The sequence below is a fragment of the Spirochaetales bacterium genome (assembly GCA_016930085.1).
GTDB lineage: Bacteria > Spirochaetota > Spirochaetia > SZUA-6 > JAFGRV01 > JAFGHO01.
The window spans coordinates 1-57,671 of the sequence record JAFGHO010000064.1 but is presented as its reverse complement, the minus strand read 5'-3'; the positions used below and the strand labels follow the sequence as shown (position 1 = coordinate 57,671).

Annotated in this window: 47 protein-coding genes, 1 tRNA gene and 1 pseudogene (1 of these 49 running past the window's edge); 20 read left to right on the top strand and 29 right to left on the bottom strand. The window is 48.1% G+C overall.

Annotated features, from left to right (window positions below; translation table 11 throughout):
• From JW881_11210 to JW881_11200, 3 genes are all read right to left on the bottom strand, one after another.
• On the bottom strand, positions 1–301 hold the 5' portion of the coding sequence (locus JW881_11210) for an ABC-2 family transporter protein (GenBank protein MBN1698072.1). 494 nt of this gene lie to the left of the window's left edge; the window shows 301 of its 795 coding nt (coding positions 1–301); its start codon is at positions 299–301; the stop codon falls past the left edge of the window.
• A gap of 3 nt (positions 302–304) precedes the next feature.
• The gene (locus JW881_11205; GenBank protein ID MBN1698071.1) at positions 305–1,108 is read right to left on the bottom strand and encodes an ABC-2 family transporter protein; all 804 of its coding nucleotides are present in this window, start codon (positions 1,106–1,108) and stop codon (positions 305–307) included.
• A gap of 149 nt (positions 1,109–1,257) precedes the next feature.
• Positions 1,258–3,639 carry a DUF4982 domain-containing protein gene (locus tag JW881_11200; protein ID MBN1698070.1) on the bottom strand — a complete coding sequence of 794 codons (2,382 nt, stop codon included), beginning with the start codon at positions 3,637–3,639 and terminating at the stop codon, positions 1,258–1,260.
• 279 nt (positions 3,640–3,918) lie between these two features.
• Between JW881_11200 and JW881_11195 the strand changes: the two genes are divergently transcribed.
• A complete protein-coding gene (locus tag JW881_11195; GenBank protein MBN1698069.1) occupies positions 3,919–4,848 on the top strand; it encodes a hypothetical protein in 930 nt (309 codons plus the stop codon).
• A 13-nt stretch (positions 4,849–4,861) separates the two neighbouring features.
• Here JW881_11195 and msrA read toward each other — a convergent pair whose 3' ends face one another.
• Entirely contained in the window at positions 4,862–5,395 is a 534-nt protein-coding gene (gene msrA, locus JW881_11190) for a peptide-methionine (S)-S-oxide reductase MsrA (GenBank protein MBN1698068.1), read from the bottom strand.
• 483 nt (positions 5,396–5,878) lie between these two features.
• Here msrA and JW881_11185 point away from each other — a divergent pair, with 483 nt between their 5' ends.
• Complete coding sequence (locus tag JW881_11185) at positions 5,879–6,865, top strand: ketoacyl-ACP synthase III (protein MBN1698067.1); 987 nt, start codon at positions 5,879–5,881, stop codon at positions 6,863–6,865.
• A 15-nt stretch (positions 6,866–6,880) separates the two neighbouring features.
• Here the strand turns inward: JW881_11185 and JW881_11180 are convergent, their stop codons facing one another.
• The 3 genes and pseudogenes from JW881_11180 to JW881_11170 form a co-directional block, all read right to left on the bottom strand.
• Positions 6,881–7,369 carry an adenosine-specific kinase gene (locus JW881_11180; protein ID MBN1698066.1) on the bottom strand — a complete coding sequence of 163 codons (489 nt, stop codon included), beginning with the start codon at positions 7,367–7,369 and terminating at the stop codon, positions 6,881–6,883.
• Positions 7,366–9,072 (bottom strand): annotated as a pseudogene (locus JW881_11175) (phenylalanine--tRNA ligase subunit beta). The gene JW881_11180 and the pseudogene JW881_11175 overlap by 4 nt, the downstream one beginning before the upstream one ends.
• Entirely contained in the window at positions 9,072–10,625 is a 1,554-nt protein-coding gene (locus tag JW881_11170; GenBank protein ID MBN1698065.1) for a phenylalanine--tRNA ligase subunit alpha, read from the bottom strand. Before JW881_11170 ends, JW881_11175 begins: the two are co-directional and overlap by 1 nt.
• 297 nt (positions 10,626–10,922) lie before the next feature.
• On the opposite strand from JW881_11170, the gene JW881_11165 reads away from it, so the two are divergent.
• On the top strand, positions 10,923–11,102 hold the full coding sequence (locus JW881_11165; protein ID MBN1698064.1) for a hypothetical protein: 180 nt from the start codon (positions 10,923–10,925) through the stop codon (positions 11,100–11,102).
• A gap of 63 nt (positions 11,103–11,165) precedes the next feature.
• Here JW881_11165 and JW881_11160 read toward each other — a convergent pair whose 3' ends face one another.
• The 6 genes from JW881_11160 to JW881_11135 form a co-directional block, all read right to left on the bottom strand.
• A complete protein-coding gene (locus tag JW881_11160) occupies positions 11,166–12,206 on the bottom strand; it encodes a 2-hydroxyacid dehydrogenase (GenBank protein ID MBN1698063.1) in 1,041 nt (346 codons plus the stop codon).
• A 17-nt stretch (positions 12,207–12,223) separates the two neighbouring features.
• Positions 12,224–12,724: an HD domain-containing protein gene (locus JW881_11155; protein ID MBN1698062.1), complete on the bottom strand. Its 501-nt coding sequence runs from the start codon at positions 12,722–12,724 to the stop codon at positions 12,224–12,226.
• Between the two features lie 43 nt (positions 12,725–12,767).
• Complete coding sequence (locus JW881_11150; protein ID MBN1698061.1) at positions 12,768–13,175, bottom strand: Rrf2 family transcriptional regulator; 408 nt, start codon at positions 13,173–13,175, stop codon at positions 12,768–12,770.
• A gap of 367 nt (positions 13,176–13,542) precedes the next feature.
• Positions 13,543–13,884 carry a hypothetical protein gene (locus tag JW881_11145; protein ID MBN1698060.1) on the bottom strand — a complete coding sequence of 114 codons (342 nt, stop codon included), beginning with the start codon at positions 13,882–13,884 and terminating at the stop codon, positions 13,543–13,545.
• A gap of 180 nt (positions 13,885–14,064) precedes the next feature.
• Positions 14,065–14,733, bottom strand: a complete 669-nt coding sequence (locus JW881_11140; GenBank protein ID MBN1698059.1) for a response regulator transcription factor — start codon at positions 14,731–14,733, stop codon at positions 14,065–14,067.
• 7 nt (positions 14,734–14,740) lie between these two features.
• Complete coding sequence (locus tag JW881_11135; protein MBN1698058.1) at positions 14,741–17,620, bottom strand: substrate-binding domain-containing protein; 2,880 nt, start codon at positions 17,618–17,620, stop codon at positions 14,741–14,743.
• 536 nt (positions 17,621–18,156) lie between these two features.
• Here JW881_11135 and JW881_11130 point away from each other — a divergent pair.
• Positions 18,157–18,897, top strand: a complete 741-nt coding sequence (locus JW881_11130; protein MBN1698057.1) for a hypothetical protein — start codon at positions 18,157–18,159, stop codon at positions 18,895–18,897.
• 18 nt (positions 18,898–18,915) lie between these two features.
• Positions 18,916–20,448: a beta-N-acetylhexosaminidase gene (locus tag JW881_11125; protein MBN1698056.1), complete on the top strand. Its 1,533-nt coding sequence runs from the start codon at positions 18,916–18,918 to the stop codon at positions 20,446–20,448.
• Positions 20,449–20,595: 147 nt separating this feature from the next.
• Here JW881_11125 and JW881_11120 read toward each other — a convergent pair whose 3' ends face one another.
• A complete protein-coding gene (locus JW881_11120; protein ID MBN1698055.1) occupies positions 20,596–21,657 on the bottom strand; it encodes a PilZ domain-containing protein in 1,062 nt (353 codons plus the stop codon).
• A 204-nt stretch (positions 21,658–21,861) separates the two neighbouring features.
• Between JW881_11120 and JW881_11115 the strand changes: the two genes are divergently transcribed.
• From JW881_11115 to JW881_11100, 4 genes are all read left to right on the top strand, one after another.
• Positions 21,862–22,656 carry a J domain-containing protein gene (locus JW881_11115; GenBank protein MBN1698054.1) on the top strand — a complete coding sequence of 265 codons (795 nt, stop codon included), beginning with the start codon at positions 21,862–21,864 and terminating at the stop codon, positions 22,654–22,656.
• Positions 22,638–23,303 carry a CPBP family intramembrane metalloprotease gene (locus tag JW881_11110; GenBank protein ID MBN1698053.1) on the top strand — a complete coding sequence of 222 codons (666 nt, stop codon included), beginning with the start codon at positions 22,638–22,640 and terminating at the stop codon, positions 23,301–23,303. The genes JW881_11115 and JW881_11110 overlap by 19 nt, the downstream gene beginning before the upstream one ends.
• Positions 23,304–23,490: 187 nt before the next feature.
• Positions 23,491–24,147, top strand: a complete 657-nt coding sequence (locus tag JW881_11105; GenBank protein ID MBN1698052.1) for a TlpA family protein disulfide reductase — start codon at positions 23,491–23,493, stop codon at positions 24,145–24,147.
• 71 nt (positions 24,148–24,218) lie between these two features.
• Positions 24,219–25,193 carry a hypothetical protein gene (locus tag JW881_11100; GenBank protein MBN1698051.1) on the top strand — a complete coding sequence of 325 codons (975 nt, stop codon included), beginning with the start codon at positions 24,219–24,221 and terminating at the stop codon, positions 25,191–25,193.
• A gap of 75 nt (positions 25,194–25,268) precedes the next feature.
• Here the strand turns inward: JW881_11100 and JW881_11095 are convergent.
• Positions 25,269–25,342, bottom strand: a tRNA-Met gene (locus tag JW881_11095).
• A gap of 285 nt (positions 25,343–25,627) precedes the next feature.
• Between JW881_11095 and JW881_11090 the strand changes: the two genes are divergently transcribed.
• Together JW881_11090 and JW881_11085 are read left to right on the top strand one after the other, a co-directional pair.
• Positions 25,628–25,822: a hypothetical protein gene (locus tag JW881_11090; protein ID MBN1698050.1), complete on the top strand. Its 195-nt coding sequence runs from the start codon at positions 25,628–25,630 to the stop codon at positions 25,820–25,822.
• 2 nt (positions 25,823–25,824) lie between these two features.
• On the top strand, positions 25,825–26,379 hold the full coding sequence (locus JW881_11085; protein ID MBN1698049.1) for a bifunctional nuclease family protein: 555 nt from the start codon (positions 25,825–25,827) through the stop codon (positions 26,377–26,379).
• An 89-nt stretch (positions 26,380–26,468) separates the two neighbouring features.
• On the opposite strand, the gene JW881_11080 is transcribed toward JW881_11085, so the two are convergent.
• From JW881_11080 to JW881_11045, 8 genes are all read right to left on the bottom strand, one after another.
• Positions 26,469–28,583, bottom strand: a complete 2,115-nt coding sequence (locus JW881_11080) for a glutamine synthetase III (GenBank protein ID MBN1698048.1) — start codon at positions 28,581–28,583, stop codon at positions 26,469–26,471.
• 145 nt (positions 28,584–28,728) lie between these two features.
• Positions 28,729–31,359, bottom strand: coding sequence for a hypothetical protein (locus tag JW881_11075; protein ID MBN1698047.1), 2,631 nt, complete (start codon positions 31,357–31,359; stop codon positions 28,729–28,731).
• 76 nt (positions 31,360–31,435) lie between these two features.
• Positions 31,436–32,161, bottom strand: a complete 726-nt coding sequence (locus tag JW881_11070; protein ID MBN1698046.1) for a hypothetical protein — start codon at positions 32,159–32,161, stop codon at positions 31,436–31,438.
• Between the two features lie 188 nt (positions 32,162–32,349).
• A complete protein-coding gene (locus tag JW881_11065) occupies positions 32,350–33,063 on the bottom strand; it encodes a DNA repair protein (GenBank protein ID MBN1698045.1) in 714 nt (237 codons plus the stop codon).
• 215 nt (positions 33,064–33,278) lie between these two features.
• Entirely contained in the window at positions 33,279–35,945 is a 2,667-nt protein-coding gene (locus JW881_11060) for a pyruvate, phosphate dikinase (protein MBN1698044.1), read from the bottom strand.
• 310 nt (positions 35,946–36,255) lie between these two features.
• The gene (locus tag JW881_11055; GenBank protein MBN1698043.1) at positions 36,256–37,110 is read right to left on the bottom strand and encodes an RNA polymerase sigma factor RpoD/SigA; all 855 of its coding nucleotides are present in this window, start codon (positions 37,108–37,110) and stop codon (positions 36,256–36,258) included.
• 234 nt (positions 37,111–37,344) lie between these two features.
• Positions 37,345–39,780, bottom strand: a complete 2,436-nt coding sequence (locus JW881_11050; GenBank protein MBN1698042.1) for a DEAD/DEAH box helicase — start codon at positions 39,778–39,780, stop codon at positions 37,345–37,347.
• On the bottom strand, positions 39,777–40,556 hold the full coding sequence (locus tag JW881_11045) for a purine-nucleoside phosphorylase (protein ID MBN1698041.1): 780 nt from the start codon (positions 40,554–40,556) through the stop codon (positions 39,777–39,779). Before JW881_11045 ends, JW881_11050 begins: the two co-directional genes overlap by 4 nt.
• 522 nt (positions 40,557–41,078) lie before the next feature.
• Here JW881_11045 and JW881_11040 point away from each other — a divergent pair.
• The 5 genes from JW881_11040 to JW881_11020 all read left to right on the top strand — a co-directional run bounded on the left by JW881_11040 (position 41,079) and on the right by JW881_11020 (position 45,142).
• On the top strand, positions 41,079–41,966 hold the full coding sequence (locus JW881_11040; GenBank protein ID MBN1698040.1) for an RNA polymerase sigma factor RpoD/SigA: 888 nt from the start codon (positions 41,079–41,081) through the stop codon (positions 41,964–41,966).
• A gap of 254 nt (positions 41,967–42,220) precedes the next feature.
• Positions 42,221–42,634 carry a hypothetical protein gene (locus tag JW881_11035; GenBank protein ID MBN1698039.1) on the top strand — a complete coding sequence of 138 codons (414 nt, stop codon included), beginning with the start codon at positions 42,221–42,223 and terminating at the stop codon, positions 42,632–42,634.
• Positions 42,635–42,722: 88 nt separating this feature from the next.
• Positions 42,723–43,121, top strand: a complete 399-nt coding sequence (locus JW881_11030; GenBank protein ID MBN1698038.1) for a hypothetical protein — start codon at positions 42,723–42,725, stop codon at positions 43,119–43,121.
• Complete coding sequence (locus tag JW881_11025; GenBank protein ID MBN1698037.1) at positions 43,121–44,950, top strand: carbamoyltransferase; 1,830 nt, start codon at positions 43,121–43,123, stop codon at positions 44,948–44,950. The genes JW881_11030 and JW881_11025 overlap by 1 nt, the downstream gene beginning before the upstream one ends.
• A gap of 27 nt (positions 44,951–44,977) precedes the next feature.
• Positions 44,978–45,142 carry a hypothetical protein gene (locus JW881_11020; GenBank protein MBN1698036.1) on the top strand — a complete coding sequence of 55 codons (165 nt, stop codon included), beginning with the start codon at positions 44,978–44,980 and terminating at the stop codon, positions 45,140–45,142.
• Positions 45,143–45,149: 7 nt separating this feature from the next.
• Here JW881_11020 and JW881_11015 read toward each other — a convergent pair whose 3' ends face one another.
• The 4 genes from JW881_11015 to JW881_11000 are packed head-to-tail and all read right to left on the bottom strand — an operon-like array spanning position 45,150 to position 49,490.
• Positions 45,150–46,127 carry an ABC transporter ATP-binding protein gene (locus JW881_11015; protein ID MBN1698035.1) on the bottom strand — a complete coding sequence of 326 codons (978 nt, stop codon included), beginning with the start codon at positions 46,125–46,127 and terminating at the stop codon, positions 45,150–45,152.
• Positions 46,124–47,122, bottom strand: coding sequence for an ABC transporter ATP-binding protein (locus JW881_11010; GenBank protein ID MBN1698034.1), 999 nt, complete (start codon positions 47,120–47,122; stop codon positions 46,124–46,126). Before JW881_11010 ends, JW881_11015 begins: the two co-directional genes overlap by 4 nt.
• Before the next feature lie 8 nt (positions 47,123–47,130).
• Positions 47,131–48,177 (bottom strand): ABC transporter permease subunit, encoded by a 1,047-nt coding sequence (locus JW881_11005; protein ID MBN1698033.1) that lies wholly within the window; start codon positions 48,175–48,177, stop codon positions 47,131–47,133.
• The gene (locus tag JW881_11000; GenBank protein ID MBN1698032.1) at positions 48,177–49,490 is read right to left on the bottom strand and encodes an ABC transporter permease; all 1,314 of its coding nucleotides are present in this window, start codon (positions 49,488–49,490) and stop codon (positions 48,177–48,179) included. Before JW881_11000 ends, JW881_11005 begins: the two co-directional genes overlap by 1 nt.
• A gap of 133 nt (positions 49,491–49,623) precedes the next feature.
• Here JW881_11000 and JW881_10995 point away from each other — a divergent pair, with 133 nt between their 5' ends.
• The 3 genes from JW881_10995 to JW881_10985 all read left to right on the top strand — a co-directional run bounded on the left by JW881_10995 (position 49,624) and on the right by JW881_10985 (position 54,002).
• Entirely contained in the window at positions 49,624–50,289 is a 666-nt protein-coding gene (locus JW881_10995) for a DJ-1/PfpI family protein (protein MBN1698031.1), read from the top strand.
• Positions 50,290–50,380: 91 nt separating this feature from the next.
• Positions 50,381–51,418 (top strand): YARHG domain-containing protein, encoded by a 1,038-nt coding sequence (locus JW881_10990; protein ID MBN1698030.1) that lies wholly within the window; start codon positions 50,381–50,383, stop codon positions 51,416–51,418.
• 139 nt (positions 51,419–51,557) lie between these two features.
• Positions 51,558–54,002, top strand: a complete 2,445-nt coding sequence (locus tag JW881_10985) for a glycoside hydrolase family 2 protein (GenBank protein MBN1698029.1) — start codon at positions 51,558–51,560, stop codon at positions 54,000–54,002.
• Positions 54,003–54,083: 81 nt separating this feature from the next.
• Here the strand turns inward: JW881_10985 and JW881_10980 are convergent, their stop codons facing one another.
• Positions 54,084–55,202, bottom strand: a complete 1,119-nt coding sequence (locus tag JW881_10980) for a hypothetical protein (protein ID MBN1698028.1) — start codon at positions 55,200–55,202, stop codon at positions 54,084–54,086.
• Positions 55,203–55,393: 191 nt separating this feature from the next.
• On the opposite strand from JW881_10980, the gene JW881_10975 reads away from it, so the two are divergent.
• Positions 55,394–57,046 carry a DUF2339 domain-containing protein gene (locus JW881_10975; GenBank protein MBN1698027.1) on the top strand — a complete coding sequence of 551 codons (1,653 nt, stop codon included), beginning with the start codon at positions 55,394–55,396 and terminating at the stop codon, positions 57,044–57,046.
• A 41-nt stretch (positions 57,047–57,087) separates the two neighbouring features.
• Here JW881_10975 and JW881_10970 read toward each other — a convergent pair whose 3' ends face one another.
• Positions 57,088–57,630 (bottom strand): hypothetical protein, encoded by a 543-nt coding sequence (locus JW881_10970; GenBank protein MBN1698026.1) that lies wholly within the window; start codon positions 57,628–57,630, stop codon positions 57,088–57,090.
• Positions 57,631–57,671 lie beyond the last annotated feature (41 nt).

Sequence of the window (57,671 nt, the reverse complement as noted above, 5' to 3'; positions counted from 1 at the left end):
TGTCGAACTCCCCCTTCCGTACAAGATCCATCACAAAAAAGTGCAGCGATCCGAACATCGAGTTTCTGAGGCCGAGATGAAAAAGTAAAAGCCCCTGGAAAAGAATAATCTGGTTGAGGTCCCATCCGGGGAACCCCCTGGTCTGGGAAAAAATCAGGTATTGCAGTAACGGACCGATAAATGACAGGAAAAGTGAAATAAAGGAATCGAGAAAAAAGTTGAGCCGATAAGCCATCGCACGGGCGAATCTTATTTTACTGTTTTCATAAAACAGCTGAAAAAGCTTGAATATTTTTCTCATAGACTACCCGCCCGCCGCACAATATTTTTTGACAAGGAGTTTCCATGATAGTTTGCAAATAACATAGAGGACCGCTATCCATACCAGCTGTATTATCACAATAGTGATACATTGATCCCACCGGTCGGCCGGAGCCTTGTTCAGCAGAAACTGGATCGGCCAGTAGTAAATGTAGGTAAAAGGGAAGAATGCAAGCACACGATTCACGGCGGCGGGAAAAAATTCAAGGGGCAAAAACGCTCCGCCTGCAAAAGCCAGGAACAGGTTACTCAGGGTGATAAGTGAGGAGTTGTCCTTCATGGGCATGGCCAAAAGCCCAAGGAGAAAAGCGCAGAGATAATTGAGGAAAAAGGCGGGAATGACGACAATCAGGAAACGAAGAAACGAGAGTGGTGTGAGGAAAACGGGAAAGAGGATAAGGCTGCATATGATCATACTGGGGATAAAATCCATGAACAGTGCGATAAGCCTGGAAGATATATTGCTTCCCAGCTCAAGTCTGAAAACCGAGATCGGTTTGAGTAAATCACCCGACAGGTCACCGGAAAGAATCTTGTTGGACATGAACATTGTGGTAGCGTTCCAGACAAAGGCGTTGACGATCATATAAGAGAGGAAATACCAGACCATCTGTTCGAAGCTGTACCCCTTTATAACGTTTGTCTGATTGTAAGTATAGATACTCTTGAACAAAGACATATTAATAAAGAGGGCGATCGGCTGCGTGACGACGGTAATGGCGAACGTCCACCGGTATTGAATGAGCATCTTGAAATAGACTCTGATGATCTCGGCGAATACTTTCATGATTGTGTGTGACGAATTATACTATTCATCCCCGATTCTGTCAGCCTGCCCCGGCATTAATTGTTTCCCGTTAATGATTGATGTTATAAAAAGCTGCGTTCCGTTCGAATCGGGATATGAACCGCCTTTATACTGCGACTGGTGAGGTTTCATTTACTGCCGATGGTTATCCGGGCCGATTGCAGGCCGTCTGCGGAGGCGGTCACCCTTATGGTACCGGTTTGTCCGGGAAATGAAGCGACGATGCACATGCACATGCCGTGGAAGGCTTTCCGTTTCACGGCAATGAAAGGTTCCAGACTGATAGGATTTCCATTACCGACCGCCTTCACATATCCCGGACCAACTGTTTCGAAGAAGATGGGGTTCTCCGCGTTCGGGCAGAGGGTACCGTCCCTGTCCGTGATTTTTACCGTTATAAAACAGAGGTCGTATCCGTCGGCCTTTATTTTTTTCCGATCCGGCGACAACATGATTTTCGACGGTTCGCCCGCCGTTTTCATTTCACGCCGGGCGGTCGGGCGGCCGCGCGAATCGAAAGCGACGACGGAAAGCACACCGGGCCGGTACCGTATATCATCCCACATCAGGCGGTACCGGTCAAAAAGACCGGCCGGATTTTTCTTTCTCACCCCGCATGATTTTCCGTTCAAAAAAAGCTCGGCCGAATCATAATTCGTATAACAATATACCGGTGTTATCTCACCCTCTCTGCCTTCCCAGTTCCAATGTGGAAGGAGATGCAGAACATTTCCCTTTGTCCAATGGCTTTGATAGAGGAAATATCTGTCTTTCGGCAGGCCGCACAGGTCGACGATGCCGAAGTAGGAGCTGCGGCTCGGCCAGTCCCGTTCATATGGGGTGGGCTCCCCGAGGTAATCGAATCCCGTCCAGACAAACTCCCCCAAAACAAAGGGGCGATCGTCCTGCGCCCTGAACTCGTAATCGGGCGGATACCCCCACTGAGGAGCGGCAAGATCATATGAAGAAACCTGGAGGGAAGCATGCCTTTTCGGGCGTTCCTCTTCGACCGGAAAATGATATTCCCCGCGGCTGCTCAGGCATGACGCCGTTTCGCTTCCGTACTGAATCATGGCGGGATATTTTTTATGATACGCTTCATATTTAAACCAGGCGTAATTCCAACCTGGAATATCGACGGCATCGGCAAGCCCGTTCTTTATCGCGTCATCCGGTGCATTGAAGGCGGCAGTGACCGGCCTTGAAGCATCCTCGTCACGACAGATCGCGGAGAGAAACCCGGCTGTCTCGTTCCCGCCCGGTTTGCCCTGTTCGGGCACCTCATTGCCGATACTCCACATGATGACCGACGGATGATTTCTGTCTCTCCTGATCATATCGCGAAGGTCCCTTTCCGCCCATTCGCCAAACAGCTTGTTATATCCATTCTCGCACTTTGCTTCTTGCCATTCGTCAAACGCCTCGTCGACAACGAGAAACCCCTTCCTGTCGCAGGCATCGAGCAATTCCGGAGCCGGCGGATTATGGCTGCTCCGGATCGCGTTACACCCCATTGCCTTCAGTATATCGAGCCGCCGGTCGATCGCACTTCGATTGACCGCAGCCCCCAGGGGCCCAAGGTCGTGATGCAGACATACTCCTTTCAGCTTAACCACCCTGCCGTTCAGGGCAAAGCCGTCACCGTCAAATGAAAGCGTCCGGATCCCGAACCATGTTTCGTACCGGTCGACGATACGGCCGGACACAAGGATCGATGAAACGGCTTTATAGAGCATCGGAGAATCGATATCCCATAGAAACGGTTTCCTGATAACGATTTCCCGATCAACGACTGCCTGCTTTTCGATCAGTACATCGGAACATGAGGAGTAACCTTTCTTCTTTCCGGGCGGCACGATTTCCGTCCCGAGAACTGCCGCGGCCGGTTCTCCGGAAGCATTATTAATCGTCGTACTCACCATAATCCGTGCCTCGTCATTATCCGCCTTTACCGTTGTAATGTACGAGCCCCATCGTGGAACATATATGGACCGGACCGCGATGAACCGTACATGCCGGTATATTCCGGCCCCGGGATACCACCGTGACGACTTATGAATAACCGTCACCTTGACCGCAAGAAGATTCTCCTCCGTCAAGGAAACGGCATCCGTCAGTTCGAATCCAAAGGAACTGTAACCGTATGGCCGGCATCCAATTTTCCGGCCGTTCAGATAAACGGTTCCATTACTCATGACCCCGTCGAATTCGATAAAGAAGCGCATCCCGCGCATATCTTCTCCGACGGTAAACCGTCTTCTGTACCATCCTGTTCCATAACAGGGAAGTGAACCCGTCGAACCGGAATATTCGACTGTTTCCTGCCTGTCGTTTTCCGTTATCGTCATGATAATACTGTCATTGTCCTTTGAAAACGGTCCACCGATGGCCCAGTCATGGGGAACTGTCACATCTTCCCAATCGGTGTCATCAAAGTACCGGACCTCGGCACCGGGCGGATCCGCCTTTATGAACTTCCATCCTTTGTCAAAAAGGTCAGTATGTCTCATCGTTTCTTTTCCCTTCCGTAGCGTCGCTATCACGGTTGTATTCGCTATGCAAGGACAGGCGGTGCCGCATGAACATTGCGTTGTATCACGATAAAGCGAACGTACACCTGCTTTACTTTTGTTTGAATATAATGTAATAATAATCGAGGGGGAAGGGGGTTTTGGGAAAAGAAATTCCTGTTTTTCACCTGGCGGGGAATATGCTGTATTAATGCAGGCTTCACTTCCACCCAAGAGAATGTGCACCGGCGGCCGAAACGAATATTCCGGGAGTATGGAATGGTAATCGCGAGTTTAACACCCGATATCCGTCACATCAAAATCATCGCTAAACATCCGCAAATCGATCAATTTCGTTTCAATACATTTCTTCCGGTTAAAGAAAACAAGGAGAAATTCATTCGCGCTCTAAAGAAAATATGCGGCAAAAAACGTTTATGGATAGATCTCAAAACACGTCAGCTGCGGGCCGTCGACGTCGATATGAAAATAAACCCCAAAGTCAGACTGAGTCATTCAATATCCGTCGAACTGCCCGTAAAAATATATTACGGGGATTCGGAGGCGTTGGCTGTCAATATCGAACGGGACAACACCCTCGTTCTTGAAAGAATACCGAACGTTGCTATCGAACCAGGGGATTTGATCAATATCGCCGCCCCTTCACTTTCGATCAAGGGTTACCTTACCGACAACGACAGGGAATACATCGACGCGGCCCGAAAACACGACATTCATTCATATATGCTTTCGTTCGTCCAGAATGAAGACGATATACGGGAACTGATCTCGGAGGACCCGAACGCCATAATCATCGCGAAAATCGAATCAAAACAGGGTCTCGATTTTGTAAAAAAATCATTTCCGGTTACCTTTCAAAGAATACATCTCATGGCGGCACGCAACGATCTGTTCATCCAGATGGAAGGTAATAAAACGGAAATCCTTACGGCTCTTCGCATAATTATCAAAAAGGATCCTGAAGCGATTGCGGCATCGGGTATTTTTTCATCCCTCGAAATGAAGCATCATATATCCATGAACGATCTTTCGGACCTGCTTCTCCTCAAAATACTCGGGTACAGGAATTATCTTCTGGGTGAGAAACTCTGCGGCCGGAAGGAATCCTTTCAGCGGGCCATGCAGTTGTGGGAAGACTTTACCGCGCAGATAAAAAAACACGATGTTACCGTAAGTGAAAGCTTTTAGGCTCTCCTCCCGTTCAATTTCGACTATCTTCCAATCCGAGTTTCCTGAGTTTCGGATCGATCACAACCCTGCAGTACCCGTTATACGGATTCTTCTCATAATAATCCTGATGATAATCTTCCGCCGGATAGAATGCCGCTAATTTCTTAATCTCTGTAACGACGGGACTGTCGAAACGCCCGGAATCCTGTAGTGCCTTTTTTGATGCATATGCGGCTTCCTTTTGACGTTCGTCATGATAAAGTATAATCGATCTGTACTGTGTCCCGGTATCGGCGCCCTGACGATTGAGTGTCGTCGGATCATGAGATTTGAAGAACAGTTCGAGAAGTTTTTCATAGGTAATCGCCTCCGGATCATACTCAATCCGGACAACCTCCGCGTGACCCGTACTTCCCGTGCATACCTCCCGGTACGTTGGATTTATGGTTTGGCCGCCGGCATACCCCGACGTAACCGAAACGACACCTTCGATACGCTCGAACACCGCCTCAAGACACCAGAAACAACCGCCCCCGAATGTCGCAAAAGAAGTCTTTCCCTTCATCGTCACTCCTTCCTTTCTTGTTTCAGGGCCCTTTTCGTCTTTACCGAAAAGAACACTAAAACCGGGGTTATAAGCACATCCTGCATCCAGCCCAAAAACCATGATTAATACCGGAATAAACGCCTTAATCGTCTTCGCCACCGTCATTTCCATTATTTCAAATTTACACAATTATTACTACATTGGTCAAGTTAATGTTGTTTCAATTAAATTAATATAATAAAATAGATATTTTAATGACGATGATATGTCTCCTGTTTATACCGCCGTGCCGGTCATACTATTTATATCTCTCCCGAAACACGGAAAGAAACATATTTTATGCAATGGAATTATTCAATATTTTCTATATATACTTGCATTTTATGCGTAACCCTGTTACTTTATACTCCTTGACACTATCAGTGAGATGAAATACGTTAACAATAATGAAAACCATTTTCGATAATATGTGGACAATTATAGAGGAAGGGGATGAGAAGAATGAAGGCTTATATTAAAGCAGTACGCTTTAATGTTCCTGAAAAAAGATTATCAAATAAAGACATGACCAAACTGGTTGATACATCAGATGAATGGATTTTCACGCATACGGGAATTAAATTCCGGCATATTGCGGATGAAGATACATCGGCTTCGGATCTTGTTTTCAAACCGTGCCGGGAGGTACTGGAGCAGGCAAAAATCTCCCCGGAGGAAATCGACCTTATCATTGTGGCGACAACCACCCCGGATTTTCCGGGATATCCGTCAACGGCATGCATTCTGCAGGACAGACTGGGCGCAGTCAACGCCGGCGCTTTCGATATCACTGCGGCCTGTACCGGATTCATCTACGCACTCGAGATTGCAAGCAATTTTATAAAATCAGGTGCGGCAAGGAATATACTGGTCGCCTGTTCGGAAATTATGTCAAAAACCATGGACTGGTCGGACAGAAACACCTGTGTATTGCTTGGTGACGGTTCGGCAGCGGCTTTAGTCGCCGTCAATGATATTGCTACCGATAGTGAAATTATGTTTTCGACACTCAGGGCAGAAGGAAACGGAGCACCATATCTGATACGGGAACTCGGCGGTTCCCGATTTCCGTTCCATCCGGATAAAAAAACAGACAAACACTCGTATTTACAGATGGACGGCCAGAAGGTCTATCATTTTGCGGTGAGAGTACTCTGCGATACGGTAAAGACAATCATCGAGAAAACAAACATCAGCCTTGATGATATTGCATATATTGTCCCCCATCAGGCAAACGTGCGAATATTACAGGCCGCCTCAAAACGCCTGAAAATCCCCCTGGAAAGATTTTATATCAATATCGAAGAATACGCAAACACTTCCGGGGCGACGATTCCGATCGCATTAGCGGAAATGGATATAAAAGGTCTTCTCAAACGCGGGGATTATATCATGACAATCGGCTTCGGCGGCGGGCTTACCTACGGCGGGAACCTTCTGCGCTGGTAGCCCGGAACAGCCCGGTCAGAACTTGTACCCGAACGTGCGGAGCATGCGCTTTCGTTCTTCCCTGTCTTTATCCGTCTCAACGCCTTTTGGCGATGCCCCGTCGACAACGCCCATAACGCCGCGGCCTTGATCGGTTTGGGCAACAAGAATCTGAAGCGGATTCGCCGTTGCACAGAAGATATGCGCCACTTCCTGACAGGCTTTTATCTGGGTAAGAATATTGATGGGAAAAGCATCCTTGATAACGAGATAAAAGGTATGACCGGCCCCTACCGCTTCAGCGCATCGTACGGCATCTGCGACAAGCGTTTTATCGTTCCCTTCATTCCGAATCAGACACGGGCCGGATGCCTCGCAAAACGCGATCCCGAATTTTATTCCCGGCACAGCGGAAATAACGATCTCGGAGATGTCTTCAACCGTCTTTATAAAATGTGTCTGTCCGACAATAATATTGGCCCCTTCACTCCATGAAAGATCGACTTTTTTTATATCCATATTCACACTCCTTCTCCGGATAAGATATCCAGATCAATCTCGGCCCCGGCACACGGCATTTGTATTCCCCAGTTTGAAAGAACAGCCGGGTGTATTTCTCCCATAATCCCTACGACAGCACCCCCGCAATAGATGGCGGCGGTCCTTCCCGGTATAAACCTCGGATCGTCTTTTTCACGCAGTTCATAATCAAGGGCAAGGTAATAAAAAAAAGCCGATACAATAGAGTTCACATCATTATATCCCGCTTCGCCGTCTGCGAGAAGGAAACCGCAATAGGCACGGGTTTTCGAACCGTAATTGTCTTCCTTGTCCTGATACGCGACCTTGCCGATTTCAAAGATACGGTGAGGATACACCGCATGTGCGGAAATTGCCTCCGACGACAGAAGATTGGGAAAAACCGATTTCCGAACCATCGCATAGTTTTCCGTCATCGGGTTTTGAATGTGGATAAACCCCTCGTCCGGAAGGTTCATCTTCTCAATAAAATCTTTACGCGAACCGAGATAGTTGAAAATCATCTCCTAAAAACCAAGACCCGCCATAATGTCCCTTACTTCACGGGTAAATAAATCGAGTGAGGACAAACGGCCAATTGTGTAATCCTTTGGCATTTCAGGTGAAAAACTCCCCATACCGCGGCCGATCATGATCTCTTCCACAACATCGACTTGATGGAGAAAATCGTTTCTGTAGGGCAGCGGTGAAAGGACGACCTCATTCCCCGATACGGAGACCTCATTTCCGGCTTTTCCGATAAACCGTGCGGCATCTTCGGGAGAAAGCCGTTCACCGAGAAGTTTCGATCCATATGCGACATCAAGCGCCATCTGTTTCTGAAAATAGAAAGGGGTGACCACTTTCCTTCCGTATGGCGTATCATACGGATATTCCACGGTCACGGGTAAAATTTCATACCCGAAATCCGCCAGGTCACAGGCGACGATCGATGTCGCCAGAAGAAGACTGTCCATATCGATACCGGTCAGTTCCACAAAGAAGTAACTGTCCCCCACTTCGAGTGCGCCGAGTGTCGCGCTGTTGATGATCGGCGGGAAACTAAGCACGTCGTCCTTTGCGTCCCGAAGGAAAGGATAGCGGGAGAAATCTTCGACGATCCAGCCGAACTCGATACCCTTCGGATGATCCCGTAAAATCTCCCGCAGAGAAAGAGGCCTGGTAAATCCCAGAGGCGTAAAGGCTGTGTTATCGGGATCCGCCGCCAGGTATTTGACGGGATATTCCAGAATATCCGCACGGTAGATACCCATCGCAATCGATTTTCTTTTTTGACCGAAATTTCCGCATACTTTCTCCTGGGTCTGAATGATATCGATAAGAAAGGGTTCATCGATCGGTTTTCCCCGTGCGGCGAATGCACAAATGTAGGGTCTTATATCTTTTAACTTCGGATCGACCTTGATCGTCCTCTCAGCCGTTTCTATCTGTTTGTCCTGTGAGGAAATAAAGCCATACAGAGGGAGTTTTCCGCCGAGAAGTATCTTTATTTGCCTGGCGAGACCGGCAGTGGACCAGAGATCGGGTCTGTTTGTATCGTTAAGCTCGATCTTGATAAGTTCATCATCATTATGCCATTCATCGAGTTCGGCCTTTGCACCGACAAGAATATCCGTCAATTCCTTCTGATTCATGGATTTCCCTACAAGGTTGAAAAATGTACTTTTATACACATCAATTTTCGGCATTATATGCTCCTCCTTCGTCGAAGGCGTACTTGTTCGATATCACTTGTAAAAAGATCGCGCAGATCACTCAGCCCCAACGACATAAGCGCCATTCTGTCTATACCCAGCCCCCAGGCGAGTACGGGGACATGAATGCCGAGCGGTTCGGTAACTTCCGGCCTGAAAATACCCGATCCCCCGAGTTCGAACCAGCCGAGTACATCGTGTTTAATATGTACTTCCACCGACGGTTCGGTAAAGGGGAAATAGGCGGGAACATATTTCACTTCCTTCGCACCGGCCACTTCCTCCGCAAAAATTTTGAGCAGTCCCAAAAGATTTTTCAGATTGACCTCTTCTCCAAGGACGATACCTTCTGTCTGGTAAAAGTCAGCCGCGTGTGTCGCATCCACTGTATCCGGCCGGAAACAACGGACCACGCCAAAATATTTTCCCGGTATCTTTGCCCGCGTCAACGCCCTGGCCGAAAGGACCGTTCCCTGACTTCGAAGTATCATTCGCCGCGTAAAGTTTTTATCAAAGCCATATTTCCAGCCTCTGCTGCCTGTTTTCCATCCGTCTTCATGCGTTTTGGCGACATTATCCAGATACGGCTGTTCAATCTTCTTTGCGTATTGCGGCTCTTTGATATAAAAGACATCATGGATATCCCGAGCGGAATGAAACTGGGGCATAAACAGGGCATCCGAATTCCAGAACTCCGTCTCAAGAAGAGGACCGTCATACTCTTCGAATCCAAGAGAAACAAGTTTATCCTTGAGAAGCTCGAGAAAATCGACATAGGGATTCTTTCTTCCCAAAAGGACCCTCACCGGCGGTATATCGATGTTATATGATCTGAAACCCTTTGTCCGCCACTCACCGCTTTTCAACATATCCTGAGTCAGAACACCGGTTTCTTCACCGGTAATCCCCTTATCCCGGAGTTCTTTCCTGATTCGGGCACCCTTATCCGTCAGCATAAAGGTCACCTCATCATGCTCGTTTATTCTGAAAATACCCTTTGACGAACCCCTTTTTTTACTATTTTCCGATACAATTTCCCGTTGTCGTTCATTCAGTGATCCGGCCCGCACCTTTTTCTCATGAGCCACATGGTCGATGAGGGTCCTGATTGCTTCGAGCGCCCCTTTCTTTGAAGGATCTTTTATGAGAGCCCGTTTGTTTTCATCCATGGAGAGGATTCCCTCTTTTGAAAGCGCACCAAAGGCAGATCCGATATCTTTCATATCGATTGAAAGTTTTTTCGCCATATCGGGAAGATGCAAAGCGGTTTCCTTCTCAAGGAGGTTCAATATCCGTTCTTCAGGAGTCCCGTTCTCGTGATATTCCTTTCCGCAATCGGTAAGTTCATACCAGACAATCTTTTCACGTTCTTTCTCCTCAATCAGCCCTTTCTGGGAAAGCCAGCTGAATGCCTGGCGGCATTGACCTTCGTTGAAGGAAAGATCGGCGACCAGTTTCTGAGAAGTAAGGGTTTCACCTTTTCCGTATCGGTTCAACACCATTATTTCGAGCGGATGAAGACTCTTTATTATTCCTTCGTATTCCATGCCTGTCTCCCTCTTTAAAATTGAACTCCTTATTGGTACAGGATATTGAAAAAAGTGTAAAGGGGGAAAGGAGGAACCCGGCCTTTGACGGATACGAATACCAGTTGTTTTTCAGGTATTCGTCCGTATTTCTTGCATAAATCGAACTTTGAATATGCTATCTATAAGCTAATTGGCTTGCAGGGCTTTCATATCGCAAGCTTCTCTACGCTTCTTGACATTTGCATTTATTTGAATTAAACTGAAAGAGAGGAATTGTACGGCATACAGGAATCGATACGTGAAGAGAGGAAACAGATGAAAGCACATATTATCAGTCTTTCAAAAGGAACCGTTCAGATAGGAGGCACGCTTTATCAGCCTTTTGCAAACAAATCAACGCCAATACCGGAATTTGATGTACAAACCGATTCGATGGAAGAAGCAAAACGCATCCTCATCGAATACCTCAAAGACTCGACAAAACTCGATACATAGCTTACCGGCCGACGTACCGCAGGGTTACGGTACAATGATAGAGATCGGAGACAACAGCAGCCCCTAAAAGCACTTCCCCTCTTTCTTTTTCAGGCACTCATCGTTTTCACAGCGGTAACAGATCTCGTTTTCCAGCAGGTTCCCCTGCCCGTATACCCTGATATTGGAAAGGGTCGTCCGTGCGATATTGGAGAGGGCTTCCCGTGTGAAAAATCCCTGGTGAGAGGTGACGAGGACATTGGGAAAGGTAAGCAGCCGCGCCAGGACATCATCCGATATTACCGTGTTCGAGAAATCTTCGAAAAAATACTCGCTTTCCTCTTCATACACATCGAGTCCCGCAGCGCCGATGTTACCGCTCTTCAACCCTTCGATCAGTGCCTTTGTATCGATGAGGGCGCCGCGGCCGGTGTTGATGATCATGACACCTTTTTTCATTGTATCGATCGAATCCTCGTTGATGAGGTGAAAGGTATCCTTGGAAAGCGGACAATGAAGGGAGATGATATCCGATTCCCGGTAAAGGGTATCCAGTTCGACATATTCGAAATTATCACGCTTTTTCATTTCAGGGGTGGGATAACGATCGTAACCGAACACCTTCATCCCGAACCCGTTCAATATCCTCACCAGTTCCCTTCCGATCCTTCCCGTCCCGATTACCCCCGCCGTTTTGCCGTACATGTCGAACCCCAGAAGACCGTTGATGTTGAAATTGCTTTCCCGAGTCCGGTAGTAGGCCTTGTGGGTTTTTCTGTTGAGCGAGAGGATCAAGGCAGCCGCGTGTTCCGCCACAGCGTGGGGGGAATAAGCGGGAACGCGAACCACATGGACGTTTCCGTAAGCTGCGGAAAGATCCACGTTATTGTAGCCCGCGCAGCGCATCGCGACGAGGCCGATACCCGCGGCGGCGAGATTATCGAGTACCGCCCGGTCGATCGTATCATTGACGAACGCGCAGACGACGTCACTCCCGCTCGCGAGCGAGACGGTGTCGCCCGTCAGGCGGGAATCGAAGTATCGTATTGTGTAACCGAACTCCCTGTTCGCTTCGTCGAATGAAGCGCGATCGTAGGGCTTCGCGTCGTAAAAGGCGATAGTCATCGAATCCTTCATGATATTCAACCTCCTTCTGCAGCTTTTCCGGCATACAGGTCCGCCGCGATCATTTTCCCCTCTTCCGTAAGAAAATGTTTTTCGATTATTCTCAGCAGGTCGGCTAAGCTATTCTTTTCCGCCGTTTCTGCAAGATTGACAATACCGTCCGCGTCGTAGAGAATCCGGAAATTGAGGGATTCGTTTTTCCCCGGGGAATGGTGATGGCCGATAATGTCGCATATTTCATCGATCTCACGCGGTCCCATTCCCAGCGCCTCGAGTATCCTCCGCGCGACGGGCGGGCCTTCCCGTTCCTGGTATATCCCCGCATTCGAACCGTATTTCTCTTCCCCGATCTTTATACCGACATCATGAAGAATTGCAGAGGGAACGACGATGCGGGGATCACCCGGAAGCTTTTCAAGCAGTCGTTCGGCATAGAAAAGGACCTTTTTGGCATGCGCTATCCGTCTCGTATCGTTTCCGAAATGTTTCTCAAGCTCCTGGAGAAGTTTATCTTTCACCGTCACACCTCCTTTCATCCGGCGCACGATCCGGAACGGTATATTACTCCCGAATACAGTCAATGAGGGTTTTGCTTTCAAGGAATCCCTTTATTTCCACCCGCATATCCGATATCTTCTTTCCGAAAAGACATGAGGAAAACATACAGGTCTGCCGGTGAAACGGACAACCGGAGGTATCAAGTCTGCCTTCTATTGCCTCATAAATATCAAGCAACGTGATGACCCGGGCACTCTTTGCAAGCGAAAATCCTCCCGACGGTCCCCTGTTGGAGGTGACAAACCCCTCTTTCAAAAGACGCTGCATCACCTTTGAAACGGTATTTTCCGATGCACCGGTCACTGCCGATATCGATTTCGTACTTACTTGTCCCGGTGTATTTTGTGCAAGAACAACAAGCCCGTGAATACCGATCAGGGCGGATTCCGTTATCGATACAATACCTGCCATTGCTTCATCTCCGTTTCTGGTATTATATTACCTGAATACCTGATTAATATCAAGATATTTCACACATTTTTTTATAAACCACCGTCCGTGAAAAGCGGCGTTGTTTTTCACACCAATTAATTTCGTGAAATCCGGAAGATAGATAGCGAAGAAGAGCGATATATGTTCGAATCGTTACCGAAGGAATTGAAGTCATCACCGATATTGCCATGACCATGCGGTCCGCAGCATCGAGATATGCTATCCGAGTGAGTGATACATACGACACCACAACACCGATCAGAGCGTCTCTTTAAGGCATTATTGCATACCGATATACCTTTTTGAGCATATCGATATCAATCAAGCGTGCAGGACTACCCTCATCTCAGACATTAAGGGCCTTTTTGTGTCCCTTTGGCGAACTGTATACCGGATTTTGCAAAAAAACGTCAAGCGCTTCATCATTTTCCAGTATTACCATTTCCACCAGGTTGCATAAACCCCGTTCATTCAAGTATTCATCAAGGTCTTTCCGTTTCTTGAATGTGACATTATCAACCTTTCGTTTCCCTTCCCGAATTTCTTCGGCAATGTGGTTGATTGTCTCCCCGTCAACGACATCCTCGTAGAACTTTTTCAAGTGTTCGAGGTCCTTCCACGGATAAAAATTAGTTCGGGGCTCCTTAAGGTCTTTAAGGGTCTTGTTGATGTCCAGTTTGATTAACATAAGCTATCACCTTTTTGAAATGTTACTTTTTACAATGATAAATTAATATCAGAATATACAGGAGTCAAGAAAAAAATGAAAATATTTTTGTTATTTATTCCGACAACCGATCACCGCCTTATTGGCACGCATAAATAATATGATCACTGTACCGGTATCGCCCGTTCAGTGGCGGATGGCCTATTTGGGATTTTCATTTTGCACCCAGTCAATCGCATACTGCAGGAGTTTCGATGAGTTTTCCAGATTCAGTTTTTCTTTGATATGCTCACGGTAGGTTTCGACCGTTTTTATACTCAGATCAAGTTCTTTTGCTATTTGCCGCGTTCCCATGCCTTTTCCGATAAGTCTGAATACCTCCAGTTCCCTGTCACTCAATCGTTCCACCGTTGAAGCGTTTCTTTGGGACGAACCCAGTACGTATCGCTGAAGCATTTTCTCCCGCATCTTCTCGCTGACGAAAATTTTTCCGCCGAGCACCTGCCTGATCGCATCGAGCACCTTTTCCGGCGGTTCCTGTTTCATGATATACCCCTTTGCCCCGGCCCGAAGCACCCGTTCAGCGTAGAGGGATTCGTCATGCATGGAAACAACCAGTACGGGTAAATCCTGAAACCGCATACGAATATCCTTGATAAGTTCAAGACCGCTTCTTCCTTTAAGGGATATATCGACAATCACCAGATCCGGATTTTCCCGTTCTACGGTCTCCAGGGCTTCTTTCGCATTTCCCGCTTCCCCGCATACCATCAATTCCTCTTCATAATTGATAAGCCTTGTAATACCCTGGCGTACAATCGGATGATCATCAACAATTAACACCCGTTTTTTTTCAATGTCCTCTTTCATACTTCCTTTATCCTATCTTTATTCTTTTATTCTTTACTGCCGGATTATCGACAGAGCAGATTACGACCGTTCCTTTCTTGACTCCCTGTCCGATCTGGATATTTCCACCGATCATATTAGCGCGATACTTCATAATACGCAAGCCCATCCCCTTACCGTCACCACGTTCCTCATCAATTCCATCCCCGTCATCTTTGATGGAAAGCAGTATTTTATTTTCCATACACTCAAGCTGAATATAAATATTATCCGGATTTGCGTGTTTTGCCGCATTATGTACCGCCTCCTGAGCGATCCGATAGAGATGCAGGGCGATGGTATTATCGGTAATAAAGACATCGTCCATACAAATGAAATGGCACGGTACATGAAACTGTTTCTCCGTCTTTTCCGAGAGTTCCCTCAAAGCGGAGATTATTCCGTTCTCCTCCAGCTCGACCGGGAAAAGACCACGTGCAAGTATCTTCGTCTGGCTGATCGACTGATTCACCAGCCGGGTTATTTCTTCCGCTGTTCTGGCGTCGTCGAGTGATTTCGCATCAAGCTGTTCCTGCAACACCCTGCACATGTATGATATACCGGTAAGCTGCTGGCTCAATTCGTCATGAAGATCCTGACCAAGCCGCTGCTGTTCCCTCCCGCTTATTTCAAGAATTTCCTTTTCAAGCCGCTTGCGGTCGGTGATGTCATAACACCCGGCGATAATAGCAAGTTCCTGGTTGAATAAAAACGTCTGGAGTGAAATAACCACCCAGAACTGCGTCCCGTCCTCCTTTTTCATGGAAACTTCATAATTCTGGACATATCCCCTGGTATCGAAGCAGGTGACCTTTAATTTATCAAGCAGGTGCCTGTATTCGACGGGATCATTGAAGTATTCCTTGATTTTTCTCCTGTCGATGTTTGTATTGTCAAATCCGAATGTATGACCGAAACATTCATTTGCATAGAGTATACGGCCGTCACTCTCCCGATATATGACCAGGGGAATCGGATTGGCGTCGAGAATCGCTCTCAGATATAGTTCACTTTCCCGCAACGCCTTTTCCGCGCGTTCCCGCTCCGCGATCTCCTCCTGAAGTTTTTCATTTGTCTTCGTCAGCGCGATTGTCTGGGCGTGCACACGCTGGAGAAGCAATACCCCTTTTACCGCCTCCTGCAGCCGCTTTCTCAGAAGATCATACGATATAACACCCTGAAGCCCCATTTCAAAAAAAGCGATCCCGAGCTGGTTCTTACTGTAATCGAGGGCATCCACCATGATGGCGAAACGTCTGTTTTTCGGAAACATACCTGCCGGAATGAGTTCTTTTGATGGGTAGCTTATGCCTTCTTCGGTAAGGTCGAGTTTTCCGTTTTCGTTAAAAGCCACAATAAGCCGGGAAATATCAGTGCTTTCATTCCTCGAGCCCTTCTCTTCATGCTCGCCCTCATAAAGCGAGAGGTAGCAACTTTTGATACCGAGTTTAGGAAGTGCTTTTTCAAGCAAATCGATAAGATCGGTCAGGTTCATCGAGGCAAGCAGTTGCTCGCCGAGGGCACGGATGGTGAGGGTTTCTCTCGCATTACTCAAAAGACGATAGTCCAGTTCCTGCTTTTCCGTTTCTTCCACCATCTCCCGTGCGCTGAGTAATATTTCATCGGCTTTCGCATGAATAATGCGGTCGTGTATCAAAGGCAGCACCTGCATATGCAGAACGGAGAGAACCTGCTGCCAGACAGGGGCGCTCGGGCCGCTTGTTGTCGCGAGATAGAGAATATCCTTCCAGATGGAAAGAAAGGTTCCTTCTTTTTTATTGGTAAGGTCGGACTGAAACGCGGAAAGCAGCTGTTCGACGCGTTCCGAGAAACTGTTTCGCGTGAAATTGCTGAAATTAATAAGATGAGGGGCCAGAATCCTGTTTATATCTTCAAGGAGAGACTGCCTGTTCGTCTGATAAAGTTCCTGAAACCCGGTATTATCATTCTGTAGTTTCTCCTTGACGATCGATTTCATCATGCGCGAAAAACAGCCGCAGGATTCACGGAGAATGAGTTCGGTCGGGAGAATGGTCAATTCGGCGACATCTTTTCCCCTGATCGCCGAAAGCGCCAGTTCGGCGGCGATTCTTCCCTGTTGATATATCGGCTGCCTGACCGTCGTCAGCAGGGGTGTGATGGATTTATTGATATCGATATCGTCGAAACCGACAACAGCGATATCCTCGGGCACCCTGTATCCGAGTTCCCGAATGGCGGCAACGGCTCCGATTGCCATCTCGTCATTTGCCGAGATGACGACATCGAAATCGACTTTCCGTTCACCGATAAGTGTGTGAATTGCCGCCTGACCCGTCAGCATTTCAAAATCGCCCACAATATAAAGATCCTGATCGTATTCAATGCCGGACAAGCGCAGCACGTCCTTGTAGACGTATAATCGTTGCGTGGCGTCTGCGTTATGTTCGGGGCCGCCGATAAAAGCGAGGCGCCTGTACCCGTGAACCTCGATAAGGTGATTCATAAGGTCCCTCATACCCAATTCATTATCCACGACAACGGATGGAACGTTCTCCATCTGTGTTGCGATACTTACCAGTGGAATGTAATCGAACCGTGCGAAAAAATCCCTCATTCCGTTATAGCCGACAAAATGTCCGATTGTCGAGGTAAGGATGACGAGTCCGTCGACACGGTCCTCGCTGATGAGGTCATAAAGTTTATTCCGCTGCTGTTCGTAGGTATAGGGAGAATTGATCGCCCCGCCGATAAAACAGATAAGATTCACGTCTTCTTCTCTCGCGTAATCCGCAACCCCGCTCCATAATTTCATCTGATAGGGGGTTCCCGGCCAGTCGAGAAGTAAACCAATTGTGGACCGTTTTTTCCGGCTTTTCGCTTTGCTCATTACTTTCCTTAATCGCCGCCGTTTTTGGAACAAAACCAGGGGATGTACCATTCAAGCCATGATCCCGCATCATTACCATTTAACATTCCGGTTTAATGTCCCGACGACCATTTTGTTCAGTCATTTATATGTTTTCAGACAGCCGGACTGGATATTTTTTCAATGACACTACCGCTGCTGTCTTTGCATGTTACTTATATAGTAATATGAAGACAATAAAAAAGCAAATCGGCCTATTCGGAATATCCCCTAAGGAAGTATTACTCATTTCCCATAAGGGAATATCTTAATAAACTTATAAGTTATTTTATTACTTTTTGTCTTGTTTTACAATATCAATAATATACCAAAACAATGCGGCGGTAAAGCAGCCGGATGCAGGCGTTGATGCATCTCTTGACTTTTTTAATATTTTGTTACCATGATATGAACACCACCTCGTCTGTGAAGGGTGTCGAACACGGGGATATATGTCGTTCATATACGGACAGCGAAAGACATACAGAGAGGTTTTTTATTCATAAAGGGTTAGATTAATGAAATACGAGCTTGAAACGATTCCCATATGGGAAGCATTCAAGGAAGAAAACGAATGTCCCCTCTGTCTTCTGAAACATAAACTTGAAAAGGATTTTGTACAATTTTTTCTCGGCGGCGCCGTCATGCAGCCGGATATCCGCGGAACCGTCAATGAATATGGGTTTTGTGAAAAGCATAATGATATGCTCCATGCCGGCGGAAATAAACTCGGTCTTGCACTCATGACACATACCCATCTCAAACAATTATTGCGGTCACTGGAAAGACAGGAAAAAAAAATCGGTTCATATGATAAATCATCACGGCGGTTTACCCTGAAAAAAGGAGTAACACTCAAGGAGCTTTCATCTTACACCAATTTCCTCGATCAAACGGCACATACATGTGTGCTTTGCAACAAACTGCTTCGCGCCCTCGAGAGGTATTCATTTACCACCGTTTATCTCTGGAAAAAGGATACGGATTTCAGGAAAGCGTTTCTCTCCTCAAAGGGATTCTGCCTTCTCCACGCCGCCGGCCTGATCCTCATGGCTGATGAAACATTGCGCGGGAACGATTCTCGGACATTTATCGAAGAACTGATTACCATCCAGAAAAAAAACCTCGCCCGGCTGGAAGAGGAAATTCACTGGTATACACAAAAATTCGATTACCGGCATGCAGACGAACCGTGGAAAACATCGAAGGACGCGCTTCCCCGAACCATCGGGAAACTTGTCGGGACCGTTATGAAATAAAAAGGAGGATGAACCCTTATGGGATTACCTATCCATGACATTTCACTCATTCCCGTTCCCGCTAAACTCAAGGTAAAGCCGGGAACCTTCCGTCTTACGCCGGAAACCGGGCTGTATATACACCCGCACACGGATGAAATTCGCAGGATCGGCCTGCTTCTTTCGAAACATCTCGAATCCTTGACGGGGTATACCATCGGTATCGACGGCAAAAAGCCCGATGATTCCGGACAACCGTCAATCTCGATTCTCCTGGAAAACTCACGAACACCGTCGAAAGAAAGTTACAACCTTCTGGTAGCGCCTCCTTCCATAATACTTCGTTCCTCATCACCGCAGGGCCTGTTCAGGGGCGTACAGACGCTTCGCCAGCTGTTTCCACCGGGAAACGTATCCGGTACATCGGGCGGGGAAAAAACGGATTGGTGTATCCCGTGTATCACTGTCTCCGATTATCCCGCTTTCAAATGGCGGGGCTTGCTTCTCGACTGCTGCCGGCACTTCATGACAAAAGATTTTATCAAACACCTGCTCGACGTTCTTGCATATTATAAACTGAACAAATTTCACTGGCATCTCACAGAAGACCAGGGGTGGAGAATCGAGATAAAAAAATACCCGCGTCTTACGGAAACAGGCGCCTTTCGTATCGAAAACGGGATAAAAACCGGGGGGTATTATACGCAGGACGACGTGAAGGAAATCGTCGCCTACGCTGCAGAAAGGTATATCGAAGTGATACCGGAAATCGAGATGCCCGGCCATTGTACCGCCGCACTGGCCGCATACCCCGCCTACTCCTGTACAGGCGGACCGTTCGAGGTCGCCGCCACCTGGGGTATTTTCGAGGATGTATTTTGTGCAGGCAATGACGAAACCTTCACCTTTCTCACCGACATCCTTTCAGAGGTCGCAGACCTTTTCCCTTCTCCCTATATCCATATCGGTGCGGACGAGGTTCCCAAACGAAGATGGAAGGATTGCGGCAAATGCCGGCAATTAATGAAGGAAAAGGGATTTGTACGGGAAGAACAACTTCAAAGCTACTTTATTGCACGAATCGTCCGGTTTCTTTCATCACTGGACAAAAAGGTCATCGGGTGGGATGAAGTCCTCGAGGGTGATCCAGTCGACGGGATCACCGTACAATACTGGCGGTCATGGAAAGAAGAGGAAACGCTTCAACAGGCAGTGGACCTTAACAGAAACATTATCGTTTCACCGACCGGCAACTGTTATCTGGATTATCCCCTCGACAAGATCGATCTTGATACCGTTTACTCACTCAACCCCCTGCCCTGCGGGTTTATGCGTAAAAAGAAACATCTTGTTCTCGGCGGTGAGTGCAATATGTGGACGGAATATGCGCCGCAGGAGAGCATTGAACAGAAACTGTTCCCCCGGCTCTTAGCCCTCGCCGAAGTTCTCTGGTCCGCGCCCAAACGGCGCGAGACGGACAGGTTTTATAAACGCGTACGGACACATTACCCCCGTCTTCGGGAAATGGGAATCGATTACGGAAAAGCTTTCGAGAATGAAAAACAAGGATAGGAGGCGATCGTCCTTGACCGGGTTTTTACGTAAGCATTGGTAAATGCTTCGTTCTCATTCGGCGCCAAATGTATTTGGGAATATGTACGACAATTGTCGGTTTTAATACAATTAACGCCGTATAAGTATTGTATGAGAGAAGTGGACTTACTCCGAATCTCCACTGTTTTTTTTCGTCGGTTCGAGTTTCGGGGCTTTTATTGATGTATCCTCCGCCCTCTCGCCGAAGATATTATAAACAAAAATGAGAATCTGGTTCCTCATTTGATTACTCAACGGCAGTGCCTGTATGTGGATAATCGATCTGTTTTTTTTATCGTCGAAATTTATCCCCTTGACGATGCCGTTCATCACAATCGGCACATCAAAAAGATTGAACTGAATTTTAACGGGAAGCCCCGCTTTCGCCCGCCCGCCGATCAAAACGGCCGCACCGTCTTCGGAAAGATCGATAAGCTTGCATCTGAGGCCCGCATCGACCTCGATTTCTTCATTCGCCATCTCCATGTTTTTCAGCGGGAAAAGCATGGCGGACCGGCTTACATCGACCCTTATCGATTTCCGCTTTTGCGAACGGACAAGGTTGCTTGAATGTGCGACATGAAGAATAGGGTATTTTTTATAGTAAAAATCATCGATTACCTTGGTGTTAAAAAAATAACCCGCATCGCCGTTACGGTAAAAGTAGATGCCGATCTGCTGCCCTTTCCAGGAAAAACCCGCGGGGAGTTTCGGTCCCTGGGGGTATGAAAAAGCCATGTAACGTCTCAGATTTTCAAGTAACTGTGAATAAAACGGGTCCATTCCGGGAATCGATATCTTGATTTTCTGTTTATCCGGTATATCGCGCGTTGATTTCAGCCCCAGTTTATATTTGGGAAGCTGGAATTCCACTCGTTTTCTGAATTCAAAAAGTTTGGAAATAAAATTACACGACTTCTCCGTCTCTTCTATTCCGCGTGCACGATAATTCGAAAGAACACCGCGGATTGAAAAATCGAGTTGCCTGATCGACCAGAAAAGCGATGTCGGATCTTTAAGTTTATTCTCTATCGCCACTTTACGAAGCAGATTAATTTCCGAAAAACTGAATCCCGATTCTTTCCCCTTTAAAAAGAATTTTATCCATGGAAAACTCCAGATATTGAACCTTCTGAGTATTATAATAACGGTAATGAGTAAAGCAGCAACGAGAAGAACTATCCACATATAATTATATTATCGTACCCTCGCTTTCCTAATTGTAGGCATTATATAGATAATTTTTATTATTGTCACTAGCACTAACGTATCAATTTATCCATCGGGATGCCTTAAATGGCGGCCTTTCGGCATATAACCGGCATATGCTGATACTATTGAGAAAAGGGAAAAAAAAGGCTATTATTTGTACATACCGGAAAAGAAAGACCGATGGATAAGGCAGACAACGAGTTCAATACATACCTGAAGACTCTCATGCAGTCCCCGACACTGAAGGATTTGAAACAAAAATACAGGGAACTCATTAAACTGTATCATCCGGACAAACACCCGGAACGCATTGAATGGTCGACAAAAATAATGCAAAAACTCAATCAGGCATATGAAAATCATCTCACGCATCTTTACGGCGTCTTCGAAGGCAAAAAAAAAGAAGCCGATTTCGACCACGGACATCGCATACACCCCCAAACAATCGGACAGGCGATTGCAAGGGGGGATGATGCGCTTCGTGACGCCGTTATCATCGGCTGGCTGAAGCGGACACCAAAGGACTCGTTTGCAGGGATCATTCGTACAAGGGTCGCAATGGCGCATCGCTTTTTAAAGGCATGGGGGGACACGAATACAATGAGCAGGAAGTCTCTCTTCTACAGTGACCTTTTTTCCGCTTTTCTTGCGGCAACGGAACATAAAAATCCTCGACCGCTTCCCGCCGTCATGAATCCGACCAAACTCTTTCATTACATCTCGGAGGCAAATAAATATCTTGATTCCGGGATCAGAAATTTTTATCGCTTCGCGGAAAACAGAAGCGTTTCGATTCTCTCGAATATACCATTATCGTTTTTCGATGACGCAATTCGGCTTTACACCAGGATAAAAAGCGAGATCGACGATGTTCTCACCGTTTCAATAATTTCAGAAAAAATCAAGCTCGCGGGATTGTTTGAAATTCGAATCAAGGACCCGGAATTGACGTATCTATGGCCGGACAAATCATAGAGTTTTTTATAATGTTTATCAGTTTTTTTCTTCCCAATCTGATCGTTCCGCCGCTTGATTCGGCCTCCGGATTCCTTAATTCCTTTGTCCCCCTGACGTTATACATCATTCTTTCAGCCGGACAAACGGCATTCATGATTTTCATTATCAAGAGAAAGGGAGACCGGGCGTTTGACGATTTCGGCCTGAAACGGTTCCGGTTGTCCGATACACTGTATGCCATTCTGTTCGCTGCCGGACTATTCGTCATCTATTATCTCCTTCTGTTACTGACTGATTTTCTGCCGGAACATCTCGTACAAATGATACAGGAAGGACACCGGTGGCGGCTCGAAAACCCGGCAATGATTCCGCTTTTGGTCATATTCTGTCTGATCACCGGCTACCGGGAGGAACTGCTTTTCCGTTCATACCTTTTGACCAGATGCCGGCAAGCGGGCTTTCCGCTTCCGCTTGCACTCGCGACAGGTACGCTTTTATTCGGTCTTCTTCATATGTATGAGGGATTCTTCGGGGCCGCCTTCGCTTTTACATCGGGCTTTTTTCTCTCATATATATTTGTAAAAAAAAGAAACATTCATACGATCAGCATGGCACACGCACTCTTCAATATGACGGCACTGCTTTTAAGTCTATTCGAACCCTGAAATATTCCCATTTTATCGAAACACACAATACAATCCGATAACGGGTAGCATGACCTGCGGGATTTATTATGTATTTGTCATAACCTGTTCTTTTTGATATGTTATACCATAAAGGTTCGGCCGAAAATCAGAAACCCGTCATTCATGCCGTTTACAACCGGAAGGAGTAGAGAAAGGAGCAAACAGGATGCCTGAAACAAATATCTGTATGAGAAAGGCATTATCCGTCATACTCATCACCACATCTATGACGGCTGCGATATTCATTCCTTTTTCCTGTAACGATACCGGGAAAAAAGGAATTAACGCCGACAGCACACGCGCCTCAGCCCCGCTTTCAGAATCGGACACCACCTTCTATACCGCTTTGAAAGAAAAACTGAAAAAGGCGTATATTATGACACTCAAAAACCCGGAAAATGCCCTCGACTATGATTTTACCCTGAACGATCTTTCCGGTTCGCCGGTAAGCCTGAGTGACTTCAAAGGGACGGTGGTATTCCTCAATTTCTGGGCAATCTGGTGCGGTCCCTGCAGAAGCGAGATTCCGTCGATGCAGAAACTATACGAAGAAATGCTCGATGAGGGGTTCGTCTTTCTGGCCGTCAATATCGGAGAATCAAAAGAAGACGTATCGGCATTCGCGGAGAAAGCGGGGATCACCTTTCCCGTGCTCCTGGATACGACAAGGGAGGTCGCGAAGACGTACGGCGCGAGCGGTATACCGATGACATGGATAATCGACACGAACGGTTTCATAGTCGGCGCCGCCCAGGGGGCCCGTTCATGGAATACTTCGGCCGTCAAGGAAGCGATTCAGTACATGTTGAACCGGGAAGGATGAGGAATGATATACCCGATAAAAGGCGATATGTTCCGGACCGTTTTCATTCCGTCCGCAGGAAAAAGAACACCATGATTCAGAATATCGCGATATCGGTCTTTGCCGGTCTTGCATCCTTTCTTACCCCCTGTATCTTCCCGCTTATCCCCGCCTATCTCGCCTACATTACGGGGGTTTCCTATCAGGACCTTCGTGAAGAAAAATTCTCCCGTTTCGTTATTGTCGTTAAAACGCTTCTTTTTATCTCGGGGTTCTCCCTTGTTTTCATCCTTCTCGGTATGCTGGCATCCGGTATAGGAAATCTCACGCATGACATGACCGGTGTAATCAACGGGATCGCGGGCGCGGTCGTTATACTCTTCGGGCTTCATTTCCTGTTTGACTTTATCGCCATACTCAACAAGGGAAGAAATATACGTTTCCGGAAAATCCCGGCAGGCTACCCGGGGGCATTTCTCATCGGGGTTGCATTCGGGGCCGGCTGGACGCCCTGCATCGGACCTTTTTTGGGTATGCTTTTTGTGCTTGCTTCGACCGGGAAAACGGCAATCGAAGGGATCGTCTACTTTACCTGTTACTCGGCCGGATTGGGTATCCCGTTTATCCTGGCGGGAATCTTTTTTTCATTCTTTGTGCGTTTCATGAAAAGGATACTTCCGTTCGTACAGGTAATCAAGAAAGCAAGCGGGGTTTTCCTGATCTGTGTCGGCATTTTGATACTGCTGGGCAGTACGGAATATTTTAACGAAGTACTCATGCGATTTACTTTTTTTCTCGAGAACACCCGGCAGACCGATCCGGACGGTACGAGACTCATATCCGGCCTCATTGTTTTAATCCCCGCGCTGTTGATCGCCGGTTTTTACATAGCGAAGCTCATAAAAGAACGAAAGATAATACTCCTGCCGTTTCGTCTCTTTTTTTTCTTCATTTTTTTATTGCTTGCGATACTTGTCGCGATAGATATCATCGATATGACGTCATTTTTTGTCCACTGGTTGAATTACCGCGGTTATGAAGGCTTTCTTTCGCTGCCCCGTTCGTAGCATACGGATTTTATTTCTACCCTGAAGCAATATACCGGTTATGTACGGCCTTTTCACAGGAAGAAAAAGAGGAAATGGGCCAACAGGGACTTGAACCCCGGACCCGCTGATTATGAGTCAGCCGCTCTAACCAACTGAGCTATTGGCCCACTTACTATATTATACATGACAATTTTCTTCTTTTCTGTCAAGGGGGTATCTCTTCTATTTTGCTTCATTTCGGGGACAGGCAAAAAAAAGCACCTCCCGCCAAATCACCCAATTTATGGTTGAATTTTCACTATAATTTATTTATTATTATAGTATGTGTCACCGGGTGTTGAAATACCCTTGAAAGTTGTTTTTATTCATATCATAATGGATAAAGACACTCCGGAATGATAAGAAAATGTCTTTCGTGTACATGATACCGGATTATTTGTGTGAGGAAAAATATGGAATCAATAGACGAAAAAATAGGTGAAGGTCTTGTACGTATCGGTGCCATGAATAAAGAACAGGTTGATAATGTTCTTCAGCGTCAAAAAAAAGGCGATACACGGTTGTTCGGAGAAATAGCTGTCGAACTGGGTTTTGTCGATGTGGATGCCATCATCAATTATCTGCAATCAAAGAATAAGGAAGCGTAAGCATGCTCGTTCCGGCTGAAGTTTGGACATTGGCAAAAACCGATCAGGGAAACGCCGTTCTGATAAAACCAAAGGGGGCGGACATTGCCGTACCCATTTTTATCGGGCAGGCGGAAGCCCAATCCATACTCATCGGTCTCGGCGATGTTGAAATACAACGGCCGCTTACCCACGATCTCCTTATCTCGACGCTGAAAAATTTGAATGTATCGATAAAAAGGGTCGAAATTACGGATTTAAGCGAAGGTATCTTTTACGGCCGCCTCGTCGTCACGAGGTCCGGAAAAGAAATCAGTATCGATGCACGTCCTTCCGATTGTATCGCGGTCGCAGTCAGAGTGAAATGCAATATCTTTATCGATGAATCTGTTGTCGATGAAGCCGGGATATCAATCACGATCGTCAACGAACATTCAAACCAGCCCCTTGAATTCAGTCCGAAGGAATCTGAAATCGACAATCTGAAAAAAAAGCTCGATAGTGCCGTTGAGGAAGAAAATTATGAGGAAGCGGCACGGATACGCGATAAAATAAAAGAACTCGAAGGCAAGTCCTGAGGCGGCACCGAAAGTTTCCGGCGGCAATTTATTTTTTCTCACCGCTTTTTCTTTATCTTCATTAATACACGACAATTGTCGTACCGGATTTACTCAATATGAAACATCATTTCAGCGTAAGTTGGCACGGGCCATATATCGGCGGGTATGAGTGTCTCGAGACCATCGATATCCTTTCGCAATTCACCGATCGACGTCAACACCCGCTCCGAATAAGCGGCGGCCTTTCCCGCCACGGCCGGTTTGCACGCAGCGTTTTTCGCCTCGGCGGCAAGCGTCTTTCCCGTTTTATATGCGGACTCGAGTCTTGAGGATACTTGTTTCAAAATCTCTTTCTGAACGCCGCCCCCCTCTGCCGCATCCTCAACAGCGCTGACGGAACGTGCCAATTCGGTTATATAACGAACGGCGGCGGGAATATATTGCCGCCGGAGCATATCGAGGCTTATCCTTGCCTCGATATTGATCTGTTTCGCGTACAGGTCGAGATGGACTTCATACCGCGATACGCTTTCTTCCCGTGTCAGTACGCCGAATTTCTCAAAAAGATCGAGCGCCTCTTCCGAGGCAAACGCTTTTAATGCTTCCACACTCGATGTCACGTTTTCAAGACCCCGCTCTCCGGCTTCCTTTTCCCATTCTTTCGAATAATTGTTACCATTGTATATGATTCTGTTATGGTTCGAGATTATCTCCCTGATAAGCAGGGTTGCTTCTTTATTCCTGTCCTTTGCCTTTTTCAGCCGGCCGATCATGAGGTCGAGTGTCTCCGCCACAATGGTATTAATGACCATATTGGGTTCTGAAATCGATGCCGATGACGGTACCATCCTGAACTCGAACTTGTTTCCGGTAAAGGCAAATGGGGAGGTCCGGTTTCTGTCCGTGTTGTCTTTTGGCAGTGGCGGAAGCGTATCCACACCGATAGTAATGAGATCCGCCTCTTTACGTACGGCTTTTTCTCCCTTTCCCAGTTTGAGAAGTATATCGGTGAGTTCATCTCCAAGAAAAATGGAAATGATGGCCGGTGGCGCTTCATGGGCCCCAAGCCTGTGTTCGTTTCCCGGATTCGCGGTCGACGCCCGGAGAAGCCCCTGATATTTGTCTACGGAACGAATGAGCGCGGAGAGAAACAGCAAAAACTGCTCGTTTTCATGCGGTGTATTTCCCGGATCAAGAAGATTGATGCCATCATCGGTCGATAATCCCCAGTTGATATGTTTCCCCGACCCATTGACTCCGCGGAACGGTTTTTCGTGAAGAAGGCAAACGAGCTCATGCCGTAATGCGACCTTTTGCATAGTCTCCATAATCAGTTGATTCTGATCCGCCGCAATATTGATACTCGTATAGATTGGGGCCAGTTCAAACTGCGACGGGGCGACCTCATTATGTTTTGTCTTCGAGGCGATGCCCATTTTCCAGAGTTCGATATCGAGGTCCCGCATAAAATCCGAGACCCTGTCTTTGATCGCACCCGAATACTGGTCGTCCAGTTCCTGCCCTTTCGGGGGTTGCGCACCGAACAGCGTTCTGCCGGCGAGCATGAGATCGAGCCGCCTGAGAAAATATTTCTTGTCCACGAGAAAATATTCCTGTTCAACACCGGCCTCTGAAATCACCCTGGCGGAGGTGGTGTTTCCCAGGATTCGAATGAGCTCCAAAGCCCGCGTTTCCACGGCTTTCATTGAGCGGAGCAACGGAGTTTTCGTGTCAAGGGCTTCACCCCGAAATGAACAAAAAGCGGTCGGAATACAGAGTGTCACGTTTCCGAGGGCATCCTGCTTGAGAAAAGCGGGAGATGTACAATCCCACGCGGTATATCCGCGCGCCTCGAAGGTCGCGCGAAGTCCCCCGCTTGGAAATGACGAGGCGTCCGGTTCCCCCTGGATGAGTTGTTTTCCGGAAAACTCCATGATAACGCCTCCGTCCCTTGTCGGAGAGATAAAGGAATCATGTTTTTCCGCCGTTTTTCCCGTAAGCGGCTGAAACCAGTGGGTGTAGTGGGTCGCGCCTTTTTCGATCGCCCAATCCTTCATCGCGTTCGCCACCACATCCGAGGCGGCGGCTGAGAGAGGAACACCGCGTTGTATGGTGTTCATCAGTGCGTTAAATGTCTCTTTGGGCATTCTTTCTCTCATAGTCTTGTAATTGAACACATTCGATCCAAAGAGTTCTGTTATCTCGAAACGTTTTGAGTCCATCCGGTACCCCTTTAAAACTGGCTGGTGGCTGTCATCCGGTAAAAGGCACTGGCGGGATATGGAAATCTCATATCAGTCCTCCCTGCGCCCGGAAAGCGTCATACACGCCGGATGCCTGCATACAGTACCGATGCTCCATCATGTGTCAACTTTTCACCGACATAATGGGAATCGGCTTTTTTATTTCCTTCCCGTTTTTCTTCTTTACGATTTCATCGGGCGCTTCGTTCGACTTGAAAACCAAAGCCGCGATCAAATACAACGCCCCGGCAAGACCGAGTACCCAGACAAAACCTGTTGAAATCGATATAAGTCTGGCAAGTACCGAGCCGGAAACCGACAGGGCTCCGTTCATCCCCCATGCCCATGGAAGAAGCCGTTCACGATTCGCGGAGAGGGCTGAAAGTCCGGACGGAAAGGGTATTCCCATGAAAAAAGAGGCGGGGGCGATAAAAACAATCGAGAGGAGTGCCTTGACGATGAAGGGAAGTCCAAGGAAAAGCCGCAGGCACGGTGAAAGCCCGAAGATATAAAAGATGATACTCGCAATAATCCCCCCGGCGGCCAGGCGTACTCCGAATGCCCTGTTTTCAGAAAATCGTTGACTGAAGAGACTGCCGAGTCCGGAGAGGATAAGCATACTCGTGAGAACGATAGATACGGAAAAAATGGGATCGCCGAGAAAAAAAACCAGCTTCTGGATAAGAAAAATTTCAATAAGCATATATGCCAGCCCGAGGCAGGAGAAATAAATAATAACGCCGATGGTTCCCTTTCTCCCCCGGAAGAATTCACGCCATCGACCGGTAATCGGCAGTACGATGATGAGAAAACCAAAGAAAATTGCCTGAATAAGCGTGCCGAGGAGAAGAAGATATCCCCATTCCTCCGAAACCTCGCCCAGTTCATCGAAGAACATCGTCATTGTGTGCGGTTTCAGATAGGCGGTATAATATGGTCTGTCGTCCGTTGCCGGTCTTATATCGAACACATATTTCTCGTACAGTTCCTCATCCCTGTTATCGATAAGCCACTGCATGACGAAATGATAAAGATCATCGGGATCAAGATCGGTATATTCGTCCATCGAAGGCATCGAGGCCCCCCCGGCTTTCCGTTTTCCGCGGGCCGTCTCCGGTTGTGCCGATTCGATTTTTTGATACTGTCTCGTATAGTCGGACAATATTCGTTCAAAATCCTTGTTCCTCACTTCCATGCCCGGATAATAACTCTCGAGAAAACTCATTTTCCTGCAAAACTGCCGCAATGCCGAAATTTCTCCGGAGGTAAACGAGGATTTTTTTACCAGCACCGTCGCGGTTGAGAGAAGGACATTGAAAATAAAAATCCTGTTTTCAGGATCATCGACACCCTGCCGCCTAAGGGATTCGAACACGGTGGCAATGAGTTTCGGAACATTCCGCGGCGGCGTCAACCGGTTCCAGACCGTTACCGAAAGAATACCATTGTCGTCGAGGCAACTCATATAATCCTCGAAGGCCTCAACGGTATAGGTATAGTTCTCATCCACCGAATATCCTCCCGTCTGGGAAAGACCCACCGAATCGATGAGACTGATTTCCACAATGTCGTATTTGTCCGATGTCGTCGCGCAGTACGCCCTCGGTTCGCCGGAAACCACATGGACGGAAGGATCGTCGAGCAGGTGCTCGTTGAAATCCGTAATCACCTCCACATTCTTGATCAGATCCACGATCGCGTGATCATTTTCGACAACACTGATCTTCTCCGCGTTGTAATGGATGGCGGTAAAGACGCTCGCCCCCCCGCCAAGCCTGACCAGAAGAACGCTCGGATTTTTCTCAAGCTCGTACGGGGCGGCCATGGGCAGAAACTCGAGATATTTTTCCTCTTCATGTTTCAGTTTTCTCGGAATAATGATGGGCCCGCCCCCATCGATATACAACCCCTTGAAAGCGTTCCGGGGCATTTCTCTGAGATAGAGAACGACGTTATCACTGAGTCCCGGCGCCGAATGAAAGAAAGAACTCGTATACACATGCATCTCACCGGTCGGGCTGTATGAATGGTGATTCAGTTCCGTATCCGGGAATTTTCTGGCATAACTGACCGGTTTGTATTCCGATACGCGTATCTTTCCAAAGGTAATGATCAGAAGAAACGAAGCGATGAAAACTAAAATTGTCAGGAAAAGATGTGAAAAGCGTATATGGAAACGTTTATTTTCCGTGTCAAAACGAAGATAACAGAGAACGACTGATACCAGGGAAATCAGAAGAAGCGGAATGACAAGCATATCGGGCGGGAAAAGATACATACACCCCAGGATTATAATCCCGCCGATTCCCGATCCCGCCATGTTCCAGAAATAGAGTTTGTGAATCTTGCTGCTGAGGGCGATAAAGGCAACCCCGATAAACATCGCACCAAAAAAGAAGGGGACCGCATATATGACATAATAAAGAGCGATAAACCATAATTGCCCCAGATCCGAAACGAGCATCACCGGATTAAACGGCACCCATTGTGCGAAGACATGCGCGGCGGCCATCGACGGCATGATAAGCAGGGCGGTTGTCGACAGCCATTTGTTGGGTCTTTTTTTGATCGCCTTCTGGAGAAACGTGATGAGTGTTCCGGCAAGACCGAAACCGAGCAGCGCGATACTGATAACCATCGAACCGAAATTAGACCAGCTCCCGACGGAAAATGTCCGCATAACAGCTATCTCGAACGCGATGAGTACGATCGACAAAAAAAAGACGGCGAGTAATTTAAGATTGGATTGTTTCATCAAAGTTCTCTTTCTCTCTCAACAGATATTGTATATATTATCGTCAAACGCTTATCAATGCGACGCTACCGGGCTTTTACTTCTTTTTTGAAGTACGTCTTATATTTCTTCTTTTTTCTCTTTCGCTGATATAATCATCACTCATCGGAATTTCTATCCTTGCCGTGGTCAGATTTTCCTTGATACTCATGCGGAAAAGATTCGGATCGATTTTTTCCCCTTTCAGAAGAATAATGATGAGGGCTATTCCCATCCCCTCACCTTCGGTATCATCGGCATTTTCAATATAGTATTGCATCAGATCGTCGTATTTCATCGTTGATGCGAGTTTTTGCCGCAGTCTGGTTTCTTCCTGCTTTGTTATCGCCGTGTTATTGGTGACTTCTATTTTAAGAACATCCTCATTATAAATAAAGCTGATTCTTACATAAAGCCCGATAAGTTTCGCTTTTTTACCGTATTGAAGGGTTAGTTCTTCTTTCATCACTTCCTTGTATAGCTGCATCCCCTTCTCGTAATCCGACTGGATCTCGAGGTCCAGTCCCTTCTCTTCAAAAAATATCCGTTTCAGATTCGCCTTTGTTCCATTGATCGCCAATTCCTTCGTACAGGTATAAACCAGGCTCTTTAAATCCATACGATCGTACTTTTCAAGTATCCGGGTGATGATTTTATCGAGTGTATTCTCGACATCCGAAGACATTGCATACGATATCACACGGATCACTTTTCCGTCGTCAACGGCAATCTGGAGGTTCTTTTCGACATCAAAATAATCGATATACTCAGATTTTATATCCAATCCAATCCCTCTTCATTCGGAGACTTCCCTTACGGCCGTCGAACGGAAATCCGGCACTTCGAGATTGACACTGTTTCTCCCGTCTGTTCTTGAGCGTAGTATTGAGGGAAAAATGCAAAATGTCAAGGGTTTAAATCGGGGAAGCGATACCGCTCAATCAATAAAGGCTGTTGTTGATGTAGCTTATATTACTCTTTTTTCATATCACACAGTCCGTGCAATGGGCATGCTCCGCAGCGCGGTTTCTTCATACAATGGTGTTTTGCGTGACGGACAATGAGGGCGTGATATTCGTTGTAAACATCGACATTCATTTCAACCTGGCTATGGAATAATTCCTGAATATCCGTGTAGGCCGCGGCTTCCGAAATCAGACCGAGCCGGAGGAGTATACGTTTCGTATAGGCGTCGACGACGAACCACGGCCGCCTGTACGCATAGAGAAGAATCGTATCGGCCGTTTCATATCCGATCCCCCAGAGACCGAGCAGTTCCTCCCTTTTTGGCACTACGCAATCCTGCCGCCGTTTTAATTCCAGCATATATTCGGCGGTTCTTTTTAGTTTTATCGCTTTCTGGTTATAATAACCGCTCGATCTTATCATTTCCGCCAACACCGGGACCGGGCAATCGGCGATCGCCCGGAGCGTCAAACAGTTGAGTGCGATTAAATTGTCTATGGCGTATTCGGCGTTCTTCCAACTCGTATTCTGGGTAAGGATCGAACCGATAATGATCTCCCCCGCCTCCACGTCATTCGCCGGATAACGGTATATGCCCCTGTGATATCCGCGTTCGTCGCTTCCGTCTTTTCCGGCCGTACTTTTCAGGGGCCACCACCCCTGCGGGCCGTACGCTGCGTACAATATCCTGTATATGTCGGTAAGTTTGTTTTTTTCCACGGTTATCGTCCGGTTCTGCGTCGACCGTTTTTTTAGCGGTAATATACGCGAGGCGAAAACGGGAATCGCTATCCCGCTTCATCACCGGCTGCATCCGTATACCGCCTGAAAGTAACGGCGGCATACTCACTATATAAAGCCGCCCGGAAAACCGGTGATAGTTTCACCGTCTTCCGGGCGGCTCGATGTCTTTTTTAACAGTCCACGATGCGGGCCTACCTGTTTTTCACTACGGCCTGGGCCGCGGCAAGCCGTGCGATCGGAACCCTGAACGGCGAACAGGAGACGTAATTCATGCCCACCCTGTAGCAGAACTCGACCGAAGCCGGTTCCCCGCCGTGCTCTCCGCAGATTCCGACTTTAAGACCGGGCTTGGCGCTTCTGCCGCGTTTAACACCCAGTTCGACGAGCTGTCCCACGCCTTCCTGATCGAGTACCTGAAAGGGATCCTTTTCCAAAATCTGTTTGGAAACATATTCCGGGAGAAAAACCCCGGCATCGTCGCGGGAATACCCGAAGGTCATCTGTGTAAGATCGTTCGTTCCGAACGAAAAGAAATCCGCCACGCCGGCTATTTTGTCCGCCGTCAGCGCCGCCCTCGGTATCTCGATCATCGTTCCTATAGTATAGGCGATCTTTTTCTTTTTCTTCGTGAAAATTTCCTGAATCACCTTCTCCGCGTTCTCCTTCAGAATTTCCAGTTCATTTACCGTACCGACTAACGGTATCATGATCTCCGGAATCACCTTGATGTTCTTCGCGTCCGCTTCGCACGCGGCGTTCATAATCGCTTCAACCTGCATATCGTAGACTTCCGGATAGGTGATGCCGAGCCGGCATCCACGATGTCCGAGCATGGGATTCAACTCATGCAAAGACTCTATCTTGGCAAGGAGTTTTTTGAGGGGAACGCCCGTTTTTTCCGCGAGTACTTTCGCTTCCGCTTTTGTTTTGGGAACAAATTCGTGCAGCGGCGGATCCAGCAGGCGGATGGTGACCGGCAGGCCGTTCATTGCCTTGAAAATACCGGCAAAATCCTTTTTCTGCAGCACGGCGAGTTTCTTCAAAACGCGTTTTCGCGCATCGATATCTTCCGCTACGATCATTTCCTGAAAGAGCTCGAGTTTGCCTTTTCCGAAAAACATATGTTCGGTCCTGCAGAGACCGATGCCTTCCGCACCGAAATCCCTTGCGATTTTTGCATCTTCCGGCTGATCGGCATTTGTCCTGACCTTGAATCCCTTATCCTTGATTCCGCTTCTGACCGCACTGTTTTTTATTTCGTCCGTCCAGCTGAGAAATTTCTTGAAATTTCCGGTCAATCCGGGTTTGATGAGATTCGCCCTTCCCTCAAAAACCTCTCCGGTCGAACCGTCGATGGTAAGCCAGTCGCCCTCCTTGTATTTCCTGCCTTTGATGTTTGTCGTTTTTCCGGAAATTTCGACATCCTTGCATCCGGCGATACACGGTTTTCCCATTCCCCGCGCAACGACGGCGGCGTGGGAGGTCATCCCGCCCGTGGATGTGAGGATACCCTTTGCGCTGTGCATACCACCGATATCTTCGGGAGAGGTTTCACGCCTTACCAGGAGAACGTCTTTTCCGGTTTCCGCCCATTTCACCGCATCGTCCGATTCAAAAACAATCTGCCCGGTCGCCGCACCCGGTGAGGCGTTCAGCCCTTTGGCCAGCACGGTCATGGATTTTCTTGCCTTCGGTTCCACCATCGGGTGAAGAAGCTGGTCGAGTTGTTCCGGCTGTATGCGCATAACGGCTTCTTCTTTTGTTATGAGTTTTTCATCGACCATATCGACAACGATATTGATCGCGGCAATACCGGTTCTTTTCCCGTTCCTGGTCTGGAGGATATAAAGTTTGTTCTGCTGAACCGTAAACTCCATATCCTGCATTTCCCTGTAATGTTTTTCCAGTTTCTCTCTCAATTTTACCAGGCTGTCGTAAATTTTCGGATTTATTTTTTTGAGTTCCTTGATGGGAAGCGGGTCCCTGATTCCGGCAACGACATCTTCACCCTGCGCGTTGGTGAGGTATTCGCCGTAAAAAACATTCTGTCCTGTCGACGGATCGCGTGTAAAACAAACACCGGTTCCCGAATCATCCCCATAATTACCGAACACCATGGTTTGAACATTCACTGCGGTACCGAGCAGCCCCTTAATATCATTGATCGCCCTGTATTTAATGGCGCGTTCGTTATTCCACGAACCGAATACCGCATTGATCGCCCCCCACAACTGATCGAGGGGTTTTTCGGGAAAACTCTTTTTCGTATATTTCTTGTAAATTTCTTTATATTGTTTCACGACGTTTTTCAAATCATTCGTATTCAGGTCCGTATCGTTTTTGACTTTCTTCTTTTTCTTGATGGTATCGAGAATCTGTTCGAAAGCATGATGCGGCACCTGCATGACAACATCGCCGTACATCTGGATTAGCCGTCGATACGCATCCCAGGCAAAACGTTCGTTTCCCGTTTTCCGTGCAAGACCGGCGACCGCTTTCTCGTTTAATCCGAGGTTGAGTACCGTATCCATCATGCCGGGCATTGAAATTGCGGCCCCGGAACGGACGGATACAAGAAGAGGATCATCCGGATCACCGAGTTTCTTGCCGGTCAGACTTTCAAGCCGTTTGAGGTTTTCTTCTACCTCCTTATCGAGTCCCGCCGGATATTTTCTTTTATTTTTGTAGAACAGATCGCATACTTCCGTGCTGATCGTGAATCCCGGCGGAACGGGTATTCCGAGATTTGTCATTTCGGCAAGATTCGCGCCCTTGCCGCCGAGTATCTCCTTCATTTTTGCATTCCCCTCCGCTTTTCCTCTGCCGAAAAAGAATACATATTGTTTTGATTTTGCCATGTATCACTACCTCCAATTAAAAAAATTTTTTTTGTTACCGAGTGCTGTCATACCCCAGCTTCTCATTTGCGGATATATACTGTTTTCATGCAAGTCCGGCTTTTACCGGAATACCTGAACGTTACCATTCGTCGTATGCTTGTATATAAAACTTTTGTCCGCTTATGTCAATCAATAAACGACAATAACATAAAGGAATATATGAAAAGGGTGAAAACCTATCATCATTGCCGGACATCGTAATGTCCGAATAGTCGGACGATTCGATGTCGGCGGCTTCATCCGTCCCCTCACCGGATTTGTCGTATCGTTATTCGGTGAGATAAATCTTCAGGTAATCGCTCCGGGACGGATGTTTCAATCGCTTCAATGCCTTTTTTTCAATCTGCCGTATTCGTTCCTTGGAAAGCTTGAATATCTCCCCGATCTGCTTGAGGGACATCGGTTTTTTTCCGTTAAGGCCGAACCGGCACTCGATCACCCTCGCCTCTTTTGCCGAAAGGGTGCTCAAAACATGATTAATTTCCTCTTGAAGCGATTTCTCTATCAGAAGCGTATCGGGGGCCTGATAATGCTCGCTTTCGATATACTCGCGAAGAAGAAGCGAATCCTTTTCAACATACACAGGGGTTTCGAGAGAGATAAGTTCACGCGAAATGTTGATCAGTTTCGCCACATGTTCCTCGTTCATATCCAGAAACCGCGCGATATCTTTCACCTCGGGTTCCTTACCGGTCATTTTACAGAGTTCCTTTCGTGCCTTTTCAATTTGCACGAGTTCATTCGCCTTGTTGAGTGGAAGCTTAATCATCCTCGATTTTTCACAGATCGCCTTCAAAATACTCTGCCTGATCCACCAGACCGCGTATGAAATGAAGTGGTATCCCCTGTCCGCGTCATAGCGTTTGATGGCGTTCATAAGACCGATATTTCCCTCACTGATAAGATCCATAAGGGGAAGTCCCTGATTCTGGTATCGTTTGGCGACATTGACGACAAAGCGAAGATTGGCAAGGATGAGTTTTTTTCTTGCCTCGACATCCCCTTCCGCGGCTTTTCTTGCATAATAATCTTCTTCTTCATGCGAAAGAAGGGGAACGGTATTGATTTCCTTCAAATATATAGAGATTACATTTTCCTCTTCTTTGTCTCTCTTCTTCTTCATACCCTTGTCTTAACTCTCACACGAAAGTCGCCCACCTCTGCCGCAAACGTCATTATGAACGATACTGCCCCTCGCTTACATTATAGTGAAAACCCCGACAATTTACAAATTCGGTTTCTATAAGATAATAAAAACATAGTCATTTTGCAAGTTTTTTTTATTTCCGCCCGAAAATAAGTCTTCCCGTTATGTGGAACCGGAAAAGCGGCCGCACCGGGAAAGGACGGAATCAATTCACTTTCTTATAGAAGCGTAGAAGTCCGCGACACCTTCAAGGACCCGAACCCCCGAATCGATGATTGCGGGTGTATGAGGGAGTGATTTCAGAAATATAGGTCCATAGCTTTTCTTTACGAGGCGGGAATCCAGGACAATGACGACACCCCTGTCGCTTCTTCGCCTCATGAGCCGTCCGAAACCCTGCCGGAATTTTATCACCGCTTCCGGGAGGGAATATTCGAAAAAGGGATTTCCCCCGTTTTTCTCGATTTCTTCCATTCGAGCCTTCACAACGGGACCTGTCGGAACCCGAAACGGCAGCCTGCACAGCACAAGCAGTTCGAGTGCATCTCCGGGCGTATCAATTCCCTCCCAGAAGGAATCCGTTGCGAAAAGGACACTTTCGATATCCCGCTTGAACCTCGAAAGGAGGCGTGCCCTGTCATCATCGCCCTGTTTCAATACGCATATACCCTTCTCCCGAAGCATCGGCACAATTTCGGCATATGTCCGGTTGAGCATCGAGTATGAGGTGAACAGCACCAGTGCCTTCCCGCCCGAACATCCGATAACATCATGTATAAATCCGGACACATAGCCCTGAAATCCTTCCTCATCGGGCATTGGTGCGTCCGTCGGAACCCCGAGCAGGACCTGTTCACAATAATTGAAAGGGGAAAGAAAGCATTCTTCCATCACCTCGATATCATGGAGTCCCACCCTTGACTTCCAGTACGAAAAGGAATTATTGACCGCGAGCGTTGCTGATGTTGAAACAACCGTACTGTATGGTTCATAAATCGCTTCTTTCATTAACGGCGCGATATGAAGCGGCGTCACGATGGCCTTTATATAAAAATCACCTGAAAAAGACTTCGAACGCTGAATCCAGTATATGTAGCCGGTATCGGATGCGATGTTCTTGAAACGTTCGCACAGCCCCGATATTTCCAGTAGCCTCGTCACCTGTGCCTTACTCTCGAAAAGAAGGTTCTTGTCGCCTTCCGCGTTTTCAAACTCCGTAAGAATATTGTCGAGTACTGAGGCGAGATCGACAATCTTGAACTGGAGGTCTACAAGCGGATCCAGAAAAAACTCTTTCAGTTGCCGGTCTTCGTTGTCTCTGATCCTCAATTCCGTCGATTCACCTAAAAGCGCGAGGCAGCCGTGCTCGACCAGAAGCATTTGCGTATATATATCCTCGATCATTCGGGGGATTGTTTCAATCAGACTTTTCTCCTTTATCTTCGCCGCAATACCGTAAATAAGCCCGAAGGAACGGCCTTTCTTTTTCCGATGAAACCTCCCGCAATGCTTAAAAAGGGAAAATTTGGTCAGACTCCTTGAAAAGAAAGAGGTCGCGCTTTCTTCGATGTTATGCGCCTCGTCAAAAACAATCCGGTGAAACGGGGGCAGCACCGCCGTCCCCTCGAAGCCGATACCTGCCATACGGACGGAAAGATCGGAAAAAAGAAGATGATGATTTGCAACCAGAAGCCGGGCAGATGCGGCTTCACGTTTCGCTTTCAACACAAAACAACCTTCCCTGTATTTGCACCATAACCCCGAACAAAGATCGGCCTCAGAACAAATTCGTGACCACACCTCCGGCCGGGGATAAAATGAGATATCGCTTTTTGAGCCCGTTTCCGAAGTAAGCGCCCATTCATGGATGCTTTTGAGTTCATCCGTCGTTTCCTCAAAAAGAGAAAACTCCCCGACTGCTTCGTTCAGCCGATTCAGGCAGACGTAATTACCCCTTCCCTTGACAAGGACCGTTTTCGGATCCACACCCAGTATCTTTTTCACAAGGGGAATATCTTTTTCGATCAGTTGCTGTTGCAGGTTAATCGTCGCCGTCGATACAACGACACGTTCGGTGTTTTTGGATACCCAGTCGATGACGGGAACAAGGTACGCGAAGGATTTACCGACACCCGTACCGGCTTCCGCGATGCAGATTTCATCCTGATTGAATGCCTCACAAATTGCCCGGAGCATATCGACCTGTGTGGGTCGTTCTTCATATTGATCCGACACGGCGCTGAGGCCGCCCCCCGGCAGGAGAACGGCGGCAAGTGCCGCGGTATCGAGGGGTGTCTGTCTCTCCGGGACGATTGGCTCCGCGACGACATACACCTCACTCAATGTGTTATCGATGATATAGAATCCTATCCCCTGATCGCCGAGCCGGGACGCAATAGAAAGATCGGCACCGCTCGGCGTAAGGTTCCCCGAAGGATGATTATGGATTACCACATCCCCTTTTTCGATATAGGAACCAAGTGCGGGCACCGAAGAATCGTCTCCCCGTGCCGCGACCTTGATATCAAAAACCAGGCGATCGTTATCGAGGGACCCGACGACGAACAATTCATTTCCGCGCGCATCTTCGATCGCGGCGGCAAGCCTCTCGATAACCGAATGCGTCAACCGTTCGCGTGTTTTCATACAGGATTGATTCCAAGGTTTTCGATAAACGAAAAAACAAGACGGCAGAAGTTCTTCCCGGCTTTCTTCCCGGCCGCAAGGACATCGTCATGCGATATATGTTTTCGCTCGATGCCGGCCGCCATATTCGAGATACAGGAAATACCGAGAACGGACATGCCAAGAAAGGAAGCCGCGATGACCTCGGGGACGGTCGACATCCCCACCATATCGGCCCCAAGAAGACGCAGCATACGAACTTCCGCCCGTGTTTCGTAGGTGGGTCCCGAAAGCGCGGCATAGACACCTTCTTTCAAATCACAGCTGCCGCATTTCCTGACGTTTTCTCTCAATTCTCTACTGTAAGCATCACTCATATCGGGAAACCTCAGACCCAATTCCTCGAAGTGCGGACCGATCAGCGGATTTGTCCCCATCAGATTGATATGATCCCTGATAAGAACGAGGTCTCCGGGACAAAAAGAAGGATTTATCCCCCCCGCCGCGTTGGTCACAATTATCGTATGAACACCGAGTGCACGGAGAATAAAAACCGGGAGGACGACATCATCCATATCGATTCCCTCATAAAGGTGAAATCTTCCTGCAAATACCGCAAGGCCGTTCGCGATTTTTAGCGTGCGGCGATGGCCCCGGATGCGGGAAACCGGAAAACCGGCGATCGCCGGGAAGGGGATGACCGTTCCCCCGATAGCGTCGACGAACTCTCCCAATCCCGACCCCAGGATGATACCGACTTCGACGGTCGTACTGCATTTTCTTTTTATCGAAGCCACGGCCTTGTCTCTTTTTTTTAAGAATCCGGCTTTCAGATGAATCCTCCCTTGATACCACGCAGCCGTATAACAGGCTTACCCCCGGCGTACACCGGAGCGAGTTATATCGAATCACTGTTTTTCAGGTTGTTCACAATCGTTATCAATATACCAGAATGATCATGCCTGCAACAAGTGGTAACAATATGAAAAAATCCGGGGATTAGGTAAATGTATCGATACCGAGGTGACGATTCGCTTTCGTACCAGGCCGAACGGCGGGTTTGTATTGTCATGGTCATTTATTGTGGAAATAAACCTCACTATTTTAGTCATATTAGAGATTTTACCGTCATTACTGCTGTTTTTGACACACTTTATACGCATATATGTGCAAATGTGTCATAATGCCACATTTATTAATTTAATTGGTAATGAAGTGTTTTCATGCAGTTTAATTCCTTATAATAATGAAATTTAGAACACAGCACATCATCCATTCATGGCACGCTTTTTGCATAATATTTTCAGAGGTACTGAGCAATGAACACGATACCAAGAAAGCCACAGAAAAAGGTAAAAATAAAAACAAGACGGAAAGATGCCGATAACATACTGGCGATATATTTGAAAGAGATCAACAAAATCGAACTCCTCACCAGGGAAGAAGAGAAAAATTATGCTATTCGCGCTTCAAAAGGAGATATTGAAGCAAAAGAGAAACTGATAAAGGCGAACCTTCGCTTTGTGGTGAATGTAGCAAAACAGTATCAAAGCCAGGGGCTTCCGCTTGAAGATCTGATAAGCGAGGGTAATATCGGTCTCATCAACGCTATCGAGAAGTTCGACGTAAGCAAAGGCTATCATTTTATATCGTACGCGGTATGGTGGATACGGCAGCGAATCCTGAAGGCAATAAGCGAAAAAAGCAGGATGATCAGACTTCCCATGAACAGAATTTATGAAATATCGAAAATTGAACGGGTAAAGGACGATCTGCAGAACAAGAAGGGCTTGAAGACGAAGATCAGCGAAATAGCCCAGCAGCTTAATATGGAAAAGGGACTTGTCGAAGAACTCCTCAATATTTCGAGGGAGATGCTTTCTCTAGACACACCTGTTTTTATCGAAGCCGATGCAACACCCCTCAAGGATTTCGTGGAAGACAAGACGTATAAGACACCGTCGGAACAGATAATCGACAGTTCGCTTCGTTTCGAAATCAACAATATCCTCCACACCCTTTCCCAAAAGGAAGCGGAGATCATCGAGTATCGCTTTGGATTGAACGGAAAGATGCCCTCATCATTAAGGGAAATAGGCAATATGTTCAATCTGACAAAAGAACGTATTCGCCAGATCGAAAAGCGGGCACTGGACCGGTTGAAAAGTAACGATGAAATACAACTCCTCAAGAATTACCTTTCCTGAGACGGAAAGAAAAACAGGGGAGCAGAGAGTATTATAGCTATCATTGAGTGATCCGGGTGGGAAGCGTTGCTTACATGCCGGATAAAACTCTTTGGTTTCTTCCTCTTTAAGCAATTCCGCGCCTGTTTGCGGGATTGCTTTTTTTTGTTATTATATACTGCATCTTGCGACGCACGCATTGATCTATTAACAATAAACGGCACAAAAAACTCCGATTCGTTCGGAGGCCGCCGTTATCGGGGAGGAACAACATTATGTCGATATCTCTGGTTTACCTACTTTTTGTTTTGAATATTACCGCGTCCATCGACACACCGGTCTATTATCCCGTTTCCCGGGAGCCGGCAATTCCAGCTATCGAAAGGTTGGACGATTTTGACGCGTATCCCGCTTCACCGAAAGATGAATGGTTCGGAATGGACAAATTCTGGCACTGGCTTTTCAGTTTTTCCCTTACAGGTTCGGCCTACCAGTTTTTCCATCATCAGCTACATATAGCCGATCCCGAGGCGGCGGCCGTCTCTCTCTCATCGGCCTTCACCCTGGGTATACTCAAGGAATGTTACGATCTATGGACGTACGATCTCTTCAGTTATAAAGACCTGATCTATGATATTCTCGGAATCGCAACCGGATATGTTGTCTTCATTCTGGACTGGCGCTTATGAATCCGCAAGCACTCGAATACGGCATCTTTTATCTTGAAATAAATCATTAATTATGTATAATAAGGGGACATAATAAATCAATATGGACATGAAAAACACTTCTTCAAAAACCATCCTCCTCAGGATTATTATTCAAGCGGCAATTATGCTTATCGCCGGGGGATTACTCTATTTTTTCAGCACCCACTATATTGTGGCAATCATTCTCGCAGCAACGGGAGTACTCGTTCTGGTAACGGGAATCTTTTTAAGACCGGTTTCGGGGGTCGTCATTCGTTTTCAGCATATCGTGATGAAATTCACGGGAATAATCGTCACGTGGCTGCTTCTTGTTCCCTTTTACTTTCTGTGGTTTGTACCGGCAAGACTGGTCCAACTGCTGCGGAATAAAGATCCTCTCGAACGTTCTTTCCCGGGAACCGGAGAGAGTTACTGGACCCCCTATTCAGGGAGTTTTGATAAAGATAATTTCAGGCGGCAATACTGATGAACATACTCGGAATCAGCGCTCTTTATCATGATTCGGCCGCGGCACTTGTTAAAGACGGCGATATTGTGGCCGCGGCACAGGAAGAACGATTCACGCGAAACAAGCATGACCAGCGGTTCCCCGAAAGCGCGATCGCCTACTGCCTGAAAGAAGGCAATATCGGGAAAAACGATCTCGATGCGGTCGTGTTCTACGATAAACCGATCAAAAAGTTCGCGCGAATTCTCACGACATATACGAACATCGCCCCCCTCGGAGTCCGTTCCGCGACCGAGGCACTTCCCATATGGATCAAACAAAAACTCTGGGTGCCGCTTTTAATCGAGGAAATACTCCACAAATCCGGAATCGTCATGCCGGACGACCTCTATTTCCTTGACCACCACCAGTCCCATGCCGCGAGCGCTTTTTTCCCGTCACCTTTCGAACGGGCGGCAATACTCACCATTGACGGGGTCGGCGAATGGACCACCAGCGCGATCGGCCGTGGATCGGGAAACAGGTTCGAACTTATCAAGGAACTCCGGTTCCCTCATTCACTCGGACTTCTTTATTCGGCCTTTACCTATTATGTCGGATTCAGGGTAAACTCGGGTGAATATAAACTGATGGGGCTCGCCCCGTACGGAAAGCCCCTCTATGTCGACCGTATCCTTGAAAAGCTCGTCGATCTCAAGAATGACGGCTCGTTCCGGCTGAATATGGACTATTTCAGCTATCTGTCCGGTATGCGGATGATCAACAAGAAATTCGAACGCCTCTTCGACGGTCCCCCGAGAAAGCCGGAAACAGAGATAACCCGCCGGGAGATGGACATTGCACGTTCGATTCAGGAAGTAACGGAAATGATCGTTCTCAGAATGGCGAACCATACAAAAGAAGTGACGGGGGAGGAATACCTTTGTCTTGCCGGCGGCGTCGCCCTTAACTGTGTCGCCAATGGGAAAATCGTTCAGGAACAAATGTTCAAAGACATATGGATTCAACCCGCGGCGGGAGATGCAGGGGGCGCACTGGGGGCCGCGCTCATGGTGTGGTACCAGATATGCGGCAATGAACGCCGCCCGGACAATAAAAACGACAGTATGAAGGGCGCTTATCTGGGACCTTCATATTCCGATGACGACATCGACGCTTTTCTCAAACAGAACAACTATCCGGCACATCGTCTGAGTGACCGGATGTGGCCGCAGATCATTTCACAACAGATCGACAAAGGAAAAGTCGTTGGCGTTTTTACCGGCAGAATGGAGTTCGGCCCGAGGGCATTGGGCAGCCGGTCTATTATCGGTGACGCCCGGTCGCCCGAAATGCAGCTTATCATGAACAAAAAAATCAAGGCGAGGGAATCGTTCCGGCCGTTCGCCCCCTCGTGCCTCGAAGAGGACTGCGGAGAGTTTTTCGAACTGGACAGGCCCAGCCCGTACATGCTGCTTGTCGCGCCTGTCGTAAAAAAACGGCGCCACAACCCGGCACCTACGGACGACCTCACCATAAGACAGCGGATAAATACGAAACGCTCCGATATACCTGCGATTACCCATGTCGATTATTCCGCCCGCATCCAGACGGTCGGCAATACCCATCACCCCCGTTACTATGAAATTATTAAAGCGTTCAGAAACCTTACCGGATACGGAATCATCATCAATACATCCTTCAATGTGCGGGGCGAACCGATCGTCTGTTCGCCTGAGGATGCCTACCGTTGTTTTATGCGCACACAAATGGACTGCCTCGTCCTCGGTTCATATATACTCTACAAGGAAGAACAGCCCGATCACTCAAAGAGCGAAAAATGGCAGTATGATACGATTCTGGATTGAAATCAAGAGTAAAGGAGTTATACAATAATGCGGTTTTTCAGACATCTCGGCAAACTGCTAAAGGAGTTTTTCGGATTCGCGTGGCATAACAAGGCGTGGTGGATCATTCCCCTCATTGTGATTCTGCTCATTATCACACTCCTGATCGTCGCGAGTTCATCCCTGGCACCCTTTATCTATCCGCTATTTTAGCGCCCCGTCATACCCGTTCGGCAAAGTGACAATACGATGTATGGCCGGGGACAAGCCGGCGCGCAAGCGGGGGTTCGCGAAAACATATATCGGCCGCCATATAACACCTGTCGGAAAAGCAGCACCCCTTTATCTCCCCCGTTACCGGGGCGGTCTCCCCTTTCAGAACGACCCGTCTGCTTCCGGTGCCGGATACCGGTAAGGCGACCGCCGATATGAGTGCGCGAGTATAGGGATGGGAGGTGTTTTCGAGAAGGCTTTTAGCGGGGGCGGCTTCCATTATCCTTCCTTTATATATGACGATAATTCTCTCTGAAATGTGCCTTATCATGGCAAGATCTTTCGAAATAAAAAGAACAGAAAGACCGAACTGCCGCCGGATATCCCGGATCAGATTGACGATATCCGCCCGCAATGGAATGTCCAGACGGGACAATATCTCGTCGCAAACGAGAAGTCGCGGGTTGACCGCCAGCGACCGGGCGATGGCGATCCGTAGAGCCTGGAAGACGGAAAAATCGACGGGGTACAGCGAGAGGCACGAGGGCGACAGGCCCACAATCGAAAGCATTGTTTTCACCTCATCGACGATCCTTCTCTTTCCGGCGAGCAGACGAAATGCCCTGATACCGGTACCGACAATCCCGCACACGTTTTTTTTGGGATTGAGCGATGCATACGGATCTTCGAAGACATACTGAACCTCCTTTTTATACCGTTTTGCATCTCTTCCCCTCAGTTTCTTTACCTTTTCCCCCCTGAAATAAATTTCTCCGGCGGTGGGCATCTCGAGACCGGCCAGTATCCTTGCAATCGTCGTCTTTCCGCAGCCGGATTCGCCGATCAGTCCGATAATTTCTCCCTGCCTCACATCAAGCGATACACCATTGACCGCCCTGATATATTGCCGTTTTTGAAATATCGTGCGCTTTCTGTCTGGATAATATTTTTTAATATCGCGAACCTCCATGAATACCGGATTCATCTCTCCCCCCCCTTCTTTTCATATAACCAGCATGCGACGGCTCTGTGTTCCGTGACACGAAAAAGCGGTGGCGGCGTATCGGCTTCGCACCGGTAAAATCTTTTTTTACATGCGGCCAAAAAACGGCACCCCTTCCGGTCATTTCCCGTCTGCCGCGTTACCGGTTTGAGTGAAGAAAATCCGTCCGCAGTTTTCCGGAGCAACGGGACGCACCCGAGAAGGGCTTTCGTATACGGGTGAAGCGGGCTTTTAAAAAGCTGATTCGCGGATGCCCGTTCGATGATTCTTCCCGCTTGCATGACAATGACCCGGTCGCACATATCAGCCGCGATCCCCGGGTGACGGGTCAAAAGAAGTATCGAAGTTCGGAATTCCCGCTTGAGGCTTTCAAGAAGATCCGCGATCTGTACCCGGATGGTAACATCAAGCGCCGCCGTGGGTTCATCGGCGATAAGCAGATCAGGACGCAGAATCATGGCCATGGCGATCATTATGCGCTTTCTCATTCCCTCCGACAACATGTGCGGAAACGATACGGCAAGCCGGTCCGGTTCAGAAAACCCGACCCTCCGGAGAATCGAAACGCAGTATTCGTCGACTTCCTCTTTTTTCATTCTTGGGTAATGGATGCGCAAGGCTTCCGAGACCTGCCGTCCGATTCGTTTGACGGGATTAAGGGCGTCCGTCGAATCCTGAAAGACGGCACCGATCTCTTTTCCCCTGATATCATAAAACCGTGACAAAGGAAGATCGAGGATGTCGGTACCCTTGAAGACAATACGGCCCCGCCGGACAATCCCCCCCCCTCGCGGCAGCAGTCCGACGATTGCCTTCGCAAGAAGACTTTTTCCGCAGCCCGACCCGCCGAGAAGGCCGACACATTCATTCCGCTTCACGGCAAACGAGACATTATCGACCGCGTCCGTCCACGCATCGCCGGAAGAAAACCCGATGGAAAATCCTTTAACGACAAGCAGTTCCTCTTTTGTTTCCATATATCGTCCTACTCCAACCGCGCGTATTCCCCGTGATTCATGATCTCCCTCAACCCCCGGCCGACGAATGCAAGTAAAAGCAATACGGCACAAAGCGAGAGAGAGGGAAAAACGGACAGCCAGTAGCTCGACCGGTGTTCCATTCCCTGCCGCAGGAGGTCCCCCCAATTCGGCGTCGTGGCGGGAAGCCCGAATCCGAGATAATCGAGACCGGTGAGAAAACTCATCGCACCGATGAGAAAAAACGGGGCAAAGGTGAAAACCGGGGCGAGGATGTTGGGAAGGACTTCGGAAAAGAAGACGGCGCATCGTCCGACACCAAGCGAACGGGCCGCATCGACATAGCTCGATTCCTTAACACGCAGCACCTCGGTTCTTACGAAAGAAGCAAGGCAGATCCAGGAAAATACCGAGAATACCGAAACCAGGGTGAAAAAGCTTTTCCCGTAAATGGATCCGATGAGGATGACGATAGAGATGACCGGCATGGCCCCGAGTACCTCGATGACACCCCCGAATGCCAGATCAAAAAAGCCGCCGATATACCCCCGCAGTGCGCCGACGGTTACCCCGATCGCGATTGCACAACAAAGAAGGATGAATGCGAGATTGAACGACACACGGAATCCGTAAAGCAATCGCGCGAACACATCCCTCCCCCTGTCATCCGTTCCAAGCGGGTGCCGTTCGTCCGGACGGGTAGGCGGTTTGGATTCAAGCTCCGAAAGGTTCGAAGCGTAAGGGCCGTAGGGGACGGGCGGAAAAATCATGAAGTTGCCCCGATCCGCCGTAAACACAGCCGATACGGCGAGTTCCTTGTACTGAGCTTCGGTGTCTCGGATTCCCCCGAATGTTTTTTCGGGATAGAAAATAAAAGCGGAAAAGAAATAGAGTTTTTCATTGTAGCGGATAACGATCGGTTTATCGCAGGCGATCAATTCCGAAAAAACCGACAATAAATAGAGAACGAAAAGGATAACCAGGGAAACGAACGTACGCTTGTTTTTAAAAACCTGATGCACCGTTTTCTTTGTCAAGGGCGAGAGGCGAAACATCACATACTCCCCGTCACCCTGATTCCCGGGTCCGCAAGAACAAGTAAAAGCTGAGAGACAAGCCTTCCCGTGATATTGACGATCGCATGAATAAGGATCAGCCCGAGTACGACCGGATAATCACGGCCGACAATCGAATCGAAAAAAAGCATGCCCATGCCCTTAATTTCAAATACTTTTTCAATGAAAATCGAGGATGCAAAAAAAAGATTGAAAAAACTCCCAATCCCGGCGAGCACCGGGATTATTGCATTCCGCAGGGCATGCCGGAAGATCACTTTCTTCAGCGGAAGCCCCTTCGAAAGGGCGGTCGTCATATATTCCCTGCGAAACTCCCTTATAAGCGCGGTTTTCATGGAGGCGGCGAGAACGGCCAGCCCCGATATCGCATAACAAACCACCGGCATCGCCATACGGCGCACGACATCGGCAATTCGCACGTGCGCGGGCGTGTATTCGAAAGCACCGGAAGAGATTCCTCCGGGCAGTAACATTTTTGACAAGGTCCCGTCTCCCGACAGCACAATAAACAGAATCCCGAGAATAAACCCGGGAACCGCATAACCGATGTACACGGCAATATCCGATACGCCGTCGAAGATACTGTTCCGGCGGATCGCTTTTTTCAAACCGAGGGGAATACCGACGAGAAGGGCCAGGAAAAAACCGGTCAAAGCCGGCGCGAGTGACACGGGAATTCTCGACGCGATTTCCGCAAGCACCGGTTTGTTCGTTCGTAAAGAATCACCGAATCTGCCCCGGACGATATCTGCGACCCACGCGGCATACTGGGCCGCGAACGGCTTGTCAAACCCGTACATCCGCCTGAGGCGTTCCGTTTCCCCGTTATCGCCGGAGATGGGCGCCGTTTCGCCGGAACCCCCGCTCATCCTCAAGACGGCTTGTTCGACGGGACTGCCCGGAAGAAGCCTGGTGAGACCGAATCCTAAAAGCGTAACCCCCAGCAGGGTGGTGAGGACAACCAAAAGGCGACTTATACAATACCGGCCCACCTTTACCCCCCCGCTGCCGGATATCTCTGAAAATGACCATTGACCGGTTTTCCGGATGACGCACGATCGCGGCCGGCCGGTTTCTTCAAAGCGTCGCGTATTATTGTATCGATGCGCAGCTTGTCTGTTTTCATCACCATAGCCCTCGTTCCTGCGGTCGAAATAAAACCGCGTTTCCCGCACGGGTCTATCATACAAACCCGCGCATATACGGGACGGCGAAAATCCACCCACAAAGGAAGGCGGATATCCCCTGTCGATAGACCAGGACACAGTATAGATAGTTTCCGGGATTTTCACAACAATATTCGATTAATGTCGCACAAAAGTTTCAACCGGCCATGTCTTCGAACACCTCCGTTTATTCATCATTATCAGTTGATTGAAGTTTTTTTCTATGTTAAATTTTTAAATATTTAATGGAAAAGGAGAAATGAAAATGGAACAGAAAAGGATGCGGCGATCGAACAGCCATACGATCGGCAGGATCTTCCTGTTTTCACTTATAATTTTCTGTATTTTCCTTTCAGCGGAAGTCTGCAATTCGGATGAAAAAGCCGGGGAATCGGCACAGACCCTTTTGGGAAAAAAAATCGTCATGATTATCGCCCATAACAATTTCCGCGATGAAGAACTGCTTACCCCCCTCGATGTTCTTGAAAAAAGGGGGGCATCGGTAACGATAGCAAGCTCCTCACTCGAACCGGCCACTGGAATGCTCGGCGCATCGGTAACGCCGGATATCCTGGTAAAGGATGTCGACATCGATGATTATAACGCGGTTATATTTGTCGGGGGTTCGGGCGCACATGAATACACAAACAGTCCGGTTGCATTCCAACTGGCACAATCGGCGTTCATAAAAGGGAAAGTAGTGGGAGCAATCTGTATCGCGCCTTCGATACTCGCAAATGCGGGTATCCTTGAAGGTAAACGAGCGACCTGTTTTTCATCCGAAGCACCCACCCTAAAACGGAAAGGCGCCCGCTATACGGCAGAGGATGTGGAGATCGACGGTACGATTATTACCGGTAACGGCCCGTCCGCCGCTCTCCCGTTTGCCCTTGCCGTTGCCCGTACCCTTACGAATCAGGAATAACCATTTTCCTAACACGGGAACACCGTCAGGATATAAAAAGTATGGTAATGAAACATGCTTCCTGGTATAATGATTTCTCCGGGAAAGAGCGATGAATGACTTTATAAACAATAATGCGACACCATTCCGCAGCGACCATTACCTCCCCGGGCGACACACGCCGCCGGCGCGCGGATTACGTCATTGGTGTCTTTTATTGTTTGCCGCCCTTGTTATTTTTCTTCCCGGCGCCTGCGGAAAATACGATATCACGCTGACTACGGATCCTTCGATGGCGGATGTTTATATCAATGACGTTTTTGCAGGTAAAACCCCCTACATTGTGTCGGGCAAAACCGATAACGGGTCACTTTTCCCGGACAGGGGAAAGGCGATACGTATCAGGATCATTCGAGAGTTCTATCTGCCTGTCACACAAGAAATTTCATTCTCACAGACTGCGGAAAAGGACCTGCATTTCACCCTCCGGTTACGACGGGAGATGCTGCCGGAATATAACGGCCTGTTTCAGCCGGGATATGAACTTACTCACGAAGATATGGCGGAGTTTGACACTGAAGATCTGGTTATGCTGCAACACGAACTCGCGGCAAAATACGGTAAAATATTCGGCGAACCGGAAATATCGGCATATTTCCGGAAACAATCATGGTACAGGGAAAATCCCTACTTCGACGAATCCTTTTTCGACGAGACGGACAAAAAAAATAAAACGCTTATATCCGACCGGCTTTCGGCCATGTCGAGGAACAATGTTTCCCCTATCGGCATCGGGACTCCCTCGGAAAACGATCTGGCCATAAAAAAAACAATACTCGGTAACGTTGAATATATCTATGATTCCGGAGAAATTGAAGAGGGGGTGTTCGGCGACACATATCGGGACACCTGTACCCTGATATTCCGTGACGCCGAACGGGTTCTCTGGCACGATGACTCTAACCACTTTGGGACCTATTATGCGGCGATCGACGGTCTTCTCGAATGGCATTGGGAAGTGTACCGGGGAAAGGTATATGTCTGGGACATCCGGGATGACGCGGCCGGTTATATCGTCTTCATATTCACCCTCGATCATACGAGGAAAACTATTGCCGGTATCCCCGAAATAGACGGCAATATCTGGTAGGGAGACGGGTATAAAAAGGATGGTTAAAAAAGATCGATACTGTTAAAAACTTCTATACAACGAGTATCCCGATAATCACGTTTCTCCTGTCCAAGAAAATATATACGGAATTTGCATACAAGGAGCGGTACGGCAGGCGATGATCGAAATAGATTTACACGGCATATGGCAGCTTATCCGGGCCGATACGGGAGAGATAACGGCGGCGAAAGTACCGGGCGACAATTACAGCGCGCTTTATGCAGCTGGTAAAATCGAGGACCCATATTATGGAACGAACGAAGAAGCGGTGCAATGGATTCGCGAGGTGGACTGGATATTCAGACGGGAGTTCGAAGTGCCGGGGACCGTTCTGTCACATACATCCGTGGTTCTCACCTGCGAATCATTCGACACGATAACGGGGATTACCATTAACGGCTGCCCCGTCGGCAGAACAGAAAACATGTTCAGGCGTTATATCTTTGACGTGAAAGGTGTCCTGAAGGCGGGGACGAACACCATCGAGATCCGTTTTTTTTCCGTACCCGGTTTCGCGAGGGAACGCTCGGCATCATTCGGGCGACCTTTTCCGTCCACGAAAAACTCCAAGGTGCCGCACATCAATTTCGTCAGAAAAATCCAGTGCCACGCGGGATGGGACTGGGGAATCTGTCTCCTGGTTTCGGGCATCTACGGTGAGTGTTCGATCCGTGCGACATCCGCGGGCCGTATCGATTACGTCACTACGGTACAGCACCATGAACCGGGCCATTGCCGTATCGCGGTGACCGTCGAAGCCTATTCACCCGTCCGCATCAAAAAAGTGCCGCTCGAAATAATCCTCGGCGGCGCGCGAATCGAACGGGAGGTTTCACTCGGGGCCGGCATCACGAACGTCAGGGAAGAATTTCACATACGCGACCCGATCCTCTGGTGGCCCCACGGGGAAGGCGCGCAGCACCTGTACGGTCTGACCGTCTCACTCGGCGGCCAACGGGTGGGAAAACGAATCGGGCTGCGGAAACTCGAATTGATCCGCGAAGCGGATGGGACCGGACGGTCGATGATGGCAAGAATCAACGGCAGAAACATCTTCTGCAAAGGGGCGAACTGGATACCCGTCGACGCGATGCCCGGAAGAATAACGGAAAACCGCTACGAATACCTTCTCGGGTGCGCCGCTGCCGCCCATATGAATACCCTCCGCGTGTGGGGCGGCGGCCAATACGAATCCGACATCTTCTACCGGTTATGTGATGAAAAGGGAATCCTCGTATGGCAGGATTTCATGTTCGCCTGTATGCCCTACCCCGCGACAGGGGAGTTTCTCGCGGACGTTGGGGAGGAGGCGGTGCACCAGGTTAAACGGCTCAAGGACCACCCCTCGATTCTGCTCTGGTGCGGCAACAATGAAGTACTCGAATCGTTTCAGTGGTACGAAGAAACGAAACGCAATACGAAGTTCTATCAGGACCAACTGCTGAAGCTGAATAAAGTACTCGAAAAGGCGGTCGCTGTTTTCGATCCGGACGGGATATTCTGGCCGGGCTCTCCCTCAAACGGACCGGAACACCCCCTCGATCCGCCGCAGGATCAGACGACCGGGGACATCCACTTCTGGAATGTCTGGCACGGCGGGGAACCTTTCGAATCATATGCCGAGGCAAAACCCAGGTTTTGCAGCGAGTTCGGGTTTCAATCTTTTCCTTCGATCGATTGCGTCAAAAGCTTCGCCCCCGAAGACCAGCGGGATATTCTCTCTCCGGTATTGACCTTTCATCAACGCTCGCCGCGTGGAAACGATATCATTCGCGAAACATTCGACATTTATTTCAAACCGCCCCGGACGTTCGAACGTGCACTCTGGTTGAGCCAGGTGCAGCAGGCCGTGGCCGTCAAAACCGCAGTCGAATCATTCAGAAGCCTCAGGCCCCATTGCATGGGGGCTCTCTACTGGCAGCTTAACGACATCTGGCCGGTCAGTTCATGGTCGTCTCTGGAGTATAACGGAAAATGGAAGCTTCTCCATTACATGGCACGGCGTTTTTTCGCGCCCGTGGTCCCCGTTTTTGCCGCACGGCATATTCCCGATGCGGGTGAACTCCTCATCCTCTCCGACTGCCCGTTTCCGGTTTCAATGAGTCTCACGGTCTCATTGTACGATTTCAGTGGGAAATGCCTGCATGAGGAAACCCATGATATAACCATCGAGGGTCCCGGGACAGAAAGCGTCACCGATCTCGACGCCCGGCTTCTTCCCGACAAACCGGAAAACATATTCCTCGTCCTGACACTCACCGGAGGGGAAAAAACGATCGAGAACACGTTCATGTTCCGTCCGTTCAAGGATTGTTCGATTCGGAAGGCGGCGGTCGATTTCAGTGTCGTCGAGGAAAAAGAAGCTATCGTCGTCGACCTTTCAACGGACGTACCCGCGTTTTTTGTTTCTCTCGACGCGGAAGGAATACCCGGCGTATTCGGCGACAACTGCTTCACACTTTTACCCGGCAGGGGAAAGCGAATCGCTTTCCATCCGGCCGGCAAAACGAACGCCGGAATACTCGGGAAAGCCCTCAGGGTGGAACATCTGGGAACGGACTAAACGGCGGGTCAGAAAAGAATAAACCCCCATCACCCCAAGACGACCACCTGTAGAAACCCGTCTTTTTCACAAGATCCATATTTATTCCCCGTGCCGTAATAGATTGATTTCTTCCGTGACGGCATCGCGGTCCGAAAACAGAATCCGGTTTATCGTACCCTGTTCGTCGATCGCCCTGATGATATTATCCTGGAGAGTGCCGTTAAATATAATGATGCTCCGCGTCAAATCTTTTATATCCATTTCTGTATCTTCAAAGAGTGTTTCCATTTTTGCTTCCAGCCCGGGTATTTTTTTTCCCACGTCGGCAAGGGAGGAGAGGTATTGTTCCCTGGCGTCGAAAGACGCAAGCCGTTCTTCAAGCGAAGCGATAAAGGTCCTGATCGTCTCATACGATTCAATCACTTCCTTTATTACGGCATTGATTCCAGAAATCCTATTTTTCGCCGTTTCATGTAGTTTCGTAAGGGAAATCCTTTTTTCCTCAAACGCGGCACGAAAAGCCCTTCTGTCTTTTTCGCTCAAGACCGTATCGTTTTTGAGATTGTCGATTTTTCCGCGGACAATTCCAAGTTCGCGGGCAATGTTATCCACGTCCTTTTCGTGAAGGAGAAGCGTCGCTTGAAAACGTTTTTTCGCGGCTTTCACTTTATTGTCGTATTCGAAGGTGAAGACATTAATAAGCTGCCCGATCAGAAATCGATGGTCAGTCAGGGCCTTTTCATATTCCGTCACACTGTCGCCGTAGCATTCGGCGCCGCGTAAGGAAACGCAATACTCCGACAATTCTTCCAGGTATCGTAAAACATTCTTCAGGTCGCTTTCGTTTCTTACTTTCATTGTATCGCACAAATTCTCAAAAACACTACGGAGGTCTATGATACGATCGACGATTTTTCTATTATCCGAACGAAAACCCATAAGCAGTTTTTTTATCGTGCCGGTGAACAATTCATCCCCTTCCTCGAGCATGCTCCAGCGAAGCTTCTTTTTGAAGTCTTTGATCATGGGCCCGAGCTGCCTGGAGAGATGCTTCGCTTCGAGTTCAAAGCGATCCCACTCAACGGGTGAACCGTAACAATATTCGACGAGCCATTCCACGATGGCTTTATAATCCCGGTCCATCGCGGCCCGGGCGATATTGTACAACACGTCGTCACGCAGCGTTTGCGCAGACAGTGTGATATCATGTTCATTCATCCCACTCCCCCCCTTTCGCCTTGATACCATCATCCCGGAATAGATTTCACTACAAGTATAAAATCGTCCTCTTCAAAAAATCAAGTACGGTACCGGTAAAAAAAGTGGCAAAACAGAATATATGGGCTTATAGTTATTGTGACAACAGAGAACGTCGTTATAATTGAAACATGAGGAGGCGCAAAACCGATATGGATAAATCGAAAACCATCGATCTTTTAAAAAAATACTGGATACTTTTATTGGGATTTCTACTCTTCTTCGCATCCCTGCTTTATTTTATAAAGATAGGCTATGATGACGGATGGGTCTCGCCGCTTGCGATACTGATTACCGGCATCGCGGCGGACGTGGTTTTTTTCGCCGCCGGTTTTATCCTTTACAGAAAGGAATTCAAGATCATCGGCGAAATTCTCGCGGGATTCGCCTGCGGCGTTACCTACGCGACGATCGCCTATGCCAATTTCAGTAGCCTGTGGCCTGATATTGTCACCTTCATCATCATCATCGGCATAACAATCGTCATCTCTATTATCAATTTCAGGTTCAATCTGAGAATTCTCACCGCGTTGGGTTTTGCGGCCGCACTTTTTGCCCCACTCATCGTCCGGGCGCCGGCGGTCCAGGTCAATGTACTTTTCATCTATGTTTGCCTTATCGATGCGGCGATGATTTTATTCTGTATCGTGAAAAAATGGAAGGAACTCTCTTTTATCGGTCTTATTCTGACATCGCTTCTTTATATCGGCTACTACCTTGTTATCCGGCCGTCGGGCTGGATCGAACCATTTGTCTATGTATCGGTCATATTCGTACTGTATGCAGCCGGCATCCTCTTTATGGCGAAACAGGAAGGCGACTCGTTTCACCCGCCCCTGCTGGTTCTCTATATCGTCAATATCGTCTGCTTCGGATTCTGGTCCCTCTATATTTTCAAAGTCTTTTCTCTTGCCTCTTCGGTCCCCGTCACCGTTTTGGGCATCCTCCTTCTTTTATCCGCAATGTTCGTCTCTATGTTCCTCAAGAAATCAAGCGTCGCTGCGGTCGTTTTTTTCTGTACCGGGATCGTCCTTCTCGCCGTTACCGGTGTATTCCTCAGCGAGCTTGCCGATATATGGGGGATGGAACATGTTATACGGGGGACCGTCTGGCTGCTTCTGATCGCGATCCTGTTTATCACCGGTTACCGGATAAAGAACATACCGCTGGTCACCGCCGGGCTTGCAGGCTGGTTTTTCATTCTCCTCTACTGGTTCATCAACGCGTGGGGAATCGATGAAGCGAAGTGGTTCGGCCTCGACTATACGCCCTTCATTAATCCGCCGGGCCTGCTCTGGATGGGCGTGATCGCAGCCGGTTTTTTCATGTCGATACTGACGGGAAAAATAGCCGGAGAAAAAGTCGAAGAAAAGAAGAGAAAGGGGTATGTGTACGCCGTCCGCGTCATGACCTTCCTGAGCCATATCGCGGTCGGCGGCCTCCTCACCCTCGAGGTGTATTATCTCTGGGTGTATTACACCATGCCGTTCGACGCGGCGATCGTCTATTCGGTGATCTGGGGATTATACGCGTTCATCCTTTTTCTCTGGGGATTCTTGAGAAAGGATAAACTCTTCATCTACTTCGCGGATGTGGTCCTCGTCATTGTCGTGGGGAAAATCCTGATATTCGACATCGCGGGAAAATCCAGTATCTTCGTCGCGGCGACCATCCTCATCACGAGCCTTCTCATCATCGCCACCGGCTTTTTGAACTACAAACGGCAGACGATTCTCGCCTTTCGCGCGCGAAAAAAAGAAGAAGCGGCCGGGGAGAAAAAGGAGTATATATCCACGGAAGCTTGAGGTAAATATATGGGAAGCGGAGTGTGGTTTTTGGATGTGTTTTATAGCCTGAGTATCCAGAATGGAGAAAATTGATTCGTGTATACGGATATCATTCTGTTTCTCCCCGGAAGATGCTGAATTATCCTATACAATTGTCGTATTTTCCTGCGGGGGGACTGATTTAATTTCCTCTTCTCACTACTCCAATGCTTGAATCGTTTCTCGAATTCCTCGAGCACCCTCTTCCCATATCTCTCAACCATCGCCAAAAACACCTCAAGCAGCCACCGTACTAGCTGCGCGATACTGTAACAATTCAAATCGGCATGCAGTAGTTTTATCTTCCGGTACACATCCTTATTAAGATACGCGTGCGCGTGGATCCGGCCTTCATCGGGATCATCCGAAACCGCCCGGTATCGACTCATCCGCTGCTTTCCCCAGCTGTGTTCTTTTATGATCAAAGGATCGATACAGGACAATATGGCGACGATGACACCGGATAACGAGTACCTCGAACCGAACATTGTCAGGTTGAGTAGTTTTTTTTTCATTCGTTCAGTCATGATAAGATGAAACTCATGCAAAACAGATGCTGTCATATGAGGCTCCTTGAATAAAAAGTTTTATACATTATATAACG

Coding starts and splice junctions, on each gene's coding strand:
- JW881_11020 (MBN1698036.1), top strand. CDS start 44,978: ATGCGGTTTTTCAGACATCTCGGCAAACTGCTAAAGGAGTTTTTCGGA.
- JW881_11110 (MBN1698053.1), top strand. CDS start 22,638: ATGGCCGGACAAATCATAGAGTTTTTTATAATGTTTATCAGTTTTTTT.
- JW881_11145 (MBN1698060.1), bottom strand. CDS start 13,884: ATGTTAATCAAACTGGACATCAACAAGACCCTTAAAGACCTTAAGGAG.
- JW881_11015 (MBN1698035.1), bottom strand. CDS start 46,127: ATGAATCCGGTATTCATGGAGGTTCGCGATATTAAAAAATATTATCCA.
- JW881_11115 (MBN1698054.1), top strand. CDS start 21,862: ATGGATAAGGCAGACAACGAGTTCAATACATACCTGAAGACTCTCATG.
- JW881_11165 (MBN1698064.1), top strand. CDS start 10,923: ATGAAAGCACATATTATCAGTCTTTCAAAAGGAACCGTTCAGATAGGA.
- JW881_11130 (MBN1698057.1), top strand. CDS start 18,157: ATGAAATACGAGCTTGAAACGATTCCCATATGGGAAGCATTCAAGGAA.
- JW881_11105 (MBN1698052.1), top strand. CDS start 23,491: ATGCCTGAAACAAATATCTGTATGAGAAAGGCATTATCCGTCATACTC.
- JW881_11085 (MBN1698049.1), top strand. CDS start 25,825: ATGCTCGTTCCGGCTGAAGTTTGGACATTGGCAAAAACCGATCAGGGA.
- msrA (MBN1698068.1), bottom strand. CDS start 5,395: ATGAAGGGAAAGACTTCTTTTGCGACATTCGGGGGCGGTTGTTTCTGG.
- JW881_11050 (MBN1698042.1), bottom strand. CDS start 39,780: ATGAAAACACGCGAACGGTTGACGCATTCGGTTATCGAGAGGCTTGCC.
- JW881_11185 (MBN1698067.1), top strand. CDS start 5,879: ATGAAGGCTTATATTAAAGCAGTACGCTTTAATGTTCCTGAAAAAAGA.
- JW881_10970 (MBN1698026.1), bottom strand. CDS start 57,630: ATGACAGCATCTGTTTTGCATGAGTTTCATCTTATCATGACTGAACGA.
- JW881_10995 (MBN1698031.1), top strand. CDS start 49,624: ATGAAAATGGAACAGAAAAGGATGCGGCGATCGAACAGCCATACGATC.
- JW881_10975 (MBN1698027.1), top strand. CDS start 55,394: ATGGATAAATCGAAAACCATCGATCTTTTAAAAAAATACTGGATACTT.
- JW881_11060 (MBN1698044.1), bottom strand. CDS start 35,945: ATGGCAAAATCAAAACAATATGTATTCTTTTTCGGCAGAGGAAAAGCG.
- JW881_11025 (MBN1698037.1), top strand. CDS start 43,121: ATGAACATACTCGGAATCAGCGCTCTTTATCATGATTCGGCCGCGGCA.
- JW881_11100 (MBN1698051.1), top strand. CDS start 24,219: ATGATTCAGAATATCGCGATATCGGTCTTTGCCGGTCTTGCATCCTTT.
- JW881_11005 (MBN1698033.1), bottom strand. CDS start 48,177: ATGTTTCGCCTCTCGCCCTTGACAAAGAAAACGGTGCATCAGGTTTTT.
- JW881_11040 (MBN1698040.1), top strand. CDS start 41,079: ATGAACACGATACCAAGAAAGCCACAGAAAAAGGTAAAAATAAAAACA.
- JW881_11150 (MBN1698061.1), bottom strand. CDS start 13,175: ATGGCAGGTATTGTATCGATAACGGAATCCGCCCTGATCGGTATTCAC.
- JW881_11035 (MBN1698039.1), top strand. CDS start 42,221: ATGTCGATATCTCTGGTTTACCTACTTTTTGTTTTGAATATTACCGCG.
- JW881_11170 (MBN1698065.1), bottom strand. CDS start 10,625: ATGGAATACGAAGGAATAATAAAGAGTCTTCATCCGCTCGAAATAATG.
- JW881_11195 (MBN1698069.1), top strand. CDS start 3,919: ATGGTAATCGCGAGTTTAACACCCGATATCCGTCACATCAAAATCATC.
- JW881_11160 (MBN1698063.1), bottom strand. CDS start 12,206: ATGACTATCGCCTTTTACGACGCGAAGCCCTACGATCGCGCTTCATTC.
- JW881_11090 (MBN1698050.1), top strand. CDS start 25,628: ATGGAATCAATAGACGAAAAAATAGGTGAAGGTCTTGTACGTATCGGT.
- JW881_11055 (MBN1698043.1), bottom strand. CDS start 37,110: ATGAAGAAGAAGAGAGACAAAGAAGAGGAAAATGTAATCTCTATATAT.
- JW881_11205 (MBN1698071.1), bottom strand. CDS start 1,108: ATGAAAGTATTCGCCGAGATCATCAGAGTCTATTTCAAGATGCTCATT.
- JW881_11080 (MBN1698048.1), bottom strand. CDS start 28,583: ATGGACTCAAAACGTTTCGAGATAACAGAACTCTTTGGATCGAATGTG.
- JW881_10980 (MBN1698028.1), bottom strand. CDS start 55,202: ATGAATGAACATGATATCACACTGTCTGCGCAAACGCTGCGTGACGAC.
- JW881_11075 (MBN1698047.1), bottom strand. CDS start 31,359: ATGAAACAATCCAATCTTAAATTACTCGCCGTCTTTTTTTTGTCGATC.
- JW881_11125 (MBN1698056.1), top strand. CDS start 18,916: ATGGGATTACCTATCCATGACATTTCACTCATTCCCGTTCCCGCTAAA.
- JW881_10985 (MBN1698029.1), top strand. CDS start 51,558: ATGATCGAAATAGATTTACACGGCATATGGCAGCTTATCCGGGCCGAT.
- JW881_11135 (MBN1698058.1), bottom strand. CDS start 17,620: ATGAGCAAAGCGAAAAGCCGGAAAAAACGGTCCACAATTGGTTTACTT.
- JW881_11030 (MBN1698038.1), top strand. CDS start 42,723: ATGAAAAACACTTCTTCAAAAACCATCCTCCTCAGGATTATTATTCAA.
- JW881_10990 (MBN1698030.1), top strand. CDS start 50,381: ATGAATGACTTTATAAACAATAATGCGACACCATTCCGCAGCGACCAT.
- JW881_11010 (MBN1698034.1), bottom strand. CDS start 47,122: ATGGAAACAAAAGAGGAACTGCTTGTCGTTAAAGGATTTTCCATCGGG.
- JW881_11120 (MBN1698055.1), bottom strand. CDS start 21,657: ATGTGGATAGTTCTTCTCGTTGCTGCTTTACTCATTACCGTTATTATA.
- JW881_11140 (MBN1698059.1), bottom strand. CDS start 14,733: ATGAAAGAGGACATTGAAAAAAAACGGGTGTTAATTGTTGATGATCAT.
- JW881_11200 (MBN1698070.1), bottom strand. CDS start 3,639: ATGAGACATACTGACCTTTTTGACAAAGGATGGAAGTTCATAAAGGCG.